The 56,606-nt window shown below is 52.1% G+C and carries 55 protein-coding genes and 2 tRNA genes (1 of these 57 only partly in view); 41 read left to right on the forward strand and 16 right to left on the reverse strand.

Going from position 1 to position 56,606, the window contains the following annotated elements; genetic code table 11:
- The 12 genes from ABD836_RS17705 to yjgA all read left to right on the forward strand — a co-directional run.
- Positions 1-874 carry the 3' portion of a KpsF/GutQ family sugar-phosphate isomerase gene (locus tag ABD836_RS17705; protein ID WP_344938563.1) on the forward strand. 101 nt of this gene lie to the left of the window's left edge, so the window shows 874 of its 975 coding nt (coding positions 102-975); its start codon lies beyond the left edge, outside the window; its stop codon occupies positions 872-874.
- Between the two features lie 16 nt (positions 875-890).
- A complete protein-coding gene (locus ABD836_RS17710; protein WP_344938565.1) occupies positions 891-1,412 on the forward strand; it encodes a KdsC family phosphatase in 522 nt (173 codons plus the stop codon).
- A 1-nt stretch (position 1,413) separates the two neighbouring features.
- The gene (gene lptC, locus ABD836_RS17715; protein WP_344938567.1) at positions 1,414-1,980 is read left to right on the forward strand and encodes an LPS export ABC transporter periplasmic protein LptC; all 567 of its coding nucleotides are present in this window, start codon (positions 1,414-1,416) and stop codon (positions 1,978-1,980) included.
- Positions 1,967-2,545 (forward strand): lipopolysaccharide transport periplasmic protein LptA, encoded by a 579-nt coding sequence (gene lptA / locus ABD836_RS17720; RefSeq protein ID WP_344938569.1) that lies wholly within the window; start codon positions 1,967-1,969, stop codon positions 2,543-2,545. Before lptC ends, lptA begins: the two co-directional genes overlap by 14 nt.
- 2 nt (positions 2,546-2,547) lie before the next feature.
- The gene (lptB, locus tag ABD836_RS17725; RefSeq protein WP_344938571.1) at positions 2,548-3,273 is read left to right on the forward strand and encodes an LPS export ABC transporter ATP-binding protein; all 726 of its coding nucleotides are present in this window, start codon (positions 2,548-2,550) and stop codon (positions 3,271-3,273) included.
- A 143-nt stretch (positions 3,274-3,416) separates the two neighbouring features.
- Positions 3,417-4,913 carry an RNA polymerase factor sigma-54 gene (locus ABD836_RS17730; RefSeq protein WP_344938573.1) on the forward strand — a complete coding sequence of 499 codons (1,497 nt, stop codon included), beginning with the start codon at positions 3,417-3,419 and terminating at the stop codon, positions 4,911-4,913.
- 81 nt (positions 4,914-4,994) lie between these two features.
- Positions 4,995-5,282, forward strand: coding sequence for a ribosome hibernation-promoting factor, HPF/YfiA family (gene hpf, locus ABD836_RS17735; protein WP_008251637.1), 288 nt, complete (start codon positions 4,995-4,997; stop codon positions 5,280-5,282).
- Positions 5,283-5,315: 33 nt separating this feature from the next.
- Positions 5,316-5,765 (forward strand): PTS sugar transporter subunit IIA, encoded by a 450-nt coding sequence (locus tag ABD836_RS17740; RefSeq protein ID WP_344938575.1) that lies wholly within the window; start codon positions 5,316-5,318, stop codon positions 5,763-5,765.
- 1 nt (position 5,766) lies between these two features.
- Positions 5,767-6,624 carry an RNase adapter RapZ gene (gene rapZ / locus ABD836_RS17745; protein WP_344938577.1) on the forward strand — a complete coding sequence of 286 codons (858 nt, stop codon included), beginning with the start codon at positions 5,767-5,769 and terminating at the stop codon, positions 6,622-6,624.
- A gap of 10 nt (positions 6,625-6,634) precedes the next feature.
- Complete coding sequence (locus ABD836_RS17750; protein WP_344938579.1) at positions 6,635-6,904, forward strand: HPr family phosphocarrier protein; 270 nt, start codon at positions 6,635-6,637, stop codon at positions 6,902-6,904.
- Between the two features lie 109 nt (positions 6,905-7,013).
- Positions 7,014-8,372 carry a magnesium transporter gene (mgtE, locus tag ABD836_RS17755; RefSeq protein WP_344938581.1) on the forward strand — a complete coding sequence of 453 codons (1,359 nt, stop codon included), beginning with the start codon at positions 7,014-7,016 and terminating at the stop codon, positions 8,370-8,372.
- Between the two features lie 17 nt (positions 8,373-8,389).
- On the forward strand, positions 8,390-8,905 hold the full coding sequence (yjgA, locus tag ABD836_RS17760) for a ribosome biogenesis factor YjgA (protein WP_344938583.1): 516 nt from the start codon (positions 8,390-8,392) through the stop codon (positions 8,903-8,905).
- Positions 8,906-8,914: 9 nt separating this feature from the next.
- Here yjgA and ABD836_RS17765 read toward each other — a convergent pair whose 3' ends face one another.
- From ABD836_RS17765 to ABD836_RS17795, 7 genes are read right to left on the reverse strand one after another with little or no spacing between them, the layout of a single operon-like run.
- A complete protein-coding gene (locus ABD836_RS17765) occupies positions 8,915-9,721 on the reverse strand; it encodes a carbon-nitrogen hydrolase family protein (protein ID WP_344938585.1) in 807 nt (268 codons plus the stop codon).
- Complete coding sequence (locus ABD836_RS17770) at positions 9,721-13,584, reverse strand: YhdP family protein (RefSeq protein ID WP_344938587.1); 3,864 nt, start codon at positions 13,582-13,584, stop codon at positions 9,721-9,723. The genes ABD836_RS17765 and ABD836_RS17770 overlap by 1 nt, the downstream gene beginning before the upstream one ends.
- A gap of 38 nt (positions 13,585-13,622) precedes the next feature.
- Complete coding sequence (rng, locus tag ABD836_RS17775; protein ID WP_344938589.1) at positions 13,623-15,086, reverse strand: ribonuclease G; 1,464 nt, start codon at positions 15,084-15,086, stop codon at positions 13,623-13,625.
- A gap of 4 nt (positions 15,087-15,090) precedes the next feature.
- Positions 15,091-15,663 (reverse strand): Maf family protein, encoded by a 573-nt coding sequence (locus ABD836_RS17780; RefSeq protein ID WP_344938591.1) that lies wholly within the window; start codon positions 15,661-15,663, stop codon positions 15,091-15,093.
- Between the two features lies 1 nt (position 15,664).
- Positions 15,665-16,150: a rod shape-determining protein MreD gene (gene mreD / locus ABD836_RS17785; protein ID WP_344938593.1), complete on the reverse strand. Its 486-nt coding sequence runs from the start codon at positions 16,148-16,150 to the stop codon at positions 15,665-15,667.
- A 3-nt stretch (positions 16,151-16,153) separates the two neighbouring features.
- A complete protein-coding gene (gene mreC / locus ABD836_RS17790; RefSeq protein ID WP_344938661.1) occupies positions 16,154-16,987 on the reverse strand; it encodes a rod shape-determining protein MreC in 834 nt (277 codons plus the stop codon).
- Positions 16,988-17,020: 33 nt separating this feature from the next.
- Entirely contained in the window at positions 17,021-18,058 is a 1,038-nt protein-coding gene (locus tag ABD836_RS17795; protein WP_008251661.1) for a rod shape-determining protein, read from the reverse strand.
- Positions 18,059-18,318: 260 nt separating this feature from the next.
- On the opposite strand from ABD836_RS17795, the gene gatC reads away from it, so the two are divergent.
- From gatC to ABD836_RS17815, 4 genes are all read left to right on the forward strand, one after another.
- Positions 18,319-18,606 (forward strand): Asp-tRNA(Asn)/Glu-tRNA(Gln) amidotransferase subunit GatC, encoded by a 288-nt coding sequence (gene gatC, locus ABD836_RS17800; RefSeq protein ID WP_344938595.1) that lies wholly within the window; start codon positions 18,319-18,321, stop codon positions 18,604-18,606.
- A gap of 63 nt (positions 18,607-18,669) precedes the next feature.
- Complete coding sequence (gene gatA / locus ABD836_RS17805) at positions 18,670-20,124, forward strand: Asp-tRNA(Asn)/Glu-tRNA(Gln) amidotransferase subunit GatA (RefSeq protein WP_344938597.1); 1,455 nt, start codon at positions 18,670-18,672, stop codon at positions 20,122-20,124.
- A 10-nt stretch (positions 20,125-20,134) separates the two neighbouring features.
- Positions 20,135-21,583 (forward strand): Asp-tRNA(Asn)/Glu-tRNA(Gln) amidotransferase subunit GatB, encoded by a 1,449-nt coding sequence (gene gatB, locus ABD836_RS17810; protein ID WP_344938598.1) that lies wholly within the window; start codon positions 20,135-20,137, stop codon positions 21,581-21,583.
- Positions 21,584-21,617: 34 nt separating this feature from the next.
- Entirely contained in the window at positions 21,618-21,908 is a 291-nt protein-coding gene (locus ABD836_RS17815) for a PA4642 family protein (RefSeq protein ID WP_344938600.1), read from the forward strand.
- 20 nt (positions 21,909-21,928) lie between these two features.
- Here the strand turns inward: ABD836_RS17815 and smrA are convergent, their stop codons facing one another.
- Positions 21,929-22,540 carry a DNA endonuclease SmrA gene (smrA, locus tag ABD836_RS17820; protein WP_344938602.1) on the reverse strand — a complete coding sequence of 204 codons (612 nt, stop codon included), beginning with the start codon at positions 22,538-22,540 and terminating at the stop codon, positions 21,929-21,931.
- A gap of 1 nt (position 22,541) precedes the next feature.
- On the opposite strand from smrA, the gene ABD836_RS19535 reads away from it, so the two are divergent.
- Entirely contained in the window at positions 22,542-22,775 is a 234-nt protein-coding gene (locus tag ABD836_RS19535) for a cysteine-rich CWC family protein (RefSeq protein ID WP_425583049.1), read from the forward strand.
- Positions 22,776-22,783: 8 nt separating this feature from the next.
- Here ABD836_RS19535 and ABD836_RS17830 read toward each other — a convergent pair whose 3' ends face one another.
- Positions 22,784-23,149, reverse strand: coding sequence for a hypothetical protein (locus tag ABD836_RS17830; protein WP_344938606.1), 366 nt, complete (start codon positions 23,147-23,149; stop codon positions 22,784-22,786).
- A gap of 135 nt (positions 23,150-23,284) precedes the next feature.
- Between ABD836_RS17830 and cysZ the strand changes: the two genes are divergently transcribed.
- A complete protein-coding gene (gene cysZ, locus ABD836_RS17835) occupies positions 23,285-24,016 on the forward strand; it encodes a sulfate transporter CysZ (protein ID WP_344938608.1) in 732 nt (243 codons plus the stop codon).
- Positions 24,017-24,024: 8 nt separating this feature from the next.
- Here the strand turns inward: cysZ and rhlB are convergent, their stop codons facing one another.
- The 6 genes from rhlB to hemA form a co-directional block, all read right to left on the reverse strand.
- Entirely contained in the window at positions 24,025-25,380 is a 1,356-nt protein-coding gene (gene rhlB / locus ABD836_RS17840; RefSeq protein WP_344938610.1) for an ATP-dependent RNA helicase RhlB, read from the reverse strand.
- 106 nt (positions 25,381-25,486) lie between these two features.
- A complete protein-coding gene (locus tag ABD836_RS17845) occupies positions 25,487-26,398 on the reverse strand; it encodes an HvfX family Cu-binding RiPP maturation protein (RefSeq protein ID WP_344938612.1) in 912 nt (303 codons plus the stop codon).
- Between the two features lie 61 nt (positions 26,399-26,459).
- Positions 26,460-27,200 (reverse strand): HesA/MoeB/ThiF family protein, encoded by a 741-nt coding sequence (locus ABD836_RS17850; protein WP_344938662.1) that lies wholly within the window; start codon positions 27,198-27,200, stop codon positions 26,460-26,462.
- Positions 27,193-28,041: a peptide chain release factor N(5)-glutamine methyltransferase gene (prmC, locus tag ABD836_RS17855; RefSeq protein ID WP_344938614.1), complete on the reverse strand. Its 849-nt coding sequence runs from the start codon at positions 28,039-28,041 to the stop codon at positions 27,193-27,195. Before prmC ends, ABD836_RS17850 begins: the two co-directional genes overlap by 8 nt.
- Complete coding sequence (gene prfA, locus ABD836_RS17860; RefSeq protein ID WP_344938616.1) at positions 28,041-29,123, reverse strand: peptide chain release factor 1; 1,083 nt, start codon at positions 29,121-29,123, stop codon at positions 28,041-28,043. The genes prmC and prfA overlap by 1 nt, the downstream gene beginning before the upstream one ends.
- A 31-nt stretch (positions 29,124-29,154) precedes the next feature.
- Positions 29,155-30,426 (reverse strand): glutamyl-tRNA reductase, encoded by a 1,272-nt coding sequence (gene hemA / locus ABD836_RS17865; protein ID WP_344938618.1) that lies wholly within the window; start codon positions 30,424-30,426, stop codon positions 29,155-29,157.
- A gap of 216 nt (positions 30,427-30,642) precedes the next feature.
- On the opposite strand from hemA, the gene ABD836_RS17870 reads away from it, so the two are divergent.
- The 14 genes from ABD836_RS17870 to ABD836_RS17935 all read left to right on the forward strand — a co-directional run bounded on the left by ABD836_RS17870 (position 30,643) and on the right by ABD836_RS17935 (position 44,634).
- On the forward strand, positions 30,643-32,364 hold the full coding sequence (locus ABD836_RS17870) for a tetratricopeptide repeat protein (RefSeq protein ID WP_344938620.1): 1,722 nt from the start codon (positions 30,643-30,645) through the stop codon (positions 32,362-32,364).
- Entirely contained in the window at positions 32,357-32,941 is a 585-nt protein-coding gene (gene lolB / locus ABD836_RS17875; RefSeq protein WP_344938622.1) for a lipoprotein insertase outer membrane protein LolB, read from the forward strand. The genes ABD836_RS17870 and lolB overlap by 8 nt, the downstream gene beginning before the upstream one ends.
- Positions 32,938-33,783, forward strand: a complete 846-nt coding sequence (gene ispE / locus ABD836_RS17880) for a 4-(cytidine 5'-diphospho)-2-C-methyl-D-erythritol kinase (RefSeq protein WP_344938624.1) — start codon at positions 32,938-32,940, stop codon at positions 33,781-33,783. Before lolB ends, ispE begins: the two co-directional genes overlap by 4 nt.
- 21 nt (positions 33,784-33,804) lie before the next feature.
- Positions 33,805-33,879, forward strand: a tRNA-Gln gene (locus ABD836_RS17885).
- A gap of 164 nt (positions 33,880-34,043) precedes the next feature.
- On the forward strand, positions 34,044-34,976 hold the full coding sequence (locus tag ABD836_RS17890) for a ribose-phosphate pyrophosphokinase (protein WP_425583050.1): 933 nt from the start codon (positions 34,044-34,046) through the stop codon (positions 34,974-34,976).
- Between the two features lie 86 nt (positions 34,977-35,062).
- Positions 35,063-35,692: a 50S ribosomal protein L25/general stress protein Ctc gene (locus ABD836_RS17895; RefSeq protein WP_344938626.1), complete on the forward strand. Its 630-nt coding sequence runs from the start codon at positions 35,063-35,065 to the stop codon at positions 35,690-35,692.
- A 46-nt stretch (positions 35,693-35,738) separates the two neighbouring features.
- Positions 35,739-36,326: an aminoacyl-tRNA hydrolase gene (gene pth, locus ABD836_RS17900; protein WP_344938628.1), complete on the forward strand. Its 588-nt coding sequence runs from the start codon at positions 35,739-35,741 to the stop codon at positions 36,324-36,326.
- A 6-nt stretch (positions 36,327-36,332) separates the two neighbouring features.
- Complete coding sequence (gene ychF / locus ABD836_RS17905) at positions 36,333-37,424, forward strand: redox-regulated ATPase YchF (protein ID WP_344938630.1); 1,092 nt, start codon at positions 36,333-36,335, stop codon at positions 37,422-37,424.
- A gap of 74 nt (positions 37,425-37,498) precedes the next feature.
- Positions 37,499-37,575, forward strand: a tRNA-Met gene (locus tag ABD836_RS17910).
- A gap of 435 nt (positions 37,576-38,010) precedes the next feature.
- A complete protein-coding gene (locus tag ABD836_RS17915) occupies positions 38,011-39,720 on the forward strand; it encodes a hypothetical protein (RefSeq protein WP_344938632.1) in 1,710 nt (569 codons plus the stop codon).
- A 172-nt stretch (positions 39,721-39,892) separates the two neighbouring features.
- Positions 39,893-40,615: a carboxy-S-adenosyl-L-methionine synthase CmoA gene (gene cmoA / locus ABD836_RS17920; protein WP_344938634.1), complete on the forward strand. Its 723-nt coding sequence runs from the start codon at positions 39,893-39,895 to the stop codon at positions 40,613-40,615.
- Positions 40,612-41,583 (forward strand): tRNA 5-methoxyuridine(34)/uridine 5-oxyacetic acid(34) synthase CmoB, encoded by a 972-nt coding sequence (gene cmoB, locus ABD836_RS17925; RefSeq protein ID WP_344938636.1) that lies wholly within the window; start codon positions 40,612-40,614, stop codon positions 41,581-41,583. The genes cmoA and cmoB overlap by 4 nt, the downstream gene beginning before the upstream one ends.
- Before the next feature lie 133 nt (positions 41,584-41,716).
- The gene (locus ABD836_RS17930; protein WP_344938638.1) at positions 41,717-43,186 is read left to right on the forward strand and encodes a DUF1631 family protein; all 1,470 of its coding nucleotides are present in this window, start codon (positions 41,717-41,719) and stop codon (positions 43,184-43,186) included.
- Positions 43,187-43,356: 170 nt separating this feature from the next.
- Positions 43,357-44,634, forward strand: coding sequence for an aspartate aminotransferase type Ic (locus ABD836_RS17935; protein ID WP_344938640.1), 1,278 nt, complete (start codon positions 43,357-43,359; stop codon positions 44,632-44,634).
- 66 nt (positions 44,635-44,700) lie between these two features.
- Here ABD836_RS17935 and ABD836_RS17940 read toward each other — a convergent pair whose 3' ends face one another.
- Entirely contained in the window at positions 44,701-45,048 is a 348-nt protein-coding gene (locus tag ABD836_RS17940) for a DUF1820 family protein (protein ID WP_344938642.1), read from the reverse strand.
- 180 nt (positions 45,049-45,228) lie between these two features.
- On the opposite strand from ABD836_RS17940, the gene miaB reads away from it, so the two are divergent.
- From miaB to holA, 9 genes are all read left to right on the forward strand, one after another.
- Complete coding sequence (gene miaB / locus ABD836_RS17945; RefSeq protein ID WP_344938644.1) at positions 45,229-46,617, forward strand: tRNA (N6-isopentenyl adenosine(37)-C2)-methylthiotransferase MiaB; 1,389 nt, start codon at positions 45,229-45,231, stop codon at positions 46,615-46,617.
- 88 nt (positions 46,618-46,705) lie between these two features.
- Positions 46,706-47,689, forward strand: a complete 984-nt coding sequence (locus ABD836_RS17950) for a PhoH family protein (RefSeq protein WP_344938646.1) — start codon at positions 46,706-46,708, stop codon at positions 47,687-47,689.
- The gene (gene ybeY, locus ABD836_RS17955; RefSeq protein ID WP_344938648.1) at positions 47,686-48,177 is read left to right on the forward strand and encodes an rRNA maturation RNase YbeY; all 492 of its coding nucleotides are present in this window, start codon (positions 47,686-47,688) and stop codon (positions 48,175-48,177) included. The genes ABD836_RS17950 and ybeY overlap by 4 nt, the downstream gene beginning before the upstream one ends.
- Entirely contained in the window at positions 48,170-49,027 is an 858-nt protein-coding gene (locus ABD836_RS17960) for a CorC family transporter (protein WP_344938650.1), read from the forward strand. The genes ybeY and ABD836_RS17960 overlap by 8 nt, the downstream gene beginning before the upstream one ends.
- A 103-nt stretch (positions 49,028-49,130) precedes the next feature.
- Complete coding sequence (locus ABD836_RS17965) at positions 49,131-50,744, forward strand: FMN-binding glutamate synthase family protein (RefSeq protein ID WP_344938652.1); 1,614 nt, start codon at positions 49,131-49,133, stop codon at positions 50,742-50,744.
- A gap of 86 nt (positions 50,745-50,830) precedes the next feature.
- Positions 50,831-52,357 carry an apolipoprotein N-acyltransferase gene (lnt, locus tag ABD836_RS17970; protein ID WP_344938653.1) on the forward strand — a complete coding sequence of 509 codons (1,527 nt, stop codon included), beginning with the start codon at positions 50,831-50,833 and terminating at the stop codon, positions 52,355-52,357.
- A 60-nt stretch (positions 52,358-52,417) separates the two neighbouring features.
- Positions 52,418-54,877 carry a leucine--tRNA ligase gene (leuS, locus tag ABD836_RS17975; protein ID WP_344938655.1) on the forward strand — a complete coding sequence of 820 codons (2,460 nt, stop codon included), beginning with the start codon at positions 52,418-52,420 and terminating at the stop codon, positions 54,875-54,877.
- Positions 54,867-55,415 (forward strand): LPS-assembly lipoprotein LptE, encoded by a 549-nt coding sequence (locus tag ABD836_RS17980; RefSeq protein WP_344938656.1) that lies wholly within the window; start codon positions 54,867-54,869, stop codon positions 55,413-55,415. Before leuS ends, ABD836_RS17980 begins: the two co-directional genes overlap by 11 nt.
- Entirely contained in the window at positions 55,415-56,440 is a 1,026-nt protein-coding gene (gene holA / locus ABD836_RS17985; RefSeq protein WP_344938658.1) for a DNA polymerase III subunit delta, read from the forward strand. The genes ABD836_RS17980 and holA overlap by 1 nt, the downstream gene beginning before the upstream one ends.
- Positions 56,441-56,606: the final 166 nt, after the last annotated feature.

Consider the following 56,606-nt stretch of genomic DNA (forward strand, 5'->3'; position numbering starts at 1 on the left):
CAAAGCCTGCGACATCTTACTAGCATGCAAGGGCCGCGTCGTTGTGACCGGAATGGGGAAATCGGGCCATATCGGCAATAAAATTGCCGCCACCCTTGCCAGCACGGGCACACCGGCCTTTTTTGTGCACCCGGGTGAAGCCAGTCATGGTGACTTGGGAATGATCACTGCGGGAGATGTCGTCATTGCACTGTCGAACTCAGGCACGACTGGTGAGCTAATTACTATCTTGCCGCTACTAAAACTGTTGGCAGTGCCAGTAATAGCGCTAACAGGAAATCCCGACTCCGAACTCGCCACCGCCGCAGACGTCCACTTAAATGTCGGCGTGGCGGAGGAAGCATGCCCCCTTAACCTCGCCCCAACATCCAGCACCACCGTTACTTTGGTAATGGGCGACGCACTGGCCATCGCCTTACTCGAAGCGAGAGGCTTTACCGCCAATGATTTCGCACTATCGCATCCAGGAGGCGCATTGGGCCGGAGACTCATATTAAAAATCGACAGCATAATGCATACAGGCGACAGCATCCCCAAAATCACTTTGGGCAGCGCGCTGAGCGGCGCCCTACTGGAAATGAGCAGTAAAACCTTGGGGATGACAACCGTCGTTGACCAAGATGGCGTGCTAGCCGGCATTTTCACCGATGGCGACTTACGCCGCGCCATAGACCGCGGTATCGATATACACCAATGTCCTATCGATGACATTATGACCCGCAATTGTCGTACCATTAAGCCCGGCATGATGGCTGCCGAAGCGCTGCGTATTATGGAAGACAATAAAATCACGGTACTGGTTGCCGTAAACGACAGCGGCCAACCTGTTGGCGTCATACACACCCACGACCTGCTCAAAGCCGGCGTTGCCTAGGGAAATCACCACAAATATGCACAGCGTGATTGAGAAAGCAAAAACCATCAAACTATTGGCGATGGATGTCGACGGCGTGTTGACCAATGGCAGCCTGTACTTTGGCAATAGCGGCGAAGAAATGAAGGCCTTCAGTATTCTTGACGGGCTCGGCATCAAACTATTGCGTGACGCCGGCATAACGCCAGCTATTATCACCGGCCGCTGCTCTGAATTGGTAAAACGCCGCGCCGGTGAGTTAAAAATTGAATTGATCTATCAGGGCCGCGAAGACAAGCTGGTTGCCCTTGAGGAATTGCGAGCCGACCTCGGCCTCGAAATGAAAGACATTGCCTACGTCGGCGACGACCTTCCGGACTTATCGGCCATACGCCAAGCTGGGCTTGGCATTACCGTTGCCAACGGTCATGAATTTGTTGCCCGCCACGCAGACTGGCAAACCCGCGCTGCCGGCGGCAGTGGCGCTATTCGAGAGGTTTGCGAGCTAATTCTGCAAGCGCAGGGCAAGCTCAATAATGCCTTGGAGCAATACCTCTAAAATGAAACAAATAAAATTCACCGTATTTTCTGTGCTATCGGCCATTACAGCAATGGCCGGCACAGTGGTCTACCTCACCCAGTACAGTGAAAGCGGCAAATTAAGCATTGTCGAGCGCTTTGAGGCAATGCCCGACGCCGACTCCCACTTAAGCCAAGTCGACGGCATTAAGTACAGTCGGGACGGTGAAATTGCCTACAAATGGCGCGCAAGCAGCGCTGAACGACTAATTTCCGACGGCTCAATATCATTGCAAGACCCATTTTATATCGGCAATATCGCTGACCAGCGCCCGTGGACTGCCAGCGCCAAGGCAGGAAAGCTCTCTCAAGACGGCGAACAGCTGACCTTACTCGACACCGTGCTTGTCAAAGATTTAATTCGCCAAGCGCAAATCAGTACCGAATTACTGAGAATAAACTTGGATAGCAGCGAAGTGACTACCGACCAGCCATTAACGCTATCGCTACGCAATGGCAAAACGCGTTCCGTTGGCCTTAAAGCCAGTATGAAAAATGAACGCGTTGAACTCCTCGACCAGGTAAAAGGCCACTATGACCCCATATAATGCCGCGCTAATAGCTAGCTTTCTGTTCGCCATCAGCAGCTCAGCGCTAAGCTTACCCGACGATCGTAAGCAGGCTATTAACCTGAGCTCTGACCGGGCTATTTACGAGAACAACCAAGGTGTTTATGTTGGCAACGTCAGCATGAGCCAAGGTTCACTGAAAATTCGCGCCGACAAACTGACCATCATAGAATCGGATCGTAAAGTTGAAAAAGTCGTTGCGGAGGGCAGCCCCGCCTATTTCGAGCAGCAGCCTCGCGCCGAAGAAGGCGTTGTTATCGCCAGCGCCCAGCGGATTGAATACAGCCTAGCGCAAGAAGAAATTCTTCTTGAAAAAAATGCGTCAATTACTCACCAGGGTTCCAAAATTTCTGGTGACCGCGTGGTTTATAGCGGTCGCAAGCAAATGGTGATCGCCGACGGCGGCACCACCGAAAAAGAAAATCGCGTAAAAATGACGCTGCAACCGCAAGCCATCCCCGACAGCGAACAGCCCGAAAGCAACAAAGCGAATGAGGCTAGTGAGCCGACCCCAGACAATGCCCTCAGCGGAGAATTGCGCTAACCATGCCTGTTTTGCAAGCAAGTAATCTCGCCAAGGCCTATAAGGGTCGCGAAATCATCAAAGATGTCTCTCTCACCATAAGCAGCGGCGAAATTGTAGGCTTGCTAGGTCCAAATGGCGCGGGTAAAACCACCTGTTTTTACATGATTGTGGGCATCGTCAATGCCGACCGCGGCACCATACGTCTCGACGACCGCGACCTTACCAAACTGTCGATTAACGGACGCGCGAAAAATGGCGTGGGCTATCTGCCACAAGAGGCCTCAATATTTCGCAAATTAACCGTCGCCGATAACATCATGGCGATTCTTGAGACCCGTAGCGACCTCAATCGCAAGCAGCGTAAAGAAAAACTTGAGTCGCTACTGCAAGAATTCCACATAACACATATTCGAAGCTCAATGGGAATGGCACTTTCTGGCGGCGAACGACGCCGGGTTGAAATAGCGAGAGCACTGGCCACAGAACCCAGTTTTATCCTATTGGATGAGCCCTTTGCCGGCGTTGACCCGATCTCTGTAAATGACATTCAAAACATCGTTAAACACTTGCAGGCTCGGGGTATTGGCGTACTCATTACTGACCACAATGTTCGCGAAACCCTCGATATATGCGATAAGGCTTATATCGTCGGCGAAGGCCGTATCGTTGCCGAGGGCGACGCCAATACCGTGCTAAATAATCAGATCGTTCGAGACATATACCTCGGTGACAAATTCACCTTATAACGCCGACAACCAACAAATGAATCGGCACAGGTATTGCAGGCAATGATTGTCCCGACTACACTGAGAGAGAGGCATAATTATTGCCGGTAGGGCAAAAACAGCTTGCTCGTGTTACCACTCTCTTGTTGTAGAAGACACTGCCTATGAAACAATCGCTACAGCTCAAAGTCGGTCAAAGCCTGACAATGACACCCCAGCTGCAACAGGCGATTCGCTTATTACAACTTTCCACCCTCGATCTTCAGCAAGAAATTCAATCGGCACTAGATTCTAACCCCCTGCTCGAAATCAGCGACGACAGCGATGATTTTGAAGTGAATACCGAGCCCACCTCTGCCGAACCTAAGAAAGCCGAAAAAAGTAGCGATCAAGAAACCGAGGCCCCCCAGCCTGAGGCAGATACTGAGTGGGCCGAACGCAGCGATATCCCCGACGATTTACCCGTAGATAGCCAGTGGGACGACGTCTATCAGTCCAGCGGCACCAGCAGTGGTTCTGGCAGCGGTTCGGCGTCAGAGGACAGTGATTACAGCAACGATTACCGCAACTCCAGCGCAGATACTCTACAAGACCACTTGCGCTGGCAGTTAAATCTTAGCCGCCTGTCCGATATCGATCGACTGATTGCCGAGGCCATCATCGACGCCATTGACGATAACGGCCGACTCACGGTAAGCGCCGAAGATCTCGTAGACGGTTTTGCCAGTGACGAAATCGAAATCGAAGAATTTAATGCGATTTTACATCTGATCCAGCAGTTTGATCCGCCAGGCGTAGCTGCGCGCGATTTGCAAGAATGCCTGTTAATTCAACTCAAGCAACTACCACCAGACACACCGCTAGTTGAAGAAGCCCGTCTTGTTGTTAGCCAATATATGGCGCAATTGGGTAATCGCGACTATAACCAAATAATGCGCCGCTGCCGTTTGAAGGAAGAACAGCTCCGCGACATTATAAAACTGGTTCAGTCTCTCAACCCAACGCCCGGCGATAGCATTGGTGCCGACGACACCGAATATGTTGTTCCCGATGTGTTTGTTAGCAAAAAAGAAGATCGTTGGCTGGTAGAGCTAAATCCCGACATTGCACCTAAAATTCAAATTAATGCGCACTACGCCGCGCTGGCCAGAAAGAGCAGTAATAGCAGTGACAACGACTATATTCGCGACAATTTGCAAGAAGCGCGCTGGTTTATTAAAAGTCTGCTTAGCCGCAATGAGACTCTAATGAAAGTCGCCACTAAGATTGTCGAATACCAACGCGGCTTCCTAGAGTACGGCGACGAAGCAATGAAACCCTTGGTGTTACACGATATTGCTGAAGCTGTTGGTATGCACGAGTCCACTATTTCCCGCGTAACAACACAAAAATACATGCACACGCCACGCGGTATTTTTGAACTAAAATACTTTTTTTCAAGCCATGTATCTACCGATACCGGCGGCGAATGCTCATCTACGGCCATTCGTGCACTAATCAAAAAACTGGTGGCGGCAGAAAATCCCCGCAAACCCTTAAGCGACAGCAAGATCACCGATTTACTGGGTGAACAGGGCATACAAGTCGCCCGTCGCACCATTGCAAAATATCGAGAATCACTGGTTATTCCGCCCTCTAACGAGCGGAAACGACTGGTATAGTGGCAGTGCCCCTGTTACGGTCATTGTCGTCATACACGCGCCGTGAGGCGCTAGTTATTTTCAGCGATGAAGGAGCAAAATATGCAGATTACTGTTAGTGGTCATCACGTTGACGTCACCCCGTCTCTTCGCGATTACGTCAATACTAAGCTCGGCAAACTTCAACGACATTTTGACAACATCACCAATACCGACGTCACTCTGTCCGTCGAAAAACTGATCCAAAAAGCCGAAGCCACTGTGCACGTTGCCGGCGCCGACTTATTTGCCACTTGTGAATCAGAGGATATGTACGCGGCAATCGACAGTTTGACCGACAAGCTCGATAGACAACTGATAAAGCACAAAGAAAAAACCCTGGGCCGCTAAGGCCCCTGACCTAACCCACTGTTGCAAGAAACCATGATACTCAATTCCATTCTTACCTTAGGACGCACCCATAGCGGTGCGTCTATTACGAGCAAAAAACGACTTCTCGAATTTATTTCGGCAGGCATTAGCGCTGACAACAGTGAATTTGACGCCGATGAATTATTTAATGAATTACTTGCCAGAGAGCGCCTTGGCAGTACTGGCATTGGTCACGGAGTAGCGATCCCGCACTGCCGCAGCAGCCGCTGCACCGCCATCACCGGAATGTTACTCAAACTCGACCAAGCTATCGATTTTGAAGCTATTGACGACCAACCCGTCGACCTCGTATTTGCACTTATCGTTCCCGCAGAAGCGCACGACGAGCACCTCAAAGTGTTGGGCGCACTGGCCACCGCGTTTAATGAAGAAGAATTCCGCAGCGGCCTGCGCAGCGCAAGCTCCGACCAAGCCCTGCTAGACCGAGCTCTGCAAGCTTAGTATGGAACTCATCATTCTCAGCGGCCGCTCTGGATCAGGCAAAAGTACTGCGCTCCACCAACTCGAGGATGAGGGCTTTTACGCGATCGACAATCTTCCCGTGTCGCTGCTTCCAGAGTTGGTTCGTGAGCTTTCCCAAAGCCCACTCAAAGTACACAAGCAAGTTGCCGTCTGTATCGACGCTCGCAATTCCCAAGACGGCCTAGCGCGCTTCAAAGGGCTCTGCGAGCAAGTTCAGCAACATGCTCGCCTACGAATAGTTTTTCTCGATGCCGCAGACGACAAACTCATCAAACGCTTTAGCGAAACACGCCGTCGCCACCCGCTAACAACTGACTCCCTGCCACTGGCCGATGCAATTAAGCTTGAGTCACGGTTACTGGAGCCGATTGTGGTCGAAGCCTCGCTGGCCATCGACAGCAGCGATATGACGGTACACGAGCTGCGCGCCGCTATTCGCGACCGCATTCTTGGCGTTGACGCCAGCCGCCTAGCTGTGCAAATTAAATCCTTCGGCTTTAAACGCGGCCTGCCGATCGATGCAGACCTAGTCTACGACCTACGGATGCTACCTAACCCGCACTGGCAAGAAAATTTGCGCAGCCTTACTGGCAAGGACCAGGCGGTGCAGGAATTCCTTAGTGGCCAAGCCGACGTCCAGCTAATGCGCCGCGACATTTTGCAGTATCTGCAAACTTGGTTACCCAAAATAGAAGCCAGCAACCGCAGCTATTTCACGGTTGCCATTGGTTGCACCGGTGGCCAGCATCGCTCAGTATATATGGCTGAATCCTTGGCTGAGGCAATGCGCAGTAGCTACCCAGACCTCCAAGTTCGCCATCGCGAACTCCAGAACTAGAGGCGACACGATGGTCGAAGCAGAAATCAAAATCATCAACAAACTGGGGTTACACGCCCGCGCTGCGGCCAAGCTCGTTGCTACTACTGGCGCATATAGTTCAAAAATCACGCTTGCTATTGGCGACAAAAGTGTCGACGGAAAAAGTATTATGTCAGTAATGATGCTCGCCGCCAGCAAAGGCAGTGACATTACGGTGCGCTGCGAAGGTAGTGATGAGACGGCAGCCCTCGCTGCAATACAAGACCTGATAAATCAACGCTTTGGCGAAGGAGAGTAATAAAGTTTATTTTACTCGCGATTACTCTGTGGATTGTTGCGCGACGCGCTTTCAAGGATAATTGCCCAGACTTCTTACAAATCCATTACGGCTCAGGCTAGGGATAGGTATGGCCCAGACTGCAGACAAACTACAAACCGAGAGCCAACTCAAAACCCTCAATGACGCTTTGGGTTCCGGCGGATTCCTGCAAATTCGTCGCATGCTAAACGGCCTGCCCCCCGCAGACGCCGCTCACCTCATTGAATCAACGCCACATAAGATCCGTAGTGTCTTGTGGCAGCTTATCGACACTGAAAATGAAGGCGACATCCTTCAACATCTCAATGACGAGGTGCAGAGCCAATTTTTGCGGCAGATGGACGCCGAGGAAGTTGCGGCCATCACCGAAGGCCTCGAAGCCGATGACATCGCCGATATTCTCCAGCAATTGCCTGACCGGGTTATTCGTGAAGTCCTCGAGTCCATGGACCACCAGGACCGCCTTCGCGTAGAACACGTATTGTCCTTCGACGAGGACACTGCCGGCGGCTTGATGAACACCGACACGATCACCGTGCGGCCAAACATCACCCTCGATGTCGCGATGCGTTATTTACGACGCCACGAAAGCCTGCCAGAGATGACGGACAGTTTGATTGTCGTAAACCGCAACGATCAATACATCGGCATACTGTCACTACGTAAGCTATTGGTGTCTGACCCCAGCGTGACGGTGAGGGAAATCATGGACACCGAGGTCGAACCGATCTCTGCGGACATGTCCTCCAAAGAAGTCGCCACCCTCTTCGCCCGTAATGACTGGGTATCAGCACCCGTCGTTGGCGAGAATAGTCTACTACTTGGCCGAATCACTATCGATGACGTCGTTGACGTTATCCGTGAAGAATCTGACCACTCGCTGATGAGCATGGCCGGTTTGGACGAGGACGAAGACACCTTTGCCGCCGTATTCACCACAGCGCCACGACGGGCAATTTGGCTGGGAATCAACTTGCTCACGGCCTTCATTGCCTCAGGGGTTATTAATTTATTTGAAGCCACTATCGAAAAAGTCGTCGCCCTCGCGGTGCTTATGCCTATTGTCGCTAGCATGGGCGGTGTCGCCGGCACCCAAACCTTAACGGTGGTTATTCGCGGTATGGCGCTTGGCCACATCAGTCGAGATAACAGCCGCTGGCTAATTAACCGGGAAATATTAGTAGGCGCAATAAATGGCGCGCTATGGGCCTTAATAGTGGCGGGCGCGACTACTATCTGGTTTGGCGATCCCTTAATGGGCGGTATTATTGCCGCAGCCATGATTATTAATCTCGTCACCGCGGCACTGGCCGGCGCCGTGCTGCCACTCGCGATGAAATCACTGAATATTGACCCCGCCTTGGCCGGCGGTGTGGTACTGACCACCGTCACCGACGTCATCGGGTTTATGTCTTTCCTCGGGTTAGCCACCTATTTTTACGCCTAATAGCAACGGATTTTAATGTGACTGAAGCAACGCCAGAGTCGGAACGCCCTAGTAAAACGGCGGTAAAAAAAGAAATGCAAGCCCTGCAACAAATGGGGGAAAAGCTGGTTAAACTCAGCAACAACGAGCTAGCGAAAATACCCATTCTCGACGAGCATTTAGCGGAAGCCTTAGTCACCGCGAGGCGATTGACCAGCCGCGAGGCACTGCGCCGCCAGCTGCAATACATTGGCAAACTCATGCGCGACATTGACCTAACTGAGATTGAAGCCGGTTTAGCTAAGCGTGAAGAAGGCCAGCGCGAACAAGCCCAACAATTTCACCGCCTAGAGCTACTGCGCGATGAATTGGCAAACACGGGCGTAAGCGCCATTGAACAAGTGTTAGTCGACTACCCGCAAGCCGATCGCCAACGCTTACGGCAATTGGTCATGCAGATAAACAAAGATGCCCAAGCGAAAAAACCACCTGCGGCTAAGCGTAAATTATTCCAATACTTGAAAGAGCTTCAAGCCGCCAAAGCGGCGAACTAAACCTTAAATTTATAGACGGCGATGCTGGGCAACCGGCATTCGCTTACGAAGTGCAGCCTGTTCCTCAGCATCATAAGATGCAATAACACAGCCAGCGCCTAAACCTGCCTCTGCCAACACCCGCCCCCAACTATCGACCACAACGGAACCCCCCGAGGTTTGTCGTTTGGCATCATGTATACCGCCTTGATTAGCCGCCACCACAACACATTGATTCTCAATTGCCCTAGCACGAACCAAGGGCAGCCAGTGGGCCCAACCAGTACTACGGGTAAATGCCGAAGGCAATGCAATGATATCTACCTCGAGGTCCTGCATAGCCCTAAATAATTCGGGGAACCGCAGGTCGTAACACACCGCGATACCTAGGCGACCCAATTCAGTCTCAAGTACCGCCAGACTGTCACCTGGTGCGTAGGTATCAGACTCGCGGTAATGCCCCTGGCTGTCGCCGACCTCAGCGTCAAACAAATGTATTTTGCGGTAGTAACCAAGACAATCGCCATTTGCCGCGTAAACAAAACTCGTTGCGTAGATTCGCCCATCGTCGGCGGGAATAGGTATTGTCCCGCCCACGAGAATTAGCTGGTAACGCCTTGCAAGCTCACTAAGAAATGTCTGCAGCGATGCGTCGACCGCCTCAGCCTTGGCGAGCACACCAATTTCTCTGCTCGCAAAAAGCGCAAAGTTCTCTGGCAGGACCGCCAATCGCGCCCCTCTTGCCGCCGCCTCGGCCACTAAGGCTTCGGCTTGCTGCAAATTTTCAGCAAGAACGCGGCTAGACACCATTTGAATTGCAGCTACATTGACGCTCATCACTTAACCCCCGGTTTACCTGCGCTCCGCCCCTGCGGCTCAGAACCATCAAGGCTTTCATCGTCAAAGATATTTTTAAAGGTCAGCTCCGGCTCCTGAATTGTTCCCGAAATCTCGTACACAGCGCTGGAAAAACTGTCCATTTGCTCTTCAAATACCTTGCTAACCACATAGACACCCGCAGCCGCGGGTAAGCCGCCTACCAGCGCAGCCACCCAAGGCAAATTACTGCCCACTGGCAGGGTTGCTACTAAACGCAGATCAGGCACCTCGGTGAGCAAATTGATCCCGCCGGTCATTTGGAAACGACTCGAAGGCCCATGCACATCTAATGGCGACGACAATGCCAACTGCCCCTCAGCCAAATTGATGCCGCCGCGCATACGATCAAAGTAGATACCTTTTTTAAACACGTCGCGAAAATCGAACTTCAAGCGCCGCACAATATTAGCCATATTAAAAATACTAAAAATACGCAGCGTGCCGCTGGCCGCATCCGAGGTTTTTAAAAACCGACCGTCTTTAAAGGAGAAACTAAACTCGCCTTGGCTATCAGCGAGTGCCCATGCTGCCGGGGTACCGAACCACTGAAGATTTAAATCAAAATTACCACGCCGCGTTTCCATTACTCGAGGGTAGGAAAAACTTTCTAAAACATCACCCAAGTCGCTAATACCAAACTGGCCTTGCAACTGAGACGAGACTCGGCCGGTGTCATCCTGCAACCATGTTAAATTGGTACTACCGGCCACAGTCGCCAATTCGATCCCGCGTAAACTGCCGCGCACATTATTAAAATAGGCCCCGTTTTGATCAGTACGCAAGTCAAAACCAACACTACCGAGCTGCTCATCACCAATACTAAGTTTGGCGATATCCAGATTAACATCCAGCAAGCTTCGAGGGTCTATCCCATCTAGGGGGTTAGCGGCAGAAGCTTTGGGTTTAGGTAAATTCAGCGATTCTAGCGTCACTTTAAAGGCTTGGGCCGGGTCAAGCTCCACTCTTGGAATCTGAATATCACCTAATAATTGCGCACTATTAATATGTAAAAACCACGCATCAGGGGCGCTCCGCAGCGACAATTGGGCCGACTCTAGCAAACTGTCGAAAATCATTACCTCATCGATGCGCAGCTTCGTTACGCTAAACTCCAAACCCTCTTTTGACGCCGCGCCATTCGCGGCCAACTCCACGTAGCGATCGTAAACTCGGCGCCATTGGTCAAAGTCAGCAAATGCCAGACGCCCACTGATACGCATCTGGCCCGGCGTCAAGTCGTGCCATGTATCAATCCCGGAGGTAAGACCAAAGGACAAATTTGCGCTAATGTCCGTGTCTTTTTGAAACCCGAGTAACAGGCTAAACTGATCAGCCATCCTCAGGTGCATTACCTGCAGCCCCTCGCCAAAGGGCAGGGTAATTTTAATATCGCGCGTGCTCTCTGCCGCTTTATAAAGTGGTTGAGGGAGTAAAACATCCACCCCGCGCAAATCCGATGTCACCGTTAAGCCAGCGTTCGCGCCCGTTTCAACATGCAGTTTGGCCGCTGTGCTACCACTAAAAAAGCCCATCACCGGTTGCCCAGTCCAACGGCCCAAATCCGCCATATCAATATTGCCGCTCGCGTCAATATTCAGCTTTCCGTCGGTCTGTTTGATTTGCCCCTGCAGCGGCTGGCCATAAAGGCGTGCCGCCAAATCGCAACTACTCAAGCCTTTGTCGGATTCATAGTGGAGATGCCCCTGCGCGCCGGTTAAAATTAAGCGGTAGTCCGGCATTTCGATAGTTTTAAAATCAATATCAGCGTCAACACTGATTTGCAGCTCGGGCGCCTCGGTGAATGGCATTTTCAGGGCGAAATCGACATTGGCATCGCCTTCGCCGCGCCAGTTATCAAAGACTGTTCCAAGATATTGATGAAGCGGCGTTTTCGTCAGCAGTCGTTGAACTTGCGTGAACTTAGGCTCGGCATTGGCACTAACGTCTAAGGCATATACGCCATCACCCATTGGCCCAACTGCCACCGCAAGGTCTTCAACGGCGAGTCCATCTAACTCGGCGCCACCCTCTGCCGACGCCGTTACAAGACCATTGTCGATCAGCACGCCAGCTACAGGCACCTCAAGTGCTGGCCAGTCAGGATGAAATGCCAATTCAACATCCGCTAGATCTAAATGCAATTGCACGGCAGGATGTTCATCGCTTCCAGCAACCAGGGAGCCCCGATAGATAAAACCAGCGCTGTTTACCCTGCCGCCAAGAATACTTTGCTCGAGCCAAGCAAGCAGCGAGTCGCTCAGAACCTTCGGTGTAAAGCGTTGATGAACCGCCGCATCCGCATTGCGCGCGCCAATTACCAGGCTCATCTGTGGTTCAGTGGCGGTATCCTTGTGCAAAGGTAAATCAAGGCCCAGCAATACCGAAACGGGCACCCCTTCATTCTCTGCGAGAATTAAACCGCTGTTTAGCGCCAAATGATCATTATCATAAGTCCAATTTAATTCTGCTTTTACTTCTTGTAAATCGAAGGCATTATCGTAGAGATGCGGAAACGCCAGCGCCAATCGTTTGGAATCGAGCAAAAGTAAACCGCGCTGCGGCGCGATTTCCAAATAACCAGAAAGCCCTTTCGCTCCAGGCGCACCTTGCCAAGGCTCTACGCTGAGCGCGTCTGCCTCAGCACGGAAACTAAAGTTTTCGATGCCAGCTGGCGAACTATTTAAATCAAATTGGATATTGCGCAGGCTTCCCTTAGGTGCCAACTCCGCAAGCGTAGCCTGCAGGCCCGGGCTTAGGACCTCGCTTTCAAGTAGCAGCGTATTCGCTACATCGAGATCGAGCTGGGGCAAGCTAAATTGCCAGAGTTCTGGCTGAGGCCGCTGAACAGACACCCCGGCAAGATCAAGCTGCAAACCTTTAGAATGCGCATCAAAATCAGAAAAGGCGATGCGCCAAAATCCATCGCGATGACTGCCCTGAAACCGCATACTGACATCTTCTAGCACCGCGCCATCGGAACCCCAGAGTACACCCAGCGATAGGGTTGGCGCTTTTAATACGCCACTAATACTAATGCGTTGCTCCTGCCGCCAATTTAGCCATATCTCACCGCTAAGTTCACTATTTATGAGCGGGGCACTATCATCAAATAGCGGGGCCAACGCGCTTAAGCGGCTGTCTTTAACAACCAAATACGCGCTTGCGCTAAAGCGTTCCGCATTACGCGGGTCGCCGTAAGACTCCATCAATAATTGAATATCGCCGTCGCTGTCGGTATTTAATTTGGCATAGGCACGTCGAAATTTATCATCGCTACGCAAGAAAAAGTCCCGCGTACTTATCTGAGTTTGATCGCCATTAACGTAGTTAAGTTTTACCGAGAACAAGTCTAATGACGCATTGCGAATGCCCAACACCGCATCAATTACTGCATTTGGACTGCCGCCGCCCGTCGCGGACAACCCCGGAATCTGCCAATGACCATCATTATCCTGCTGCAGATCAAGATCGAGCTTCGCGACTTTAATCTGGCGAATTTTTGGCGTTCCGGAAAATAATGTGGAGAGTAAATCAATTTCGACGCGGCCCTTATCAAACCTCAAAGCGCCACTTTCGCCGAGCTGAAAATCGAGTAATTCGATGACCGGTGACAGCCCCGCCCAGCTTCCGTGCATTGCGCTGGCCGACACCGGGATACCCGCGAATTCCTCAACGTACTGAAATATCTCACTCTGATAGCGGTCAACTAAACCAATATACTGGCGCCCGAGACTGACATAGAGCGCCAGCAATACCAGTACGAGCAGTGCGACACCCCACAGTAAAGAATACAGCTGTTTAAAAAAGCGCCGAAGCATCATCCATCACCCACGATGACTGCCACATTTGCTGATTAGCATCACAACAGCACCACATCATACTGCTCTTGGGTGTACACAGCCTCAACCTGAAAGCGAATGCTTGCGCCGATAAACTCTTCCAAATCAGCCACGCTGGACGACTCCTCATCCAGTAAACGATCGACAACTTCCTGAGAAGCTAACACCAATAAGCGTTTGCTCTCGTAAGCTCTGGCCTCACGCAAAATTTCGCGAAACACTTCGTAACAAACCGTTTCAGGTGATTTCATTGAGCCGCGACCATGGCAGTAACGACAGCTCTCGCAAAGAACATGCTCAAGACTTTCTCGCGTACGTTTACGCGTCATCTCAACCAGGCCCAACTCCGACACCCCGGTAATCGAGGTTTTGGCGTAATCTTTTTCCATGGCCTTTTCCAAGGCGCGCAATACCTGACGACGGTGTTCAGGGTCTTTCATGTCGATAAAGTCGATGATGATAATGCCACCGAGATTGCGCAAACGCAGCTGCCGCGCCAAGGCCGCCGTCGCTTCAAGATTTGTTTTATAAATGGTTTCTTCTAAATTGCGATGACCAACAAAAGCGCCAGTATTAATATCGATGGTACTCATCGCCTCGGTTTGATCGATAATCAGATAACCACCTGACTTCAACTCAACTTTGCGACCCAAGGCTTTTTGGATTTCGTCCTCAACACCGTATAGGTCGAAAATCGGTCGCTCGCCGGGATAGTATTCCAGCTGCGAGGCTATTTCCGGCAGATAGTCCTCTGCAAACTGGGCTACACGCTGAAAACTTTCTTTGGAGTCAATGCGGATTTTTTCTAAACCTGGTCGCACCAAATCCCGCATGGTGCGCATAAACAGCGGTAAGTCCTCATAAATAACACTTGGCGCGACATCCCGCTTCATTCTCCTCTCAACAGCAATCCACAAGCGCTTTAAAAACTGCACATCGGCTTGCATTTCGTCTTCGCCAGCGCCCTCGGCGGCAGTACGCAAAATATAACCGTCACGCAACTCGCCGTCGTCATCAAGGGCAGACGACTCCAATAAGCCCCGCAAACGCTGACGTTCATCTTCATCATCAATCCGATGGGAAACGCCAATATGTGCCGCACCCGGCATATACACAAGGTAACGAGAGGACACCGACAAGCGTGTGGTTAATCGCGCGCCCTTGGTGCCCATCGGGTCCTTACTCACCTGCACTGTGAGTAACTGACCTTCGCGAATTTTAGTGCGAATATCGGCGTGTTCACCGTCGGGGGTATCCAAGCTGGCAATATCTGAAGCATGAATAAAGCCCGTGCGTTCCAAACCAATTTCGACAAACGCCGCCTGCATTCCAGGCAACACGCGGACGACTTTGCCCTGGTATATATTCCCTGCTATCCCGCGCGAACGACTGCGCTCAATATACACTTCCTGTAACACGCCGTTCTCAACCACCGCGACCCGCGTTTCTACTGGCGTGACATTGATCAGAATCTCTTCGCTCATGGCCTCACTCTAACCCGATTTCAGCGTCGCGTAACAAAGCCGCTGTTTCATATAATGGTAGCCCCATAACGCCGGAATAACTGCCGGAAATGTGCCGCACAAATTGCCCTGCAACGCCCTGAATTCCGTATGCGCCCGCCTTGTCGTCCGCGTCGCCCGTGGCTAGGTATCCGCGGATCTGAGCAATACTCAAGTCTGAAAAACTAACATCCGTCACCGATAGTTTCAGCCGGATGCGACCGCCGTGATATAAGGCCACGGCGGTCATAACCTGATGGCTACGTCCACTGAGCCGAGTCAACATTGCCTCCGCACTTAGACGACTTTCCGGCTTCCCTAAAATGTCACCGTCAACAATCACCGAAGTGTCAGCAGCAATAACCGGTACTCCAGCAGCGCGGTTAACGACGGCTAGCGCTTTTTCAGTAGCCATCCGCTGCACATACGTCGCCGCGTCTTCCTTTGCCATTGGCGATTCGTCGATATCAGCGGCAATGACTTTAAATCCGACACCGATCTGCTCAAGTAATTCTCTTCGCCGTGGCGACTGCGATGCCAGTATTACTATTTCAGACATTTCAGTAGACCGCAAACAAGCGCTGCAGCCACGCAATGCAAGGTCGCATAAATAGCCACAATACACCGGTGCTCAAAATTGGGATAAACACCAGCCAATGTGTTTGCGCGACGCCATTAATATTTTGCGCCCACTGATCAACCAGTATATGGAACAATTCTAGCAATGAAATAAATGCAGCTTGTTTACGCAAACTAAACATCCGTAAACGCTGATAAGAAACCTGAATAATGTAGGCCACAACCGCCAGTGCAAACGCGTTTTGGCCTAACACGGCGCCCTGCAAGATATCCAACACAATGCCACACAGCCAGCTGATAAAGACACCGACGCGCTCCGGCAAAGCCAATAGCCAATACACTAGAGTGAGCAATACAAAATCGGGACGGGCCCAAGCCCAATCACCACTGAGGGGGGCGATACTTAGTAACAGTGCAGTTAATAAGCTTACGACGACAAACCACTGTCCGTGCGCATGCGATTCCACGCGCTACTCCTCCGACTTCTGCTCACTGAATACCAGCAAGACATTGCGGCTGCGGTCTAACTGCGCCATTGGCCTAGCCCGTACTTCGGCAAAGGGCTGACCGGGGTCTATCGATACATCAACAACCTCGCCTACCGGATACCCACCCGGAAAACGACCACCCAAGCCAGAACTAACCAAAAGGTCACCCACTTGTATATCAGTCGTAGCCGCCACATGGGTCAGCGCAAGTTCATCAATAAGGCCGGTACCTTCGGCAATCGCCCGCAGGCCATTGCGACTAACACGCACGGGCAGCGCGTGCGCGCTATCGGTAATCAGTAGGACACGGCTTTGCAGTAGGCCGACCTCGGTAATTTGACCGAGTAAGCCGGTCGCATCTATGACGGGCTGCCCGACAAAAGCACCATCGCGACTACCCTTATCGACCACAAGCTGGTGTCGATTTGGATCAGAGGCCACAGCCACTACTTCAGCCACCACCACGGTGTCATTAAGCAGCTCAGCGGAATTCATTAACTCGCGTAAACGCACGTTCTCGGCACGGAGTTCAATGTATTTTTGAAGTTTGGCGTTAAGAATGAGGGACTCAGCGCGCAGCCGCTCGTTATCGGCCATAAGATCGCGACGCGAACTGAGCATGTCGTTAAACTCGCCCAGCATTTTACTAGGTACATCAACTACCCAGTAAAATGGCGCGGCGACAATAGACAGCTGGGTACGTACCGGCGCCATAAAATCCAGACGCTGACCGACCAGAATAAGCGCGAGCGCCACACCGCCAAACAGCAGCAGGCGCCCACCAACCGAGGACTCATTTGAGAATACCGGTTTAATTGCCGCGTCCTCCCTCTACAGGGCGAATCATTATTACTCTGCAGACAATATGTCGAGGTGATGCCGATCCATCATCTCCAGCGCTTTACCGCCGCCACGAGCCACACAGGTCAGTGGATCTTCGGCGATAATCACCGGCAGTGCACTCTCGTCAGCAATTAATTGGTCTATGCCGCGTAACAAGGCACCACCACCGGTCAAAACAATACCGGTTTCAGCAATATCTGCGGCCAATTCTGGCGGCGACTGTTCAAGTGCACGCTTAACGCCCTGAATAATCACCTGCAGCGGTTCTTGCAGCGCTTCAAGTATCTCGTCGCTATTCAATGTAAAGCGACGGGGAATCCCCTCGGCTAAATTGCGGCCGCGCACATCAATTTCACGCAGTTCGCTGCCAGGATAGGCACAGCCAATTTCTTGCTTAATCCGCTCCGCCGTCGCGTCGCCAATCAAGCTGCCGTAGGTACGGCGGACATGGGTCACAATTGCTTCGTCAAAGCGGTCACCGCCAACGCGCACCGAGTCTGAATAAACCACGCCGTTCAAGGAAATAATAGCAATCTCAGTGGTACCACCACCAATATCCACCACCATCGATCCCGAGGCTTCGCCAACCCGCAGGCCAGCACCAATTGCCGCTGCCATTGGCTCTTCAATCAGACGCACTTCGCGAGCGCCAGCGCTGAGTACCGATTCGCGAATTGCGCGACGCTCAACCTGGGTGCTCTTGCACGGTACACTCACCAAAACCCGAGGGCTCGGACGAATAAAACTGTTCTGATGGACCAATTTAATAAAATGCTGGAGCATTTTTTCGGTGACTTGGAAGTCGGCTATAACACCGTCCTTTAGTGGCCGAATTGCGGTGATATTGCCAGGGGTCCGCCCCAACATGCGCTTGGCTTCCATACCTACAGCTTCAATGGTTTTTTGACCATTGTGCACACGAATTGCCACCACCGAGGGCTCATCGAGAACGATGCCCTGACCCCGAACATAAATAAGCGTATTTGCAGTTCCAAGATCGATAGATAAATCGTTGGAGAACATGCCACGAATTCGTTTAAACATTAGTATGTATCACCTTATACGGCCCGTATATTTAGACTAGAGCCAGGCTATAGAGACTCGAAGTAGTTGCCACCCGGCAAATTTCGCACGTCCCTGAATTGAAAACTTTGCCACTCTATCAATGGCAGGGATTTAGGGCAAGGCGCAAATATGATAAGTTTACGGGTTTACCGCTGTATGCCAAGCAATCTCGGTGCCACGCTTACGTCAAACACCGAAAAAAGCCTGTACCAGCCTTTACCAACACACTCAGGTGAACCATGAGTTTAGACCAGAACGAAATTAGCAAACTGGCCAGACTGGCGCGTATTAGCGTAGCCGACAGTGAAACAGCAGAACTCAGCCAGCGAATCGGCGACATCTTGAATATGGTGGATGTCATGCAAGCGGTTGACACCCAAAACGTGGTGGCAATGGCGAATCCCCACGATGCCGTTCAGCGTCTGCGCACCGATGAAGTCACCGAAGTCGACCAGCGTGAACACTTTCAAACCATTGCGCCCAAAACAGAAGATGGCTTGTATTTGGTTCCACAAGTGATTGAGTGATATTTGGCCCACAGCCAATCACTTAGTAGCGCCCTCATTATTACATTGCCAGAGCCTTTATTTATGCCCAATCACACGGTTGCCGACATCCTCCGCGGACTGGAGGCAAAGACCTTCTCCAGCGAAGAAATCACCAAACAATATTTAGACGCTATTGTCGCCCACGACCCACGCTACAACAGCTATATCACGGTGACCGCCACTGCAGCGCTAGAGCAAGCTCGCGCCGCAGATCAAGCCCGCCAAAACGGCAACGGCGGATTACTGTGCGGTGTACCCATCGCCCACAAAGATATTTTTTGCACTGAGGGCGTACGCACCAGCTGCGCCTCCAAAATGCTCGACAATTTTATTGCGCCCTATACCGCGACCGTCGTAAGCAATATGGCAAACGCCGGTGCCATCACACTGGGCAAAACCAATATGGACGAATTCGCCATGGGCTCGTCTAACGAAACCAGTTTTTATGGTGCGGTGCGTAACCCATGGAATACCGACTGCGTGCCCGGCGGCTCGTCCGGTGGCTCAGCCGCAGCGATCGCCGCCGGACTCGCGCCCGCGGCAACGGGCACCGACACTGGCGGCTCAATACGCCAACCCGCCGCGTTATGCGGACTCACTGGTCTAAAACCAACATACGGCCGCGTTTCCCGCTACGGCATGATCGCTTTCGCATCCAGTCTCGATCAAGCAGGCCCCATGGCCAAAACCGCCGAAGACAATGCCCTGCTATTGCAAGCCATGTCCGGTTTTGATCCACAGGACAGCACTAGCATGCAACTGCCAGTGCCTGATTTTGTGGGCGGCCTGAACAAAGACCTTAAAGGCTTAAAAATCGGCGTGCCAAAAGAGTATTTCAGCGAGGGTCTCGACCCAAGTATTGGCGCAGCTGTTGAAACGGCCCTAGACGAATACCGCAAGCTGGGCGCCGAGATCAAAGCTATTAGTCTACCCCACACTCACTTGGCGGTGCCCTGCTACTATATTATTGCGCCGGCTGAAGCGTCAGCCAATTTGTCCCGCTTTGACGGCGTGCGCTACGGCTACCGCTGCGAAAACCCCAAAGATCTTGACGATCTCTACACTCGCACCCGTGCCGAAGGCTTTGGCGCCGAGGTTAAACGCCGTATTTTAATTGGCACCTACGCGTTGTCATCCGGCTTCTACGACGCTTACTACCGCAAGGCGCAGCAAATTCGCCGCCTGATCAAACAGGATTTCGATGCAGCGTTTAAAGAAGTCGACATGATCGCCGGCCCCACCACGCCCAACCCCGCCTTTGCACTGGGCGAAAAAGTCAGCGACCCGCTGACAATGTATCTTGAAGACATTTACACCATTGCGGTGAATTTGGCTGGCCTGCCCGCCATTTCTCTGCCGGTGGGCTTCACCCAAGGTAAACCCATTGGCCTGCAATTGATTGGCCGCGACTTTGACGAGGCGAGCCTGCTCGCCGCCGCCCATCAATATCAGCAGCGCAGCGACTGGCACCGCCAAGTTGCGCCCGGCAGCGTATAAGGAAAGCATTATGGAATGGGAAGTAGTTATTGGCCTGGAAGTCCATGTCCAGCTCAACACCAAATCGAAGATATTCTCGGGATCCAGTACCGCCTTTGGCGCAGCGCCCAATAGCCAAGCCAGCGCGGTTGATCTGGCGCTGCCCGGCACTTTACCGGTACTCAATGAACAGGCATTGAAAAAAGCCATTTTATTCGGTCTCGCTATCGATGCCGATATTTGCATGGCCTCAGTTTTTGACCGCAAAAACTATTTTTACCCTGATTTACCTAAGGGTTACCAAACCACGCAAATGGACTTTCCTATTGTCGGTCCCGGGATCGTCACCATAAACCTAGCCGATGGCAGCAGCCGCGATATTCGCGTGCACCACGCCCACCTTGAGGAAGATGCAGGCAAATCCCTGCACGAAGATTACCACGGCATGACCGGAATCGACCTCAACCGCGCAGGCACGCCACTGATCGAAATCGTGTCTGAACCCGATATGCGCAGTGCCGAGGAGGCCGTGGCCTATTTGCGTAAAATTCACTCCATTGTGACCTATTTGGACATTTCCGACGGTGACCTCTCCCAAGGCTCCCTGCGCTGCGACGCCAACGTCTCAGTGCGTCCCAAAGGCCAAGCCGAGTACGGCACCCGCGCCGAGATTAAAAACATCAACTCCTTTCGCTTTGTTGAGCGAGCCATAAAGGTTGAAACTCAACGCCAGATTGAATTAATTGAAGACGGCGGCAAGGTAAAACAAGAAACCCGCCTCTACGACAGCGACAAGAACGAAACTCGCGGCATGCGCAGCAAAGAAGAAGCCAACGACTACCGCTACTTCCCCTGCCCAGATTTACTGCCTGTTATTGTTGAGCAGGACTTAATCGACCAGCTCAAAACCACGATGCCCGAATTGCCGGATGCCAAACGCCAGCGCTTTGAAGAAGCCTATGGCTTGTCGAGCTACGACGCAGCGCTACTCACCACTGAACGCGCCATTGCCGATTATTTTGAATCTGCGACCTCTGCGGCCGGCGACGCGAAACTCGCTGCCAACTGGGTGAATGGTGAACTCTCGGCGGCGCTCAACCGCGACAATCTTGGCATTGCAAATAGCCCAGTAAGTGCGGAGCAGCTAGGCGGATTAATCCAGCGCATTGTCGACAACACCATCTCCGGCAAAATCGCCAAACAAGTCTTTGAAGCCATATGGAATGGCGAGGGCAATAGCGCCGACGCGATTATCGACAGCAAAGGCTTAAAACAGGTTTCCGACACCGGTGCCCTGGGTGCGATGGTCGACGAAGTCTTGGCCGCCAACCCCGATCAGGTTGCACAATTCCGCGGCGCCGACGAAGGCAAACGCAAGAAAATGCTGGGCTTTTTTGTCGGCCAAATTATGAAAGCGTCGAAGGGCCAAGCCAATCCCGGCGTTATCAACAAACTTTTAAACGAAAAGCTGGGCAGCTAAGCTGCCCCACACCCAATAAGGTAATGTAGATATTATGAAAAAAGACAAAGAAAAGGTTCTTGACGAAGTGTGGACCGAAGACCGCGTGCGAGAGTTTTTGGCGTCAGAGCCTAAAGCAGGCACCGACACCGACTTCCACGCCCTGCTCAAAGCCTACCAGAGCATGCGCGCTGACGATTTCGAATTATTTATCGGTATGTTCCTCGAAACCGATCGCAACCTGAATGCCACCGACAAAGCCGGCCGCACGGTACTCAGCTATGCCAAAGAACACCGTAATTCCGCCGAGCACGTTGCCGCTTTAGAGGCCAAGGGCGCTGCTTAAGCCGCCCACTCAGCTCGCGCTCAACTACTGCGACTGCGGCTAAAGCGGTCGCGGTTCTCCTGCTTTTTAGTCTCGCTTTTACGCAGCATAATATACACCGCACCCGCACCGCCGTGTTGGGGCTGAGCGCTACAATATGCCTGCACTTGCTCCATCTCCGGTAACCAGCGATTCACATACGACTTCAATACAGCGCCCTTAGAACTGCTATTGTGACCGCGACCATGAACAATAATGACCGCCCGCAAGTCTAGGTTCATCGCCTCGCGAATAAATTCAAAGACCTGCAAGCGTGCGTGCTCGACTGTCATTTTGTGCAGATCTAAACTCGCCTCAATCCGATACTTGCCCTGTTTTAACCGCCGAAACACGCCGTGCTGCACACCTTCGCGCTTAAACTCCACAATATGATAGGGATCGAGCAATTCGATATCACCCGTCGACAAAAAATTTTGACGCTCATTAACCGCAGTGGCGGCTTCGCGGCGAGCAGCAATATTTACCTTATCTAAATCGAGTTTTTTCAAGGCAACCCGCGCATCCGCTTCTAGGCGTTTGACACCAGCCATCTCTTGGGCGAACAATTGCTCTTCATCGTCCATGCTCACCTCCATACCAATATCAGGATTCATTATGCTGAACTCTCCGTCGCAGCCCCAGTCACCGTCGCCGACTTCAGCAGTTTCCGCAGCGCAATGTCCGCTCTGCGGCCAAACCAATCAATGCGCTATCGCGGCCGGCAATGCAGCCAGCAGCTGCTGGTGTATGAATAGCACCTTCAGCGGCGCAGCAAAGCAACAAGCCGCCAATACCCAAGGGCCGCAACGCTGCATCTGCAAGGCCTGTGGCCAAGTATCCACAGAATAGCAGCGACGTTAAGACTCACCTCCCACGATTTTCTCATAACGAGCGCACTCTGGGGTGGTTCGCTCGCCCTGATTTTCAATCTCGTCGCAGCTTAAGCTCGCCATTGACTTCAAACAGGCACTGGCTGAACCATACAGCGGATGGGCAGTGGTGATCCCAGAAAATTGCTGCTGAATACCCATGCAAGCGCCCTCAAGGCTCTGTAAAACCATGGCCCGCATCTCCGGCGGCAGATCACTCACCTCTATACTTTTAACCGCACAAGACTGCATTTTTTCACACATTAGCTCATAAGCGTCTTCTAAAGAACCTGCCTGCAAAGACGCCGCCCAAGCGAATAACGCAAACACAGAAACCAGTAAATTCCTTTTCATCAGCTCAATCCTCTACAAATAAATAATCTGACCGCCCCTGCACTTTTTAAAAGGGCAAAACAAGGATAAGCTGAAAACAAGATATCGGCCAGACCGCATCGAAACTCTAATTCATAGTAATAACGGTAACACCACATGACAGCAACCCCACTTAGCGGCCCAGACTACCTGCTGCGCGGTTTCAAGATTATTCGCCAGCCCGGTATTCGCCTGTTTGTGGCGATCCCTCTCCTGATCAATATTATTATCTTTGGTGCTTTTACCACTCTCACCCTCGACGCCATGAGCGGCTGGATAAATCAGGTAATTGAGTGGCTACCTAGCTGGCTGGATTTTCTGCGCTGGATACTTTGGCCGCTGGCCGTCATTTTGGTGCTCGCCATTGTGATGTATATCTTTAGCACCGTGGCCAATATTATCGCCGCGCCCTTTAACGGCTTACTGGCCGAAAAAGTAGAAGAAATGTTAACCGGCGAAGAGGTGGCTGGCCGCGAAACCATTGCCATGGCGATTGCCAGCTTTCCCAAAAGCATCGGCCGGGAATGCCAAAAACTGCTGTATTACATCGGTTTTGCGGTACTGACCTTAATCGCCAGCTTTGTGATTTCGCCAGTGGCGCCGCTGCTGTGGTTTGCCCTGAACGCGTGGATGATGGCGATCGAGTATTGCGATTACCCCATGGACAACCACAAGTTAAGTTTTAAAGATGCTCGAAAACGTATTGGCAGTAGACGCGGCACCAGCTTCAGTTTTGGCGCCCTAGTGATGCTGGGCACCATGGTACCCATTTTGAATTTATTTATTATGCCCGCCGCCGTGTGTGGCGGGACTTTGATGTGGGTGGAGCGTTTTAAGAACCAGAAATAAGTAACGCCTTACCGAAGTAAATGTTCAGGGGGGCGAATACACGGCAGCTTCATACCCAACGCCTCTTCAATATTAGGCAGTAAAAATGCGTCATCTTCGCAGGCAAAACTAATCGAGGTGCCGGTTGCGCCAGCGCGACCAGTACGACCAATACGGTGCACATAGTCCTCCGCATCTTCGGGCAATACATAGTTAATAACGTGACTAACGCCGTTAACGTGAATACCACGGCCGGCCACATCGGTCGCAACCAAGCATTCGATTTCCCCGTCTTTAAATTGCTGCAGCGTACGTGAACGTTTGTTCTGGGGAATCTCACCAGACAAAATACCGCAGCGAACTCCGGCTTTTTGCATTTTCTCAAACAGGCGGCGAGTTTCATCTCGGCGGTTAACGAAGATAATGACACTGGTCGCATGCTCTTCACGAACAATGTTCAGCAATAAGCGATACTTGTCTTGAGACTCAACCAAGTAGACCTTTTGATCTACCGTGTCGGTTGCCACGCTTTCTGGCTCGATTTCAATTTTAACCGGCTCTTTGGTCCACTGCTCGGTCAAACGCATAATGTCGTCGGTAAACGTGGCACTGAACAGCAGCGTTTGGCGATGACTGGTGCTTGGCGTGGCCCGCACAATACGCTTCACCTGGGGAATAAATCCCATGTCTAGCATGCGGTCGGCTTCGTCAATAACCAAAATTTCGATTTGATCCAAATACAGGTCTTTGCGACCTTCAAAATCCAGTAGACGACCCGGTGTTGCCACGACAATATCGACCATGCCTTTTAATTTATCTTGCTGCTTTTGGTAATCCATACCACCGATCAAGGTCACGACATTCAAACCGCAGTACTTGCCGAGTGCACGCGCATCTTCACCAATTTGCACGACGAGTTCGCGGGTGGGCGCAATCACTAAAGCGCGCGGCTCGCCGGCAAAACGCTCTTCTTCGATGGGATTATTCAAGAGATCGTTAAAAATAGTAATCAGAAACGCGGCCGTTTTACCGGTGCCGGTCTGCGCTTTGCCAATGACGTCATTGCCACGCAGGGTGTGGGGTAGTGACACCGCCTGAATCGGTGAACAATATTTAAAACCGGTGTCGGCGATACCGTGCATTAAACTGGGGTCGAGATCCAAGTCGTGAAAACGCGTTTTCCCCTCTTCAGCCGGCACCTGAAATTGATCTATAGTCCAAACTGGCGCCGCCGCTTTTGGGGCGTCGCTTCCACGACTCCTTGGCGAGCGCTTACGTGCTTCTTGGCCGCCGGCGGAAATTGGCGCCGCGCCCTGACTGTCAACAGCTGAAGCCTTTTCTGGCGCTGAAGATGCTTTACCTGACCCAAACAGCTTTTTTAACAAAATTAACTCTTCTTAAATTGCGCAATAATCGGCCATTCTACCACTATTCACTGGCAACACGCCCAACTGCCATTTCACGCAGTAATATAGCAATGTCACCCGCACCTTAAGTTTTGGGCGTTTCGGCCTTTAATGACGCGTCAGTACCAACGACCTCTGACTCCGCCTGGCCCTCAGCCCGACTATCAACTTCAGTTTCATCAAGCTCTCCAACTTTTGGCGCTGCAGTTGGGAGCGCTTCAGCAACCACTACGGGTTCAGTCAATGGCTCTGAATCTGGATTAGGCGCCGGCGCCACCACGGCAGCAATGACCGGCTCTGGCGAATCAGCCAACGCGCTCTTCGCTGCTTTCGCCTCTTTGCTATCGCGAATACGTGCGCGCGCCTGCCTGTCCAAATAATAATCCAGGCTAAACCAGCGACCACCACCACTAAACAATAAACTGAGCAACATAATAAAATAGGTAGCGGCAAATTCAATACCGTTGTTTAGCACCGCGATATTGCCTTTTTCTGTCAACCAAGCGTAATTACCGTGCTCCTCGAGAATGGTACTCGCCCTGCGTAAGCGGTCACCAACCGCCTGGCTATTTTCCAAACTCGCGCGCGCCGCCGGTAAGCCCAAATCCGCCAAGGGCTTCGCGGTACTGGTCGCTGGGTCAGCAGGAGCAATGGCAAACCAACCATTGTCCCAATGCACGGTCACTGCAGCAACAAACATTGCCACCATCAACGGAATACTGACCCAGCGCACAGCCAAACCAAACAGTAATAAAAATCCGCCAAGCAACTCTGTATACGTAAGGAGTTGTGCCAATAGTTCGGGCTCAGGCAGGCCTAAACCACTGCCCAACCATTGCGCCGTGGCATCGAGATGGCGAAATTTATAAAGGCCAGCGGCAATCATTACTGGCGCCAAATACAGGCGAATAAGCAGCGGCGCCAAGCCATCTAACTTAGCCAATAAACCAAAGAGGAAATCGTGTATGCCGTAATATGCCCTGAATAACAAAGTCATAATCAGTCCCGTTTTTTATCGTTATTGCGATCGCTGCGAAAAAGTATAACGAGATGTACAGCTAACTGCACACCGGACAAGCTGGGTCACGGCGTAAATTCAATTGCCGCAACTCCATATTAATACCATCAAACAATAATAAGCGCCCCACCAGCGGCTCACCCAAGCCCGACAGGCACTTCAAAGCTTCTAGCGCTTGCATACTTCCTATTATGCCTACGACCGGCGCAAGCACCCCACTCTCGGAACAATTAAGCGCGGCATCATCAGCTTCGTGATAAAGGCAGCGATAGCACGGTGAATCTTCCCGACGGAAATCAAACACACTCAACTGGCCTTCGCCACGGATTGCCGCGCCGGACACCAGCGGTTTTCGCGCGGTGTAACAAGCCCGATTTAAAGCAAAACGGGTAGTAAAATTATCACTGGCATCTACCACTAGGTCGACCCCAGCCACAGCCTCTACCAATGCCTCGCCACTGAGTCGCACTGAATGAGGAACAACGCAGATATCGGTGTTTAACGCGTGAATACTTTCTGCAACTGAATCGACTTTGCCACGACCAATGTCAGCACTACCATGGGCAATCTGGCGCTGTAAATTACTTAAATCAACCGTATCGTCGTCGGCAAGATGCAATTCGCCCACCCCCGACGCGGCTAAATACAATGCCACCGGGCAGCCCAAACCACCCATTCCAACAATAAGCACCCGGCTTCGCAGCAGCGCCTCTTGGCCTTCCACATCCAAACCCGGCAATAATATATGACGGCTATAACGCAGTAGCTGCTCGTCATCCATGGCGCCATACTCCCATCGTAATTCGCTCATTGCCGCCGTAGTCTCGGCGCGAGTCGATATCACTAAACCCTCGGCTCGCCAGCACTTGCCGCACAGCGTCCGCCTGCTGAAAACCGTGCTCCAGCAACAACACACCACCCGCCAGCAAATAGTCCGGCGCCACTTGAATAATATGCTTAATGTCTGCCATACCGCCCTCGGCGGCAACCAGTGCCGAGCGCGGTTCAAAGCGCACATCGCCCTCAAACAAATGCGGGTCGTCGGAATCGATATAGGGAGGATTACTAACAATCAAATGATACTGCGTGCGCGGAAGCCCGGCGAACCAATTGGACTGCTGAAAACAAACATTGCTCAAACCAAGTGCCAGCCGATTTGATTCCGCCAAAGCCACCGCCTCAGGCAGATAATCAACGCCTAACAGCTGCGCATCACTGCGCTCTGAGGCCAGCGCTAATGCAATTGCACCGGTGCCCGTGCCTAAATCAAGGACTTGTGGTTGGCCGAGCTCGCAAATAATTTCAAGTGCACGCTCAACCAAACACTCCGTATCAGGGCGAGGAATTAAGCTGGCGGGGGACACTGCAAGTGTTAAGGACCAAAAATCACGAGAACCGAGAATATGGGCAATTGGCTCGCCAGCTAAGCGCCGGGTAAAATGCGCCTGAAACTGCTCGAGCTCGCTTGCCGTTAACACCCGCTCGGGCCAGCTGTATAAATAACTGCGCGACCGATTCAAACAGCGGCAAAGCAACAGGGCCGTATCGAGGTCCGCGCTATCACTCAGCCCCGCTAATTGCCCGCGATAAGCCATAGCTTGGGCAATACTGACGCCCGACATTATTCCGCCAATGCCGCCAGTAGGTCGGCCTGGTACTCTTGGCGTAAGGGCGAAATAATATGGTCGACGTCGCCTTGTACAAATTCATCTAATTTATACAAGGTGAGATTTATCCGGTGATCAGTCACCCGGCCCTGAGGGAAATTATAGGTGCGGATACGCTCCGAGCGATCACCACTACCCACCAAATTACGCCGCTCGTTCGCCTGCTCCTGCTGATTTTTACTATTGGCGGCATCATTCACTTTCGCGGTTAACAAAGACATCGCCCGCGCCTTGTTTTTATGCTGCGAGCGCTCGTCCTGACACTCCACCACAATGCCGGTTGGAATATGAACAATACGCACGGCAGAGTCAGTGGTGTTTACGTGCTGACCACCCGCGCCACTCGAGCGAAAGGTATCAATACGCAGATCGCCTTTATTAATTTCTATTTCGTCGGCCTCTTCCGGCTCGGCCATCACCGCCACGGTACACGCGGAAGTATGGATACGCCCTTGGGATTCGGTTTCCGGCACTCGCTGCACGCGATGCGCACCAGACTCAAACTTGAGATGACCGTAAACCTCTTGACCGGCTACTCGACTGATAATTTCTTTGAAGCCGCCGTGTTCGCCCTGCCGCTCACTCAACACCTCAATACGCCAGCCCTTACGCTCGGCGTAGCGAGAGTACATGCGGAATAAATCGCCAGCAAAAATCGCCGCTTCATCGCCACCAGTGCCTGCGCGGATTTCCAAAAATACGTTATGAGAGTCATTAGGGTCTTTAGGTAATAGCAAGGTTTGCAGCTCGACTTCCAAAACCTCTAATTTGGCCTTGGCTGCCTTGACCTCTTCCTCAGCCATTTCCCGCATGTCGGCATCGTCTTCAGCTAGCATGGCCGTCGCTTCCGCTAAATCTTGCAGGACTTGCCGATAATCACCATAGCCATGCACAACAGGCTCTATTTCTGCATATTCTTGCGACAAGCCACGAAAACGGTCTTGGTTGGCAATTATCTCGCCATCGCTAAGCAAGGCGCCGATTTCTTCGTAACGATCAAGCAAATTGTCGAGTTTACTGACAAGGGAGGCCTTCATATTTACTCACTTAATTAAGATAGTAGGACGTTCAGGAGTCACGGTCTTTAAGCTGAAATAACTCCCGCGCCCAGTGGACGAGGTCAGTTCGCCCCTTGGCGCCTGCCGCTTTTATTTGGGTTGTTGGGCTATGTATTAATTTATTCGTCAGCCCACGGGCTAATTGTTCCAGCACTTGTTCGGCGTCATCACCCTTCGCCAATTGGCGCAAGGCGCGCTCCAATTCAGCATCGCGATACTCTTCAGCCTTGGCGCGATAATCTCGGACGGTGTCAACGGCGTCCAACGCACGGATCTGGGTCTGCCAATCAAGCAAGGCCTTGGCAATAATTTCGCCAGCCTTGAGGGCCTCACTCTGCCTCGCGCGCTTGTTCTCTTCAACAATTTCTCGCAAGTCGTCAACGGTGTACAAAAAAACATCAGATAACTCAGCGACTTGCGGCTCAATATCACGAGGAACAGCAATATCAACCATCACCATGGGGCGATGCCTGCGCCTTTTTAGTGCAACCTCCACCGCTCCCTTGCCAAGAATAGGCAACTGGCTCGCGGTGGAAGCGACCACGATGTCAGCATCGACCAAATAATTTGGCATGTCCGATAGCATAACCGCCTCGGCATTAAACTGGTCGGCCAATCCCCGCGCGCGCTCAAGGGTGCGGTTAGCAATAATAATACGCTTTACGCCTTTATCCTGCAGGTGGCGGGCTACCAGCTCGATGGTTTCGCCGGCGCCTATTAACAGCGCCGTACAGCTACTCAACGAGGAAAACACATGCTGGGTTAAATTGACCGCGGCATAGGCAACTGACACTGGGTTTTCACCAATGCCGGTATCCGTGCGCACCCGCTTCGCCACTGTGAATATGTGAGCAAAGGTGCGGTGCAAACCACCATTAGCGGTACCAGCATCAACCGCCTGGGCATAGGCCGTTTTCATCTGGCCAAAAATCTGCGGCTCGCCTAACACCATCGAATCCAAGCCAGCGGCGACTTCCATCATATGCTTCAGCGCATACTGGCCGCGGTGATCGTAGATGCATGCCGCTAACTCAGCGCGATCAATATGATGATACGCCGACAACCAGTCCAAAATTCCACAGACGGCAGCATCGGCTTCGCCAGCAATAACGCCGTACAACTCGGTGCGATTACAGGTAGACAATATTGCTAGCTCAGACACCCCTGCGCAGCCAAGCGCTTCGCGCAGGGCAGACGGCATTTGCTCAGGCACAAACGCCACGCGCTCACGCACCGCGACCGGTGCCGAGTTGTGGTTTATACCAATTACGAGCAAATTCATTGAATAACGTGCGCCTGACTTTTCGAGTTACCGCGGGTGAGCAATGGTGAATTTTAGCAAGATGAAGGCCAAATGTGGATTTTATTACGAGCTGACAGCAAACATTGTTGTTTTTGCGAATTTAGCGGGACTATTACTGTCCTAGGTTTTTGCTCTAACTCATAGCCAAGAGCCATGCTAGTATTGGCTTTCAAATTCCGTGGTGATACCTAAGTTATGCGTTCTGCCTTTCCATACCTACTGATAACAATGGCCTTACTCTGCGGCTGTGCGAGCGTAGGCCCGGAACACGAGAACGAAGCGACGATCGTCGCCAGCGCAGACACTCAGAACAACAAACCGGCTACTCGCGCCTTTCCTGAAGATACGTTTTTCGACCTGCTAGTAGCAGAAATGGCGCTGCGCTACCAAGACCTCGACACCGCGCTCGACAACTACAGCTACCAAGCCGACAAAACCGGCGACCTTGGTGTTATCACCACCGCCGCTAGGCTCGCCCAATATCTGAATCGCGACGACGTTGCCCAGACCTATGCTCTGCAATGGCTAAAGTACGAGCCAGAAAATGCAGAGGCCCACTATATATTGGCCTCATCGCTATCACGGAGCCAACGGCCACTCGACGCATTCCCTCACATGACCAAAGTCATGGAGTTAGGCGGCGAAAGTAATTTTGCCGCCCTCGCCGCCACGGTGCTGTCTCGCACCGAAGACGAGCAGCGCGATTTTCTTCAACTTTTAAATACCCAGCTAGAACGCCACCCAGGTGATAACTCACTTAAAATTGCCAAAGCGCTGATGCTCCAATACCAAAAGCAGGAGGCCGCCGCCCTAGCCCTCATCCAACAGGTACTTAGCGACGAACCAGACAACCCCCACGCCCTGCTAATTGAAACCCGCACACTCGCTCAGCTTGGCCGCGATGACGAAGCACTTGCCCGACTACGCTATGCCGTAGATCAAAACCCCAACCACAAGCGCCTGCGTCACGACCTTGCTCGACGCTTGGTGAAGACCGACTTATTTCAAGCCAAAGCCCAATACGAACTGTTACTCAGACAGAACCCCGCTGACAGCGACTTACTGCTCGAACTCATGCTGATAAACCGCGAACTCAGTAACACCAGCGAGGCAGCAAAACAACTTGAGTCGCTTAGCGACACCCCAGCCCACAGCAGCCGCGCCCATTATGTATTGGGCCGCCTGGCCGAAGACGACCGCAACTGGCAAGAGGCAATGGCCCATTACGAACAGGCTACGACCGAGCCCGAGTTCGTCCCAGCTAGCCAGCGCCTAGCTAGCATCTCGCTAAGTGTTGATGGCGCCGAAAAAACGCTAACACGCCTACAAACCCTGCGTGAAAGACTGCCCGAGCACGCCAGCCTGATCGCTTTGCTTGAAGCAGAAATCCTGCGCAAAGAAGCCCAATACCAACGCGGTTACGACCTATTGAGCAAGGCATTAAACAACACGCCCGACGACGAGCAATTACGCTATGCCCGCTCTTTATTCAGTGAAAAACTAGGTGATCTCAGCGGGCTAGAAATGGATCTCCGGCACATCATCGACCGCGACCCAGAAAACGCCGCCGCACTCAATGCACTGGGCTACAGCTTAGCCAACCTCAGTTCGCGACTTGGCGAAGCAGAAAACTTTGTAAAGCGCGCACTCGCATTAGAACCCGAAGACCCGGCGATTATTGACAGCTACGGCTGGATACTCTTTTTAAAGGGTGACATCCACAGCGCAGTTAAAGTGCTCGAGCGGGCTTACAATAAAAGCCAAGACCACGAAATAGCCTCCCATTTTGGCGAAGCCCTTTGGGCGAGCGGCGATCAACAGCGCGCCAAGACCGTATGGAAAGCCGGCCTCAAAGACACCCCAAATAGCCCAATTATTTATGACACCTTGCGCAGGCTAAACTTATTCAATGATTAACCCCAGCCGCCACCTACGCAAATACATTGCCGCACTATGCCTACTGTTATTAGGAGGGTGCGCAGCCAGCCCCGAGCGCTTCCACGACAATGGCGCGGATAACTGGCAATTAAAAGGTAAAATCGGTGTTTGGCACGGCGACAAAAAAGAAAGCGCCGCCATAGACTGGAATCAATGCAGTGCAGACAAACTGCATATCCGCCTCAGCGGGCCACTCGGCAGCGGCGCCATCGAATTATATGCAGACCAAAACGGTGCTAGCCTCACGCAAAATGGCGAAACCCGTCGCGCCGACAGCATTGAAAGCCTCGCTGCTCAAGCTCAATGGCCAATACCGGTAAACGCGCTGCGGCTTTGGGTGCGAGGTCAGGCAGCGCCACAATCAAAGCAGCAAAGTAAAATAAACACCAATGGCCAGCTTGAAGAATTATTACAAGCTGGCTGGACCATTCAATATCGTTATAGCCAACCCCTGCAAACGCTACCAGATCGAGTTGAAGCCAGCTCTGCAGACACCCGACTAACCTTAATTATTCGCGATTGGCGTGAACAAGCGAGCACCTGCACTCCCAAATGACAATGATTGAACTGCCCTGCCCGGCTAAAATAAATTTATTTCTCAATATTACTGGGCGTCGCGCTGACGGCTACCACGAACTGCAAACCCTATTTCAACTTTTAGATTACGGCGACACTTTACGCCTGCAACGCCGCCCAGATAACTTACTGCGCTTACACCCCGAGCTAAACGGCGTCCCCAGCGAAGACAATCTAATTATACGCGCAGCAAGGCAGCTGCAAGCCTTAAATCCTCAGCAAACGCTCGGCGCCGACCTCTCCCTAACTAAGCGCCTCCCCATGGGCGGGGGTATTGGGGGCGGCAGCTCCGATGCAGCAAGCACCCTACTGGGTCTTAATCGCCTGTGGGAGCTAAACCTCAACTTGGCGCAATTAGCTGAAATCGGCCTAAAGCTCGGCGCCGACGTACCCGTTTTTGTGCACGGCAAGACCGCTTGGGCGGAAGGCATTGGCGAAAAATTAAGCCCAATACAGACAGCAAACAGCTGGTTTGTGGTGCTAAAACCCGACTGCCATGTGTCCACAGCTAAAATTTTTTGTCATGAACAATTGACACGCCATAGCTCACCGATCAAAATAGCCGCCTTTCTTGAGGGAGGTAACGGAAACAGCTGTGAACCACTGGTTCGAAAACTGTATCCGAATGTTGATAAGGCTTTGATTTGGCTGAATCAATTCGCTCCCGCGAAGCTAACTGGGACAGGCGCTTGCGTGTTTGCCAGCTTCCAAGACCAGGAAACTGCTGAAGCAGTTTGCGGACAACGGCCGAATAATATTGACGGCTTTGTTGCCCGAGGTGTTAACACCTCGCCACTGCACAAAGCATTGGGCATTCTTTAACGCAGACCTAAAAAGTTTAATTGGGGTGTCGCCAAGTGGTAAGGCACTGGGTTTTGATCTCAGCATTCGTAGGTTCGAGTCCTACCACCCCAGCCATTTAAAACTCGCCGCGTAAAGCGGCTTGTAGCTTCAATTCAGTGACATACATTTTTATCGAATTCATGCACTGAAAGAGCCGGTCAATTGCGATAAATTGGCAACGCACACCACCCGAAATTCATTAACACCAGCCCTACAGGACGCCGACCGTGCCCAAAATGATGGTCTTCACCGGCAATGCCAACCCCGAACTTGCTCGCAAAGTCGTAGAACATCTGCACCTGCCCCTGGGTGATGCAGTTGTTGGCAAATTCAGTGACGGCGAAATATTCGTCGAAGTAAACGAAAACGTACGCGGCGCCGATGTATTTCTTCTGCAACCGACCTGCGCACCCACCAATGACAACCTAATGGAGCTCATCGTAATGGCCGACGCCATGCGCAGAGCTTCTGCAGGACGCATTACAGCGGTGGTCCCCTACTTCGGCTATGCTCGCCAAGATCGCCGCGTGCGCTCACAGCGCGTACCTATTTCAGCCAAAGTGGTTGCCGACATGATGAGCGGCGTCGGTATCAACCGGGTGTTAACCGTTGATTTACACGCCGAGCAGATCCAAGGCTTTTTTGACGTGCCGGTCGACAATGTTTACGGCTCACCGGTTCTGCTAGACGATATCAGCCGCCAGCAATATGACAATCAAATGGTGGTATCACCCGATATTGGCGGAGTAGTCCGTGCCCGGGCCGTCGCCAAGCAGCTAGACGACGCTGATTTAGCAATTATTGACAAACGCCGCCCCGCCGCGGGCATCGCGCAAGTTATGCACATAATCGGCGAAGTTGAAGGCAAAACCTGCATTTTAGTCGACGATATGGTCGACACAGCCGGAACCTTATGCAAAGCCGCTGAAGCACTCAAGCAACATGGCGCTGCAAAAGTTGTCGCTTACTGCACACATCCTGTATTATCCGGCTCCGCCATTGCCAACATCAATGGCTCGCAGCTAGACGAACTGGTGGTAACCGACACCATTCCGCTGTCTGAAGAAGCACAGAAATGCAGCAAAATTCGCCAGCTAACCCTGGCAAATCTATTGGCCGAGTCAATCCGACGGGTCAGTAATGAAGAGTCGATCAGCGCCCTGTTCCGCTAAGCACTTCGCCTAGCAACAACGTTTTTTGACATTTACCGCCGCACTGGTCGCAAGTCGGCGGTTTTCGCGTTATTAAGGAGACAAATATGTCTAGCGATTACACAGTTAGCGCAACAGTACGCGCAGATGTAGGGAAAGGTGCGAGCCGCCGCCTACGTCGTCTGGAAGGTGAAATTCCTGCTATTGTTTACGGTGGCGAAAAAGCACCACAAATGCTGAACCTGATCCATAAAGATCTGATCAGATTGCTCAACGACGAAGCTTTCTACACGTCTATCCTAACCTTGGATGTTGATGGCCAGAAAGAATCAGTGATATTGAAGGATCTGCAGCGCCACCCAGCTAAATTGCGCGTTTTACACGCCGATTTCCTGCGTGTTGATGCCGACACCCTAATTACGCTGCACATACCACTGCACTTCATTAATGAAGAAAGCTGTGTTGGTGTTAAGCTTGCGGGCGGCAACATCACTCACGCAATGACCGACATTGAAGTTCAGTGCCTGCCGAAAGACCTGCCTGAGTTCGTTGAAGTGGATATGGCTGCAGTAGAAGCCGGCACCATTATTCACATTTCTGACATCGTATTGCCAGCTGGCGTAGAAAGCACAGCATTGGCTCTGGGCGAAGATCACGATCACCCAGTAGCTCACGTCCACGCTCCGCATGGCGGCGCTGACGACGAAGAAGAAGAAGAAGCTAGCGACGAAGAGTAAGTAATAAACTAACGGCCCCTCGGGGCCAATAGTAACAGGCGCCCCATTGACTACGATAAAACTGATCGTTGGGCTGGCTAACCCCGGCCCGCAATATCACGATACTCGTCACAATGCGGGCGCCTGGTTCGTTTCAGAACTGGCTCGCCTGCACCACAGCTCCCTAAATAGCGAATCTCGTTTTTTTGGCGACACCGCCAGAATTCAATACCAAGGCGGCGATCTGCGCCTATTAATACCTACCACCTTTATGAATCGTAGCGGCCAGTCCATCGCTGCACTCGCTAATTTTTACCGAATTCCGGCAGAGGCCATTCTCGTCGCTCACGACGAACTCGACCTCGCCCCCGGCACAGCCCGCTTTAAAACTGGCGGCGGCCACGGCGGCCACAACGGCCTGCGCGATACCGTTGCCCAGCTGGGTAACAACAAGAATTTCCACCGCCTGCGGATTGGCATTGGCCACCCCGGCAGCGCGGCACAAGTCACAAATTATGTTCTTGGCAAGCCACCAGCCGACGAACGCATCAGCATAGATCGGTGCATCGACGAAGCTATGCGCTGCCTACCTGATGCCGTCAATGGCGACTGGGCTAGGGCCATGAATCAACTACACAGCTACAAACAAGGGTAATATCACATGGGATTTAACTGCGGCATCGTCGGACTACCTAATGTCGGCAAGTCCACCCTCTTCAATGCGCTGACCAACGCCGGCATTGACGCGGCCAACTTCCCGTTCTGCACTATCGAGCCCAACTCAGGTATCGTGATGGTGCCAGACCCACGCCTACATGCATTGGCGGCCATCGTGAAGCCCGAGCGCGTGCTACCCGCCACCATGGAATTTGTCGACATTGCCGGCTTAGTCGCCGGCGCCTCAAAAGGCGAAGGCCTGGGCAATAAGTTTTTGGCCAATATTCGCGAGACCGACGCCATCGCCCACGTTGTGCGCTGTTTCGACAACGACAACATTATCCATGTTGCCAATAAGATTGACCCCGCCGCTGACATCGACATCATCAATACTGAGCTCGCCCTAGCCGACATGGAGAGCATCGACAAGCAACTGCAAAAAGTCGTCCGCGTTGCCAGAAGCGGTGACAAAGAAGCAACTGTCCTCAAAAACCTATTCGAAAAGCTTCTTACCCATCTCAACGAAGGCAAGCCTGTGCGCTCACTAAGCTTAGACAGCGACGAACTAGCTCGCACCCAAAGCCTGCACCTGTTGACTATCAAGCCAACAATGTACATCGCCAACGTTAACGAAGACGGCTTTGAGAACAACCCTCACCTCGATGCAGTACGCGCCATTGCTGCAGAAGACGGTGCCATCGTCGTACCTATTTGCAATAAACTCGAATCTGAAATTGCCGAACTCGATGACGATGAAAAAGCCGAATTTCTCACCGACCTCGGCATGGAAGAAGCCGGCCTAGACCGCGTTATTCGCGCCGGCTACCAACTGCTTGGCCTGCAAACCTACTTCACAGCCGGTGTAAAAGAAGTCCGCGCCTGGACAATCCCTGTCGGCGCTACTGCTCCGCAGTCTGCCGGCGTTATTCACACCGACTTTGAAAAAGGTTTCATTCGCGCCGAAGTTATTGCTTACGACGACTTCATTCAATATAAAGGCGAACAAGGCAGCAAAGATGCCGGAAAATGGCGCCTAGAGGGCAAAGAATACGTCGTCAAAGACGGCGACGTTGTTCATTTCCGCTTCAATGTCTAACACGCGCTACTCCGCGCTTGACATAAAGGCCCGAAGCTTGGAAAATGCGCGCCTTCTCTGAACAAGAGAACTGTGGCAAGGTAGCTCAGTTGGTTAGAGCACAACACTCATAATGTTGGGGTCGGCGGTTCGAATCCGCCCCTTGCTACCATTATTCCAAGAAACCACCTAACGGTGGTTTTTTTATACCCCTAGAAAAGTACTCCACTCTCAAAGGGTGGATGAGAACCGCCGCAGCGGTTCGACCAAATGCGACCAGCATTTTAGACGGCGATAGCCGCCCGCAGGGGCAGAAACAGGCCCTAGCCTGTTTCTGATCAATCCGCACCACTCAGCGGCTCGACCCCACTATTTAAAATAAGCTACCACCGTCTTACTAAATTTAACCCAAAGACCATACCGACCGATTCATTCAACCCCAAAACCCGATATTTTAAACATCGATCACAAGTTTTCCGCACAAATCGGTAAATTACGCTAATATGCCTTCATACTTAGTGACTTACTGAGCTAATCTAAGAATATATATAATCTGTCGGCCACTAGGGGCTAAACAGAGCCGCCAAAGAAATAGAGGACACCTGCCATGAAGGTCTTGTTTCGTACCTGCCTATTAACGTCCACCGTATTGTTATTTACTGCCTGCGGAGGCGGTGGCAGTGATGGCGGCCCAACCCTAACCCCTGATGAAAGCACAAACACAGACTCAACAAGCAGCACAGACACTACAGATGGATCAGTAGATACCCAAGTAGTACGTTTTGGCTCTTATTCCGGTACAACATTTACTGCAGGTAAAGTCGCCTCAAACAACACGACACTCAACGCAGGGCAAAGCGCCACTCTGAGCGTATCATTTATAGACCAAAACAATAGCCCAGTAACAGATACTGCTGACATCCTATTTACCTCTCCGTGCATTGCATCAGGAATCTCAGAAATAGACCCCGCAATTGCCACCAATACGAGCGGAACCGTCACAGCCACTTACACAGCGCGCGGTTGCGATGGCGACGACATAATCACTGCGGAAACAAGCGTAGACAGCACCACCTACTCCGCAAACGTTACCATCACTGCAGTCCCGTCACCCTTAGGCTCAATAACATTCGTTTCAGCAGACCCACAAATTATCAACATTAAGGGATCAGGTGGACCCCAGGGCGAGCAATCTGTCGTTACATTCTTAGTTAACAATGAATCAGGCGGCCCAGTCCCCAGCCTAGACGTGAATTTTTATTTGGATACCACTGTAGGTGGAATTACCATTAGCAATGACACAGCAAAAACTAATGCAAATGGTTTCGTCTCCACCACAGTAAGCGCAGGCACAGTAGCAACACCGGTCCGCGTCCTTGCCGAAGCTGTACGCGACGGAAAAGTAATAAGCACAGAATCTAGCCAACTAGCTATTTCAACAGGCTTTCCGGACCAAGATAGCTTTTCCATTAGCGCCACCGAATTAAATATTGACGGATGGAATTTTGAAGGTACAAAGACCATTATTAGTGTTCGCGCAGCAGACAGATTCAATCATCCAGCACCAGATGGCACATCAATTACGTTTTGGACTGAAGGCGCGAAAATAGAACCGAATTGCGTAACTTCTGGCGGTCAATGCTCCGTAGAACTTGAATCGCAGGAGCCACGCCCAGCTAACGGACGTATCACTGTACTAGCCTATGCGATCGGTGAAGAAAGCTTCCTCGATACCAACCCAACAAACGGACAGTTTGATAGCGCTGAATCTTTTGACGATATCAGCGAACCGTATCTCGACCGAGACGAAGACAATACATATGATCTCGGCGACGAAGAGTTCGCTGACTTCAATTCCGATAAGCAGTGGAATGACAAAAATTCTAAATTCGACGGGTTACTATGCGACGCTACAGAAAATGCAATATGTAATCCCGACGCAAATACTACATACGTATTCAATGACATTACTATTGTATTGTCTGGCTCAAATGATCTAAGCGTTACTACATTACCAAGCAGTATTAACCCACTTACTGCCCCAGTGCCAGTCACGGTTTTCATTCAAGATGCTCGCGGGCAAGTCCCCCCAGCCGGCACGACAGTACAAGCCTCAATCACCCAAGGCGAGATCGTCGGAGCTAGCAGCTACAGCATGGCCTCTACAGCGAGTGCTGGACCGGCGTCATTTACATTTCTAGTCGCCCCAGAAGATACTGCTGGCACCGGGCGCCTAGACATCTCAGTAACAACACCAGCAACTGGAGATAGTGGTAGATTCAGCTATTCAAGCTCAGTACCTATAACACAACCGTAAATTTGCTGCAGTAGCCCGCTACCCCATCACACGGAATAGCGGGCCTCATCACAAAGACTATGACAGAAGCGGAAACACCCCACGTACAATTTCTTTAGCCCCCTAAATATTCCCCACAGTCCTTTGTGGTAATATTCCGCGCTTATCTATGCCGACAACTCGCAGTAATTAAATGACCAAACCCGACACCCTCTACTCCCACCCCCACGCCAACCTCGGCCGCTTCGCCTTTGACGAGCATGTCGTAGAAGTCTTTCCCGACATGATTCAGCGCTCGGTTCCCGGCTATGCAACGATTATCGCGATGACCGGGGTTATGGCCGGCCGCTACGCACAGAGCGGGAGCAATGTTTACGATTTGGGGAGTTCACTTGGCGCCAGTACGCTGTCTATGGCGAGAGAGCTGACTGAGCGTGACTGTAAAATTATTGGGGTAGATAACTCCGCAGCGATGATTGAACGCTGCCGCACTTATATTGCCGACGCTACCACGCCAATTGAGCTGCGCTGCGAAAGCATTCAAGACACGCCGCTAAGCAACGCATCAGTCGTAGTCTTAAATTTTACACTGCAGTTTATTCCCGCCACTGAGCGGGCCAGCCTAATTAACAAAATTGCTGCAGCGATGCGTCCAGGTGGGATTCTGATATTGTCGGAAAAGATTCGCTTTGCGGATCAGCACCTGCAGGAGCTCAACACGGACCTACACCACGCCTTTAAACGCGCCAACGGGTATAGCGAATTAGAAGTTGCGCAGAAACGCAGCGCACTTGAGGACGTGCTGGTGCCAGAAACAATTGCAGAGCATCAGCAACGTCTGCGCGAAGCAGGGTTCAGCCGTATCGATGCTTGGTTCCAATGTTTTAATTTCGCGTCACTGGTCGCAATCAAATGATGGATTACAGTAAATTTCTCAGCGCCCTAAGCCAAAACCCACTACTAAACGAGTGGGCAGCTAAATTACCAGAGCAAATCGCTCAAGGCCTGAGCGAGACCCGCTATGGCGACCTTCCCCGCTGGAAGCAGGCGCTTACCGCTCTCCCCGAATTAACGCCGAGTGAAATCTGCTTAGACGCCTCAAGAGTCGGCTGCAATGGCGATGTTACCCCGAGCCAGCGCGAGCACTTGGAAGAGGCATTAAAGGGCCTGCACCCATGGCGAAAAGGCCCCTTCGAGTTATTTAATGTCCATATCGATACTGAGTGGCGATCGGACTGGAAATGGAACCGCCTTAAAGATTCGATATCCCCGCTTAAAGGCCGCACTGTCCTTGATATCGGTTGCGGCAGCGGCTACCATTGCTGGCGTATGCGGGGTGCTGGTGCAGAGCTAGTGGTTGGTATTGATCCAACTCCGCTCTTTGTGACTCAGTACTTTGCCTTACAAAAGTATTTAAACGACCCGAGCGTCGCAGTGCTCCCCATGGGTATTGAACATTTGCCCGCAAAACTCCAAGCCTTTGATACCACCTTCTCGATGGGTATTCTTTATCACCGCCGCTCACCCTTCGACCACCTCTTAGCACTTCGCGACACCCTGCGCAGCGGCGGCCAACTGGTACTGGAAACCCTAGTAATCGACGGTGGATTAGGCGACGCACTTGTCCCGGAAGGTCGCTATAGCAAAATGGGGAATGTTTGGTTTATCCCCAGCACCGCAACATTAGAAAGCTGGCTTAAGAAGGTCGGCTTTAAAAACCCCCGGCTTATTGACGTCAGCCAAACAAGTATGGATGAACAGCGGAGCACCGAGTGGATGCAATTTCATTCCTTGGCTGAATTTTTAGATCCAAATGACTCAAGCAAGACCATTGAAGGCTATCCAGCACCAAAACGGGCAACGTTTATTGCTGAAACCCCCTAAACAGGGGCTTTACAAAGCGTGACATTGATCAAAACTCGAACAATTAACATTCAAATTCAGTCGCAATATGACAGTTTTATGGTACCTTTATTAAAATAACATACGTACTTATGCGTAGCGCCTTGGATGATTCATGTCACTTAGCGATACCGGATTACTCGTTGACCGCCTAAAATCACAATCTCGACAGTGGTTTGGCGAACAGCTGTACCGCTATTTTGAGCGCCTCCAAGACAATTTTCATCGCCGCGCCCTCACCGCAAAAACCAACGCCGAACAGAATGAACTCCTTGCCCAGCAGCTTGCCGTTAAAGCCGGGCAAGACGAAGCATTCCGATTATTTGCCGAGCATGTCAATCAAGCATTTTGCAGCAAGCGCGAGTACGAAACCGGCAATTACCCCGAGCTTGATCGCCTAGCCCAGCAGTTAGAAAAACTGCCAGATGACGGCTTTGCGAATGAAAAACCCGAATTACAGTTTTTTTGCCGGGCGATAGCCCCCATTACCTTATTGGCTGGCTTCCAGCATTTAATGAAACCCCTGCGCCTAGACACAAAACATCGCCATCAAGCGCTGACCATGTTTCAAGGGCTCTTTATCAATGAGCTAAGCAAGCTATATAACAACTTGGCAAGTACGCTGCCAAAACCTGTTCAAGCCCATAACCTTGCCGACTGGATCGCCCACAGCAAGCTCCAACTAAGCGAGAGAAACCTCACCACGCAGCAACGGGCCTTAACCGAATTACGCTTACAGCGGCTACTAAAATTACACGACTACCGCCAGAGCAGCAGCGGCGTTTCACCAATTGAAGCGACAGACAATGAACTTATTGAGGCTGCCGCCAGTATTTTCCACGGTTTAAGCAATCGTCGCCGGCTCTCGCCAAGCATCCTGGCAGCCCTGAACACCCTACAAAATCAAGTCAGCAGTATCGCCCTGCAAGATCGACACAACTTCTTACACTCCCTCCACCCGGCCCGCCAGGTGTGCAGGCAAATCGTCAATGCCCTGAGTCACTGGGATGACGCAGATAACGGTCAGCGCCTGCAATTTGAAGGTGCGCTAAAGATTATTAGCCGAAAATTGGCGAAGAAAGATATCCACGCCAACGACTTCACCCAGATCAGGAAACAAGTTGACGACTGCTGCCAACATCTACTGCAAAGCATCAAGGTTAACGATAAGCGCAATATCAGCGGTGACGTCGGTCAAAAACGTCTAACGCGATTGCGCCGCAAAGTGCACGAAATGCTCGACAAAAAGACCGCTGCACTTAAACTCCCCACCAGCGTCGACAATTTGCTCTACGGCCCAATGACCACCATCGTTTTATATCACTGGTTGCGTCATGGCAGTAACAGCACGCCACTGCGCCGCAGTATGAAATTGATAGACGACATACTCTGGTACATCAAGCCCCACGCCGACTGGTCAGAACTGCGCCGCGCCAAGGCCATGAGCAAAGATCTAGAGACCGAGCTTAGTGACGGCCTAGCCCGCATTAACTACAGCTATCAAGCAAGCCAAGCCCTGATCGAAGAGCTTCACCAACTGCGCATGATCGCCTCAAGCCGCAGCACCAGCCTTAATCGCCCCTAAGCGCGAGTATAGCCCCGACGTACGCGGCTAATATGCGTATCTGGGTGACGGCGCCTCCAAAAAATAGGTATAATTTTGTGCCCGCATGTTTGCTCTTCAGGAGCGAGCTCGGCCCAAACAACTCTCGTTTAATCGCATTTAACCGCGATCACGCACTTAAGGTGATGACTTTGCAACTCGATCAAGCTTCTACAACGCAGCTACGCGAATGGGAAACAACCCTGGCGCAGGAGTATCAGCAGTTTAAAGCCTCCGGCCTCAATCTTGATTTAACACGGGGCAAACCTAGCGCCGAACAGCTCAATTTGTCTGACGCCATCAACACAATTTTAGGCGACGACCTCAGCAACGAAAGTAATACCGATTTGCGCAACTACGGCGGCCTCGACGGCATTCCCGAGTGCAAACGCCTGTTTGCCGACGTACTTGGCGTAGCGAACGACGAAATTTTAATTGGCGGCAATAGCAGCCTCACACTGATGTACTTTGCGGTGCTGTTCGCGCAAAACCAAGGATTCGGTGCCCTCGGCGCAAGCTGGGCCAGTGAAGGTAAAACCACCAAATTTCTCGCGCCGGTGCCTGGCTACGACCGCCACTTTAGCGTGTGCGAGCACCTCGGCATTGAATTGATTCCCGTCGCAATGACCGACGACGGCCCAGATATGGACGCCGTTGAGCAATTATTAAAGGCCGATTCCAGCATTAAAGGCATCTGGTGTGTACCGCGCTTTAGCAACCCGACTGGCACGGTTTACTCAGACCACGTTGTTGACCGTATCGCGCAGCTCGGCAAAATTGCCGGCAGCAACTTCCGGGTATTCTGGGACAACGCTTACGCGGTTCACAGTCTCAGCGACGACGCCCCAGAATTGGCGAGCATAATGGAACGTTGCCGCACCCACGGCACTGAAGACAGCGTATATCTATTTGGCTCCACCTCCAAAATAACCTATGCCGGTGCCGGCGTTTCTTTTGCAGGTATGTCTAACGCTAACCTCAAGGCCTTTACGCAACACTTAGGCATGAGCCAAATAGGCCCCGACAAAATCAATCAGTTGCGCCACGTGCGGTTTTTGAAAGACAGCGAGGGCCTCAAAGCCCATATGCGCGCCCATGCCACCGTGCTCAAGCCGCGTTTTGATATTGTGCTTAAGCATTTACGTGAAGGTTTAGGCGAAACTGGAATGGCGAGCTGGAACGAACCCCAAGGCGGCTATTTCATCTCCTTTGACACCTTACCTGGCTTAGCCAAAGAAGTGGTTAAATTAGCCGCTGACGCTGGCGTTAAATTAACACCCGCAGGGGCAACATTCCCCTATGGCAATGACCCAGAAAACAAGAATATCCGTATTGCCCCCAGCGTACCCAGCCTAGACGAGATCGATCGCGCCATGGCGGTGTTCGTGAATTGCGTGAAGTTAGCCTCGGTGCGCCAGCGCTTAAGCTAAATAGATAGCACAAAAAAAAGGGGGCGCCGATAAAACGGCGCCCCCTTTTTTATTCTTGTTTATATACTACTCAGAGTCTGGCGTGCGGTTAATAGGGCGGCCCGGCGCACTAGGAAAGTGACGCACATTGCTAGCACCACCCTCAACATCAACTATTTTGCCCGCACCTTCTTTTTCTACTTCGTCAATCCGCACAATCGCATGCATAGGGATATAGCTGCGGGTTACACCATGGAACTCATTTTTGAGCTTCTCTTCGCCCGGATTCACCACAATTTGGCTTTGCTCACCAAACACAATCTCCTCAATTTCGATAAAACCGTACATGTCGCTTTGGTAAATAGCGCGCGCGTAGAGTTCATAGACCTTGTTGTTATTGTTAAAAATAACTTTGTAAATAGGAGCTTGGGGCATAGTCTTTCCGTCGTTTAACAGCACTGCAGGGGCGAGAGATCGCACCGGAAAACCGGGCCGCGGATGATAGCATAAATTCGTCAAATCCACTGCACTTCTGGGTTTTAGACCACAATTTAGCTATAATGCCTCCCCAATTTTATTTGCGGCCTTTAGCGGCCTAAATCGTTAACGAATCCTATGCCTGAATCCAGCGAATCGCCCCTCACACCAGCAGCGCCAGAACTCATCGCCAGCTCGGGCAAGCCCAAAAAGGTGTTTATTAAAACCCAGGGCTGCCAGATGAACGAATACGATTCCTCGCGCATTCAGGATTTGCTCGGGGTCAGTCACGGCATGATCCCCACCAACGATCCCAATGAAGCAGATGTGCTGCTACTTAACACCTGCTCAATTCGCGAGAAAGCCCAAGAAAAAGTGTTTCATCAGCTTGGTCGCTGGCGCAAGCTCAAGGCTAAAAATCCCGACCTTATCATTGGGGTTGGCGGCTGCGTAGCCAGTCAAGAAGGCAGTGACATTGGCCGCCGCGCGCCCTTTGTTGACCTTATTTTTGGTCCGCAAACCCTGCACCGCGTACCGGCAATGCTCGACAGCAAAAAACCCAAGGGGCCGATTATTGTCGATGTTACCTTTCCTGAGATTGAAAAATTCGACAATCTGCCCGAGCCGAGTGTTAATGGCCCCAGTGCGTTTGTCTCAATCATGGAAGGCTGCTCCAAATACTGTACGTTCTGCGTGGTGCCCTATACCCGCGGAGAAGAAGTGAGCCGTCCCTTTGACGACGTCATTGCCGAAGTCGCGCAGCTGGCCGCGAAAGGTGTGCGCGAGGTCAATTTACTGGGCCAAAACGTCAATGCTTACCGAGGCGTTAACCACGAAGACGAGATAGTCGACTTCGCCGAGCTCATTCACTTTGTTGCGCAAGTGCCCGGCATTGATCGCATTCGTTACACCACGTCCCACCCAGTGGAGTTTAGTGAGGCCTTGATTCAGGCGTACGCTACCGTGCCCGAATTGGTCGACCACCTGCATTTGCCTGTCCAACATGGCAGTGACCGTATTCTTGCGGCCATGAAACGCGGTCACACCGCCGACGAATATCGCGCCAAAATCGCCAAGCTCAAAGCAATTCGCCCTAATATCAGTTTGTCCTCTGACTTTATTATTGGCTTCCCCGGCGAAACCGATGACGACTTCCAGCAAACTATGCAGCTGATCAAGGACATCGGTTTTGATCACTCTTTCAGCTTTATCTACAGTGCTCGGCCCGGCACCCCTGCCGCGCAGCTGCCTGATGAAACGCCTGAGACAGTGAAAAAAGAACGCCTCGACATTTTGCAGCACCACATTCTGCAAAATGCCGCGCAATTCAGTCGTCAAATGGCAGGCACTACCCAGCGTATTCTGGTTACTGGCGCGTCTCGAAAAGACCCCGGTGAACTACAAGGCCGCACAGAGAACAACCGCGTGGTGAACTTCCCCTGTACTGACCAAAGCGTAATCGGCCAATTTGTCGATGTGGACATATTAGAGGCCTACGCCAATTCCCTGCGCGGCAAAATGCTTTAGGGGATTCGTGCCGGCTTGATTCTCTCGCAAACCAGCTTATGATCTAATTTTCCCAATTTACGCCGCGGTAGCGGCATTCGGTGAATCATTGACTGCACAAGATATACAACGCGTTCTCACCCTAGAACCCAACGACCCGCGCCTATTGGCTGACCTCTGCGGCCAACACGATGCCAACCTTAAGATGATTGAGCAACGCCTGTTCGTGCGCATTGCCGCCCGAGGTAACACCTTTCAAATTAATGGCGCCAGTGAGTCTGTCGATGACGCCGTGCAGCTAATAAAACACCTGTATAGCGACTCCCAAAACGGGGTCGTACTGAATTCTGAAAGCGTTCACCTTAATCTTCAGGAAGCGGGCCTTGAGCAAATAAGCCACCCAAGTACCGACCACGCGCCCGTTGTCATTCAAACCAAAAAAGGCAGCGTCAAACCCCGGGGCGAAAACCAGCAACGCTATGTTAAGGCCATCCAAAGCTGCGACATCAATTTTGGTATTGGCCCCGCCGGTACCGGAAAAACCTATTTAGCGGTCGCCTGTGCGGTTGAGGCACTGATCACCAACGACGTGCAACGCATTTTATTGGTTCGCCCGGCCGTCGAAGCAGGTGAAAAACTGGGTTTTTTACCCGGCGACCTCGCCCAAAAAATCGACCCGTATTTGCGCCCGCTCTACGATGCGCTTTATGAAATGCTCGGCATGGAAACCGTTACCAAGCTGATTGAACGCAATATAATTGAAATCGCTCCCTTGGCGTTTATGCGTGGCCGGACTCTGAATGACTCCTATATCATCTTGGACGAAGCCCAGAACACCACACGGGAACAGATGAAAATGTTTCTGACGCGGATCGGCTTTGGCTCAACCGCCGTTATTACCGGCGATGCCACGCAGATCGACTTACCTCGAGGCACGCCATCTGGCCTTGTTCATGTTATGAAAGTGCTCGGCGATATCGACGGCATCAGCATGACCCACTTTGCCGCTAAAGACGTAGTGCGCCATCCACTGGTACAGCGCATTGTCGAGGCTTACGCCGCCTTCGAAGCCACTACCGGCAGCAGCCAATGAGCCCCACCCATCTCGATCTCGACTTACAAATTGCCTGCGAAGCCGGTGACTTACCCAGCCAAACCCAGTTTGAAAGCTGGGCCAAAGCCGCACTGCAAGCGCATCGCGACGACGCTGAGCTCAGTATTCGCCTCGTCGACATCGCCGAAAGTGCTGAACTAAACCTGCAGTATCGACAAAAGAATGGCCCCACTAATGTGCTGTCCTTTCCCGCCGACCTGCCCCCAGAGTTAGAGCTACCCCTATTGGGCGACTTGGCCATTTGCAAGCAGGTGGTCGAACGCGAGGCCGCTGAACAAGGCAAAGCCTGTCACGACCACTGGGCGCACATGGTAATTCACGGTACACTCCATCTCCTCGGCTACGATCATATCGACGACGATGAGGCAGAGATCATGGAAGCGCTGGAAATTTCGCTTCTAAATACGCTAAAAATTAGCAACCCCTATACCCCAATATGTGAGGACAGCACCCAAAACTATGAGTGAAGATCGATCTAGCAACGATCCAAGTGACAAGTCTTGGATCGAGAAAATAGCCCATGCTTTTTCATCTGAACCCAAAACTCGGGAAGATCTGTTTGAACTGCTTGCTGTCGCCAAACAGAATGAAGTCATTGATGACGATGCCATAAGCATTGTTGAAGGCGCGATGCATATTAGTGATATGCAGGCCCGCGAAATTATGATTCCTCGCCCGCAGATGGTCGTTCTTAAAGCAGACCAGCCCCTCAGTGAGCTGTTACCCATCATTGTCGAAACTGGCCACTCCCGTTACCCGGTCATTGGCGACACCTTAGACAATGTTTTGGGCATCCTGCTCTCCAAAGATTTACTCCCTCTGCTGTGGAAGACCCCCAACAGCGAAGACATCGACATTCGCGACATTCTGCGCCCCGCCACCTTGGTGCCAGAGAGTAAACGTCTTAACGTTTTGCTCCGCGACTTCCGCGAAAAACGCCATCACATGGCCGTGGTCATTGACGAATACGGCGGCGCTGCGGGCCTCATTACCATCGAAGATATTCTCGAGCAAATTGTTGGCGATATTGAAGACGAGTATGACGAAGACGACGATCTGCCGATTCGTAAAATCACTGACAATGACTTTGTGGTACAAGCCCTAACGCCAATCGATGATTTTAACGACTACTTCAACGCAAAACTCAGCGACGAAGAGTTCGACACAATTGGCGGCTTGCTGCTGAAGTCGTTTGGCTACCTTCCGAGCCGCAATGAAGTCGCCCGCTTAGACGACTATGAATTTAAAGTCGTCAATGCCGACAACCGCCAAATTCACTTGCTGCGCATGCGCCAGGTCGCCAAGGTCGAGGAATAAACCAACATACCGGGACACTTTCGCTGTCCCGGCGAACTTTACGCCTCGTTTCAGTCTACACTGCCTAAATACACCGGCAATTAACTGAGCGCACGAGGTCTCTATGTTCGCAAATATTTTTGAGTCGCTTAATACAATCGCTAATACCTTTATAGAATACAGCGCCTTGGTCTTTCTGCTCGGCATCGCGGTCGGGCTTGTGTATCTGGTTTGTATTTATATCGCCGACGTCACCCAAACCCAGCAAGCAATACGTCGAAACTACCCAGTAATCGGTCGTTTTCGCTACCTGTTTGAACATTTAGGCGAGTTTTTCCGCCAATATTTCTTTGCCATGGACAGGGAAGAACTGCCATTTAACCGCTCGCAACGCTCATGGGTGTATCGCGCCGCCAAAAACATCGACACCACCATTGCCTTTGGTTCTACACGCCCGCTAAGCCAGAGCAATGAAGTACTGTTTATGAATTGTTTCTTCCCCACCCTTAGCCAAGATGCAGTTACCACCCACGCCGTTACCATTGGCGAGGGTTTTGCCAAGCACCCCTATACCAGCTCAGCCATATTCCACATTTCAGGTATGAGCTTTGGCGCGATATCAAAACCGGCTATTCGCGCACTCAGCGCTGGCGCAAAGGAAGCCGGCATTTGGCTGAACACCGGCGAAGGCGGTCTGTCGCCTTATCATTTGGAGTCAGGTTGCGACATCGTGTTTCAAATCGGCACGGCCAAGTACGGCGTACGCAACCAAGACGGCCATCTTAGCGACGACAAACTCCGCAATATTGCCAGCCACCCTCAAGTGCGAATGATCGAAATCAAGCTGAGCCAAGGCGCCAAACCCGGCAAAGGCGGAATCCTCCCCGGCGGTAAAGTCACAGCGGAAGTCGCCAATATTCGCGGCATTGAAATTGGCAAAGACTCAATTAGCCCCAACGGCCACACCGATATTCACAGCATCGACGATCTCTTGGACATGATTGCGCGTATTCGAGACATCACCGGCAAACCGGTTGGCTTTAAAGCCGTCGTCGGATTTTCTGAATGGCTAGATGAAATGTGCGTGGCAATTCATGAACGCGGCGAAAAATACGCCCCCGACTTTATCACCATCGACAGCGCCGATGGCGGCACTGGCGCCGCCCCGCAAAGCTTGATGGACTATGTAGGCCTACCAATTCGCCGCAGCCTGCCAATGGTGGTAGATAAACTCTGTGAATACAATTTGCGCAAACGTATCAAGGTGATCGCCTCCGGTAAAATGATTAATCCCGCCGAAGCGGCATGGGCGTTGTGCGTGGGCGCCGACTTTATCGTAAGCGCTAGGGGATTTATGTTTGCGTTGGGCTGCATCCAAGCCCTGCAATGCAATAAAAATACCTGTCCCACCGGTATCACCACCCACGACCCAGAATTACAACGCGGCCTGGATCCAACAAACAAAGCTACGCGAGTCAAAAATTACGCCCTGAATTTAATGCATGAAGTAGGCGTTATCGCCCACTCTTGCGGGGTCAAAGAAGCCCGTGCCCTAGAACGCAGGCACGTTTATTTGATCGACAATAGCGGCAGCCCCGAGCCCCTTACCGACCGCTACCCAGACAAAACGCCCAAGCCCGAATACCTCATTGCCAGCACGGCGGACAACGCCCGCACTGGCGAGGAAAAAATTCCCGCTTTACGCTCAGCAAATGACAAGGACATTCGCCAAGCCTGATTCATAACGGTGCGCTAGCGCGAGCGCCAGCGCACCGTTACACTAGGCCCTCGCTAAATTTGGCCTTCAGCTTGGATCCGCTCTCTGTGAACACCCCGTCACTCGCAACCCCGTCACCGATTAAATTTAGCCGAATGCTGTTTCTCGCCCTCGCCGGCGCTTGCCTGCCGCTATCGCTAGCACCTTTTGACTGGTGGTGGTTGGGTGTACTGGCCATGGCGGCACTGGTTGCCGGGCTCGACCGCAGTAGCGCGAAGCACAGTTTTTTCCTAGGCTGGATCTTTGGCAGTGCCAGTTTCTTAACCGGGGTTTCCTGGGTCTATATCGCCATTCACGACTTTGGCGCAACACCGGCATATCTCGCCATACCAATGACGGCAATATTCTGTATTTTTCTCGGCGTCGTGCCCGCACTATTTTGCTACGCCTATAGCCGATGGGTGCGCGATGGCCGGGGCGGACGCATTCTTGGCTTTGCCGCCATTTGGGTATTATGCGAGTGGCTGCGTGGATGGATTTTTACCGGCTTCCCGTGGCTGTATTTAGGCTACAGTCAACTCCACACACCGCTGAGCGGCTGGTCGCCAGTCGTAGGTGTATACGGCTTGAGTTTCTGGGTTGCCCTCAGCGGCGCAGCGCTTGCGCAGTTTCTTATTGCCCCCAACAAAAACAAGCTATCCAGTGCAGTACCATTACTTGCTTGCGCACTACTTTTTGGCCAAGGCTACCTACTAAAACAAACCGAGTGGACCCAAGCAAAAGACGTCGCCCCCCTCCGCATTGGCGCGGTGCAATCGAATATCTCGCAAGAAAAAAAATGGGCCTACACCCAGTACTGGGCAACGTTGGAACTTTATGACCAGGCATCAGAAAAACTGTGGGCCGATGCCGATCTAGTGATTTGGCCAGAAGCCGCGATTCCCGCGCTGTATCACAATGCCCAGTCCTTTTTCGACTATATCGCCGAACGCGCCGCGGCCAATGACAGCGCTTTAATCACCGGCGTACCCACCCGCTTCGATGAAAACATGTACAACTCAGCCATGGTCATTAGCGGCGGGGAAGGCATTTACCACAAGCAACGACTGGTGCCCTTTGGTGAATACGTGCCCCTCGGCCAATATATTCATGGCCTGCTTAAAATTTTCGATCTACCACTCTCCAGCTTTAGTCGCGGCGGCGCAGAACAATCTCACTTAGCAGTTAAGGGCTGGCAATTGGCGCCGTCAATTTGCTACGAAATCGCTTACCCCGATTTAATCGCCCAAAGTGCACTGGGCTCAGACGTACTCTTCACCATTAGTAATGACGCGTGGTTTGGCCACTCCATAGGCCCCGACCAACACATGCAAATGGCGCAAATGCGCGCCCTGGAAAACGGTCGCGAATTAATTCGGGTGACCAGCACCGGTATCACCGCACTAGTCGATCACCACGGCAATATTCGCAGCCGGGTACCCTCCTTTACCGAAACAGCCCTACGCGGTGAAGTTCATGCCCGCGAAGGGAGCACGCCCTTTACCCGCTATGGCTCAACACCTATTATTTTATTGTGTTTTGCCCTCATTCTGGCCGCGCGGATCTGGCCCAGACAATCGCCCCGCCCCAGCTAAGCTGCTAGAATAAGCGCCCTAAACTTCATCTGCCCGCTGTATAGAGAACTGACATTGCCAATGGACCATCAATACGCCCCACGTGACATCGAAACCTCTGCCCAAGAATTTTGGCATGAGCAAGGCAGCTTCACCGCCGTAGAAGATCCCAGTCGCGAAAAATACTACTGCTTGGCCATGTTCCCCTATCCCAGCGGCAAGCTCCATATGGGCCATGTTCGCAACTACAGCATCGCCGACGTTATCTCGCGCTACCAGCGTATGCTCGGCAAAAACGTATTACAGCCCATGGGTTGGGACGCCTTTGGTTTACCCGCTGAAAATGCGGCAGTCAAAAACAAAACGGCCCCCGCCAAATGGACCGTCGAGAACATCGCCTATATGCGCGATCAGCTCAAGCAGCTGGGTTTTGCCTACGACTGGAATCGCGAGCTAGCCACCTGCAAGCCCGACTACTACCGCTGGGAACAGTGGTTCTTCACCCGCCTTTACGAAAAAGGCATGGTCTACAAAAAGACCTCGGCGGTGAATTGGTGCCCGGTAGATGAAACCGTGCTTGCCAATGAACAGGTTATCGACGGCTGCTGCTGGCGCTGCGATACCCAAGTACAGCGCAAAGAAATCCCGCAGTGGTTTATTAAAATCACCAGCTATGCGGAACAGCTAATTGACGATTTAGACCAGCTCGACGGCTGGCCTGAGCAAGTTAAAACCATGCAGCGCAACTGGATTGGCCGCTCCCAAGGCGTGCAAATGCGCTTTGACTTAGAAACGCCTGTTGCTGGTGCCGACAGCTTTGAGGTCTACACCACTCGCCCCGACACGCTAATGGGCGTGACCTATGTCAGCCTCGCGGCCGAACACCCGATTGCCATTGAAGTTGCTAAAACCAATAGCGAACTCGCCGCCTTTATCGACAGCTGCCGCAATAGCTCGGTGGCCGAAGCCGATATGGCGACCATGGAAAAACGCGGCATGGCCACTGGCCTGCAAGCTCGCCACCCACTGACCGGCGAATTAGTCCCCGTCTGGATCGCCAACTACGTACTAATGGATTACGGCTCTGGCGCCGTAATGGCAGTACCCGCCCACGATCAGCGCGACTATGAATTCGCAAAAAAATATGGCCTTGATATCAAACAGGTTATTGCGCCAGCAAACGACGAAGGCATCGACATTGAAACTGCCGCATTCACCGAAAAAGGCCTATTAGTTAATTCCAGTAATTTCGACGGTCTCGATTTCAGCGCGGCCTTTACCGCGATTTCCGATGCCCTCATCGCACAAGATAAAGGCCGAGTTACCACCAATTATCGGCTACGCGACTGGGGTGTCTCCCGCCAGCGCTACTGGGGCGCACCGATCCCGATGTTTAATCTGCCCGAAGGCGGCGAGATTCCGGTACCCGCCCACAAGCTGCCTATGCTGCTACCCGAAGACGTGGAAATGGACGGCGTGCAGTCGCCGATCAAAGCCGATACCGAGTGGCGCAAAGACGAACTCGACGGTAAGCCCGTAGAGCGCGAGACCGATACCTTCGACACCTTTATGGAGTCCTCTTGGTATTACGCCCGCTTTACCTGCCCCGACTTTGAAGACGGTATGCTCGACCCGGATCGCGCCAATTATTGGCTGCCGGTTGATCAATACGTGGGCGGCATCGAACACGCCATACTTCACCTATTATATGCGCGCTTCTTTCACAAGCTGATGCGCGACGAAGGCTTGGTCGATTCTGACGAGCCCTTTAAGCAGCTGCTCTGCCAGGGCATGGTCTTAAAAGACGGCACCAAGATGTCCAAGTCCAAGGGCAATACTGTCGACCCCCAAGCCCTCATTGAGCAATACGGCGCCGACACCGTGCGCCTGTTTATTATGTTTGCCGCGCCACCAGAGCAGAGCTTAGAGTGGTCAGACAGCGCCGTTGAAGGCGCTCACCGCTTCCTAAAACGCCTGTGGAAATTAGCCGCAACACATTTAGACGCCGGTACCGTGCCTGCGCTAGATACCGCGAGCTTGTCCGGCCCGCAGCAGGATCTACGCCGCAAAACCCATGAGACCATTGCCAAGGTCAGCGATGACTTCGGTCGCCGCCTAACTTTCAACACCGCAATTGCGGCGGTTATGGAATTGATCAATGACGTGTCTCGCTTCCAAGCTCAAGGCCCACAATGCCTAGCGGTAGAACGCGAAGCACTGGAAGCTGCGGTACGCCTACTGGCGCCAATCGTGCCCCATATCAGCCACCAGCTCTGGATTAACTTGGGTCACAGCGAAGCGGTCATTGATGCACCGTGGCCACAGGTCGACGACGCGGCGTTGGTGCGCAATACCATTGAAATGGCAATTCAGGTCAATGGTAAATTGCGCGCCACCATCGAAGTAGCCATAGACGCTGACGGCGAAGCCATTAAAAAACTGGCCAGAGAGCAGGAAAATGTTAAACGCTTTATAGGCGATTTAACGATTCGCAAAGAAATTTTGGTTCCTAAAAAATTGGTGAATATCGTTGCAAACTAATTCCCACAATTCCAAGGCCCATCCGCGCAGGGCCCTGCACGTTTTGCTCACCGCTGCCGCCTGTTTATGGCTCACAGCTTGCGGCTTCGCCCTGCGCGGCAGCACCAGTCTGGCCGCCGACATGCAGCCGGTGTTCATCAGTGCCGAGCGCGACAGCCACGAACTCGCGCAATCACTGAAGCGCCAGTTTGTAATAAATAATGTGGCGGTCGCCAAGCGGCGCAGTGAAGCAAAATTAATTGTGGTGGTTACGCTTCTCGACGAACAAAAACGCAGTGCGGCATTGGATGATGAGGCCCGCGACGCCGAGTACGCCCTTTATGAGTCGGCCCGCCTTGAACTGCAAAGCCCTGACGGTAAGAATCTGAAAGGGCCGCATACGCTCCAACAACGTCGGCTGATTGTAAACGACCCTGACAACCCAGTTGGAGAGGAAACCGAATCCACTATTGTTCGCGCCGAAATGCGCGAGCAACTCAGTATTCGCCTAGCACGCCAAGTTGAGTACTGGTCACATCAAATGCAAGCCCAACCCTAATGAAACTGCGACCAGAGCAATTAGCCGCGCAACTTAAAAAAGCCCTCGCGACTGTCTATTTGGTCTGCGGTGACGAACTTCTTATCACCCAGGAGTGTTGCGACACTATTCGCCATCATTGTCGCAAACAGGGCATTCACGAACGTGAAGTACTCAATGTCGAACGTGGATTTGAATGGGGTCAGCTGATTGATTCCGGGCAGTCCATGTCGCTCTTTGCCGAGCGCAAGCTCATCGAGCTGCGGCTTGGCAACACTAAAATGGATCAGAAAAGCTCGGCAATTCTGCAGGAGTATTTACAGAATGCCGACGGTAGCAATATTTTACTGGTGAGCTGCGGAAAATTAGACAGTCGTAGCATGAACAGCAAATGGGTAAAAGCCCTCGACGCCGCAGGTGTGGTCATTCAGGTATGGCCCATCGAGCGACAGCATTTGGGTAACTGGATTATGCAGCGGATGCGTAGCATCGATTTGAATGCAGAGCCCGATGCTGTGCAATTGCTTGCTGATCGCGTTGAAGGTAATCTGCTCGCCGCCGATCAGGAAATTGCCAAACTCAAAATTCTTGCCGGCGATCGCACCATCACCGCCGAAGTGGTCGCCAGCGCCGTCGCTAGCAGTGCCCGTTACGATATATTTAAACTGATCGATGCCGCTTTAGATGGGCAGGCTGGCAACGCCCTGCAAATGCTCAACAGCCTACTAGCAGAAGGCGGTGAAGAGATTCCTATGCTCGGCGCTATTGTCAGGGAAATTCGCAATTTGTACGCTTGCGCCCTAATGCTAGAGCAAGGCCAGAATATTGATCGAATTTTAGACAGTCAGCGAGTGTGGGATAAGCGCAAAGGTTTATACAAAAGCACATTACGCCGTTTAAGAAGCCGTCATTTAGGTGCACTACTGCAACTCGCTACGCGTATCGACGCCGCGCAGAAGGGGCAAAGCGATGAGAATGCAAAATTGCTATTCAGCAATTTAGTCTCGGCGCTAGCAGGTCAACGTCTGATAGGCCGAGTTGCATAAAGAGACTCTACACTTCTTTGAATAACGGTGACTTCTCCTCACCCTACGCTTCGCTAGGGTGAGGCTTCTCACTTCTTAGGCCGCTGCCGACACTGTGCCGGTCTTACGCAGGCCTCCATGAGCAGAAACGACGAGCCCCGTCGCTTTTAACTTCAGAATACCTTGC

The organism is Zhongshania borealis (genome assembly GCF_039539625.1).
Taxonomy (GTDB): Bacteria; Pseudomonadota; Gammaproteobacteria; order Pseudomonadales; family Spongiibacteraceae; genus Spongiibacter; species Spongiibacter borealis.

Coding starts and splice junctions, on each gene's coding strand:
- gatC (WP_344938595.1), top strand. CDS start 18,319: ATGAGTTTAGACCAGAACGAAATTAGCAAACTGGCCAGACTGGCGCGT.
- ABD836_RS17930 (WP_344938638.1), top strand. CDS start 41,717: ATGTCACTTAGCGATACCGGATTACTCGTTGACCGCCTAAAATCACAA.
- lptC (WP_344938567.1), top strand. CDS start 1,414: ATGAAACAAATAAAATTCACCGTATTTTCTGTGCTATCGGCCATTACA.
- ABD836_RS17795 (WP_008251661.1), bottom strand. CDS start 18,058: ATGTTTAAACGAATTCGTGGCATGTTCTCCAACGATTTATCTATCGAT.
- rapZ (WP_344938577.1), top strand. CDS start 5,767: ATGGAACTCATCATTCTCAGCGGCCGCTCTGGATCAGGCAAAAGTACT.
- ispE (WP_344938624.1), top strand. CDS start 32,938: ATGACAATGATTGAACTGCCCTGCCCGGCTAAAATAAATTTATTTCTC.
- ychF (WP_344938630.1), top strand. CDS start 36,333: ATGGGATTTAACTGCGGCATCGTCGGACTACCTAATGTCGGCAAGTCC.
- ABD836_RS17960 (WP_344938650.1), top strand. CDS start 48,170: ATGAGTGAAGATCGATCTAGCAACGATCCAAGTGACAAGTCTTGGATC.
- ABD836_RS19535 (WP_425583049.1), top strand. CDS start 22,542: ATGCTGAACTCTCCGTCGCAGCCCCAGTCACCGTCGCCGACTTCAGCA.
- lptA (WP_344938569.1), top strand. CDS start 1,967: ATGACCCCATATAATGCCGCGCTAATAGCTAGCTTTCTGTTCGCCATC.
- prmC (WP_344938614.1), bottom strand. CDS start 28,041: ATGTCGGGCGTCAGTATTGCCCAAGCTATGGCTTATCGCGGGCAATTA.
- ABD836_RS17770 (WP_344938587.1), bottom strand. CDS start 13,584: ATGATGCTTCGGCGCTTTTTTAAACAGCTGTATTCTTTACTGTGGGGT.
- gatA (WP_344938597.1), top strand. CDS start 18,670: ATGCCCAATCACACGGTTGCCGACATCCTCCGCGGACTGGAGGCAAAG.
- prfA (WP_344938616.1), bottom strand. CDS start 29,123: ATGAAGGCCTCCCTTGTCAGTAAACTCGACAATTTGCTTGATCGTTAC.
- leuS (WP_344938655.1), top strand. CDS start 52,418: ATGGACCATCAATACGCCCCACGTGACATCGAAACCTCTGCCCAAGAA.
- ABD836_RS17845 (WP_344938612.1), bottom strand. CDS start 26,398: ATGACTTTGTTATTCAGGGCATATTACGGCATACACGATTTCCTCTTT.
- ABD836_RS17895 (WP_344938626.1), top strand. CDS start 35,063: ATGTCTAGCGATTACACAGTTAGCGCAACAGTACGCGCAGATGTAGGG.
- ABD836_RS17750 (WP_344938579.1), top strand. CDS start 6,635: ATGGTCGAAGCAGAAATCAAAATCATCAACAAACTGGGGTTACACGCC.
- rng (WP_344938589.1), bottom strand. CDS start 15,086: ATGAGCGAAGAGATTCTGATCAATGTCACGCCAGTAGAAACGCGGGTC.
- lolB (WP_344938622.1), top strand. CDS start 32,357: ATGATTAACCCCAGCCGCCACCTACGCAAATACATTGCCGCACTATGC.
- ABD836_RS17740 (WP_344938575.1), top strand. CDS start 5,316: ATGATACTCAATTCCATTCTTACCTTAGGACGCACCCATAGCGGTGCG.
- ABD836_RS17815 (WP_344938600.1), top strand. CDS start 21,618: ATGAAAAAAGACAAAGAAAAGGTTCTTGACGAAGTGTGGACCGAAGAC.
- ybeY (WP_344938648.1), top strand. CDS start 47,686: ATGAGCCCCACCCATCTCGATCTCGACTTACAAATTGCCTGCGAAGCC.
- ABD836_RS17940 (WP_344938642.1), bottom strand. CDS start 45,048: ATGCCCCAAGCTCCTATTTACAAAGTTATTTTTAACAATAACAACAAG.
- cmoA (WP_344938634.1), top strand. CDS start 39,893: ATGACCAAACCCGACACCCTCTACTCCCACCCCCACGCCAACCTCGGC.
- cmoB (WP_344938636.1), top strand. CDS start 40,612: ATGATGGATTACAGTAAATTTCTCAGCGCCCTAAGCCAAAACCCACTA.
- ABD836_RS17765 (WP_344938585.1), bottom strand. CDS start 9,721: ATGAGCGTCAATGTAGCTGCAATTCAAATGGTGTCTAGCCGCGTTCTT.
- ABD836_RS17870 (WP_344938620.1), top strand. CDS start 30,643: ATGCGTTCTGCCTTTCCATACCTACTGATAACAATGGCCTTACTCTGC.
- holA (WP_344938658.1), top strand. CDS start 55,415: ATGAAACTGCGACCAGAGCAATTAGCCGCGCAACTTAAAAAAGCCCTC.
- ABD836_RS17710 (WP_344938565.1), top strand. CDS start 891: ATGCACAGCGTGATTGAGAAAGCAAAAACCATCAAACTATTGGCGATG.
- hemA (WP_344938618.1), bottom strand. CDS start 30,426: ATGAATTTGCTCGTAATTGGTATAAACCACAACTCGGCACCGGTCGCG.
- ABD836_RS17830 (WP_344938606.1), bottom strand. CDS start 23,149: ATGAAAAGGAATTTACTGGTTTCTGTGTTTGCGTTATTCGCTTGGGCG.
- hpf (WP_008251637.1), top strand. CDS start 4,995: ATGCAGATTACTGTTAGTGGTCATCACGTTGACGTCACCCCGTCTCTT.
- smrA (WP_344938602.1), bottom strand. CDS start 22,540: ATGAATCCTGATATTGGTATGGAGGTGAGCATGGACGATGAAGAGCAA.
- ABD836_RS17890 (WP_425583050.1), top strand. CDS start 34,044: ATGGTCTTCACCGGCAATGCCAACCCCGAACTTGCTCGCAAAGTCGTA.
- ABD836_RS17965 (WP_344938652.1), top strand. CDS start 49,131: ATGTTCGCAAATATTTTTGAGTCGCTTAATACAATCGCTAATACCTTT.
- miaB (WP_344938644.1), top strand. CDS start 45,229: ATGCCTGAATCCAGCGAATCGCCCCTCACACCAGCAGCGCCAGAACTC.
- ABD836_RS17780 (WP_344938591.1), bottom strand. CDS start 15,663: ATGTCTGAAATAGTAATACTGGCATCGCAGTCGCCACGGCGAAGAGAA.
- ABD836_RS17730 (WP_344938573.1), top strand. CDS start 3,417: ATGAAACAATCGCTACAGCTCAAAGTCGGTCAAAGCCTGACAATGACA.
- cysZ (WP_344938608.1), top strand. CDS start 23,285: ATGACAGCAACCCCACTTAGCGGCCCAGACTACCTGCTGCGCGGTTTC.
- gatB (WP_344938598.1), top strand. CDS start 20,135: ATGGAATGGGAAGTAGTTATTGGCCTGGAAGTCCATGTCCAGCTCAAC.
- mgtE (WP_344938581.1), top strand. CDS start 7,014: ATGGCCCAGACTGCAGACAAACTACAAACCGAGAGCCAACTCAAAACC.
- ABD836_RS17915 (WP_344938632.1), top strand. CDS start 38,011: ATGAAGGTCTTGTTTCGTACCTGCCTATTAACGTCCACCGTATTGTTA.
- lptB (WP_344938571.1), top strand. CDS start 2,548: ATGCCTGTTTTGCAAGCAAGTAATCTCGCCAAGGCCTATAAGGGTCGC.
- ABD836_RS17850 (WP_344938662.1), bottom strand. CDS start 27,200: ATGGATGACGAGCAGCTACTGCGTTATAGCCGTCATATATTATTGCCG.